The 57,671-nt window shown below is 38.6% G+C and carries 56 protein-coding genes (1 of these 56 running past the window's edge); 53 read left to right on the top strand and 3 right to left on the bottom strand.

The annotated features are described in order from the left end of the window. From D8M05_RS10335 to D8M05_RS10270, 13 genes are all read left to right on the top strand, one after another. Positions 1-714: the 3' portion of a CTP synthase gene (locus D8M05_RS10335; RefSeq protein WP_121131494.1), read on the top strand. It extends 897 nt beyond the left edge of the window; 714 of the gene's 1,611 nt are visible here — the last part of the coding sequence; its start codon lies beyond the left edge, outside the window; it ends in the stop codon at positions 712-714. 159 nt (positions 715-873) lie between these two features. Then, positions 874-1,233: a response regulator gene (locus D8M05_RS10330; protein ID WP_121131492.1), complete on the top strand. Its 360-nt coding sequence runs from the start codon at positions 874-876 to the stop codon at positions 1,231-1,233. Positions 1,234-1,357: 124 nt separating this feature from the next. Then, positions 1,358-2,212: a class II fructose-1,6-bisphosphate aldolase gene (gene fba, locus D8M05_RS10325; RefSeq protein ID WP_121131490.1), complete on the top strand. Its 855-nt coding sequence runs from the start codon at positions 1,358-1,360 to the stop codon at positions 2,210-2,212. Positions 2,213-2,301: 89 nt separating this feature from the next. Next, positions 2,302-2,937, top strand: a complete 636-nt coding sequence (fsa, locus tag D8M05_RS10320; RefSeq protein ID WP_121131488.1) for a fructose-6-phosphate aldolase — start codon at positions 2,302-2,304, stop codon at positions 2,935-2,937. A gap of 226 nt (positions 2,938-3,163) precedes the next feature. Next, the gene (locus D8M05_RS10315; RefSeq protein WP_121131486.1) at positions 3,164-4,450 is read left to right on the top strand and encodes a UDP-N-acetylglucosamine 1-carboxyvinyltransferase; all 1,287 of its coding nucleotides are present in this window, start codon (positions 3,164-3,166) and stop codon (positions 4,448-4,450) included. A gap of 102 nt (positions 4,451-4,552) precedes the next feature. Then, positions 4,553-5,518: a class II fructose-bisphosphatase gene (gene glpX / locus D8M05_RS10310; protein WP_121131484.1), complete on the top strand. Its 966-nt coding sequence runs from the start codon at positions 4,553-4,555 to the stop codon at positions 5,516-5,518. A 556-nt stretch (positions 5,519-6,074) separates the two neighbouring features. Continuing rightward, positions 6,075-7,355: a transcription termination factor Rho gene (rho, locus tag D8M05_RS10300; protein WP_121131481.1), complete on the top strand. Its 1,281-nt coding sequence runs from the start codon at positions 6,075-6,077 to the stop codon at positions 7,353-7,355. Positions 7,356-7,535: 180 nt separating this feature from the next. Then, positions 7,536-7,778 carry a type B 50S ribosomal protein L31 gene (locus D8M05_RS10295; RefSeq protein ID WP_121131479.1) on the top strand — a complete coding sequence of 81 codons (243 nt, stop codon included), beginning with the start codon at positions 7,536-7,538 and terminating at the stop codon, positions 7,776-7,778. Positions 7,779-7,977: 199 nt separating this feature from the next. Further along, the gene (locus tag D8M05_RS10290) at positions 7,978-8,601 is read left to right on the top strand and encodes a thymidine kinase (protein ID WP_121131477.1); all 624 of its coding nucleotides are present in this window, start codon (positions 7,978-7,980) and stop codon (positions 8,599-8,601) included. A 149-nt stretch (positions 8,602-8,750) separates the two neighbouring features. Next, entirely contained in the window at positions 8,751-9,821 is a 1,071-nt protein-coding gene (gene prfA / locus D8M05_RS10285) for a peptide chain release factor 1 (protein WP_121131475.1), read from the top strand. A gap of 1 nt (position 9,822) precedes the next feature. Continuing rightward, the gene (gene prmC / locus D8M05_RS10280) at positions 9,823-10,683 is read left to right on the top strand and encodes a peptide chain release factor N(5)-glutamine methyltransferase (protein ID WP_121131473.1); all 861 of its coding nucleotides are present in this window, start codon (positions 9,823-9,825) and stop codon (positions 10,681-10,683) included. 92 nt (positions 10,684-10,775) lie between these two features. Beyond that, complete coding sequence (spoIIR, locus tag D8M05_RS10275; RefSeq protein ID WP_121131471.1) at positions 10,776-11,393, top strand: stage II sporulation protein R; 618 nt, start codon at positions 10,776-10,778, stop codon at positions 11,391-11,393. 76 nt (positions 11,394-11,469) lie between these two features. Further along, positions 11,470-11,874, top strand: coding sequence for a GNAT family N-acetyltransferase (locus tag D8M05_RS10270; RefSeq protein ID WP_121131469.1), 405 nt, complete (start codon positions 11,470-11,472; stop codon positions 11,872-11,874). Between the two features lie 201 nt (positions 11,875-12,075). On the opposite strand, the gene D8M05_RS10265 is transcribed toward D8M05_RS10270, so the two are convergent. Continuing rightward, the gene (locus D8M05_RS10265) at positions 12,076-12,576 is read right to left on the bottom strand and encodes a hypothetical protein (protein ID WP_121131467.1); all 501 of its coding nucleotides are present in this window, start codon (positions 12,574-12,576) and stop codon (positions 12,076-12,078) included. A gap of 188 nt (positions 12,577-12,764) precedes the next feature. Between D8M05_RS10265 and D8M05_RS10260 the strand changes: the two genes are divergently transcribed. From D8M05_RS10260 to D8M05_RS10235, 6 genes are all read left to right on the top strand, one after another. Continuing rightward, the gene (locus D8M05_RS10260) at positions 12,765-13,790 is read left to right on the top strand and encodes an L-threonylcarbamoyladenylate synthase (protein ID WP_121131465.1); all 1,026 of its coding nucleotides are present in this window, start codon (positions 12,765-12,767) and stop codon (positions 13,788-13,790) included. 125 nt (positions 13,791-13,915) lie between these two features. Then, positions 13,916-14,428 (top strand): manganese efflux pump MntP, encoded by a 513-nt coding sequence (locus tag D8M05_RS10255; RefSeq protein WP_121131568.1) that lies wholly within the window; start codon positions 13,916-13,918, stop codon positions 14,426-14,428. Between the two features lie 158 nt (positions 14,429-14,586). Next, entirely contained in the window at positions 14,587-15,189 is a 603-nt protein-coding gene (locus tag D8M05_RS10250) for a low molecular weight protein arginine phosphatase (protein ID WP_121131463.1), read from the top strand. Positions 15,190-15,211: 22 nt separating this feature from the next. Further along, on the top strand, positions 15,212-16,504 hold the full coding sequence (locus tag D8M05_RS10245) for a methyl-accepting chemotaxis protein (protein WP_121131461.1): 1,293 nt from the start codon (positions 15,212-15,214) through the stop codon (positions 16,502-16,504). Positions 16,505-16,576: 72 nt separating this feature from the next. Then, a complete protein-coding gene (locus tag D8M05_RS10240) occupies positions 16,577-17,140 on the top strand; it encodes a TIGR01440 family protein (RefSeq protein ID WP_121131459.1) in 564 nt (187 codons plus the stop codon). 172 nt (positions 17,141-17,312) lie between these two features. Continuing rightward, entirely contained in the window at positions 17,313-18,548 is a 1,236-nt protein-coding gene (locus D8M05_RS10235) for a serine hydroxymethyltransferase (protein WP_121131457.1), read from the top strand. 110 nt (positions 18,549-18,658) lie between these two features. Here D8M05_RS10235 and D8M05_RS10230 read toward each other — a convergent pair whose 3' ends face one another. Beyond that, positions 18,659-19,339, bottom strand: coding sequence for a hypothetical protein (locus D8M05_RS10230; RefSeq protein ID WP_121131455.1), 681 nt, complete (start codon positions 19,337-19,339; stop codon positions 18,659-18,661). A 174-nt stretch (positions 19,340-19,513) separates the two neighbouring features. On the opposite strand from D8M05_RS10230, the gene upp reads away from it, so the two are divergent. The 19 genes from upp to D8M05_RS10135 all read left to right on the top strand — a co-directional run bounded on the left by upp (position 19,514) and on the right by D8M05_RS10135 (position 40,117). Continuing rightward, positions 19,514-20,143, top strand: a complete 630-nt coding sequence (upp, locus tag D8M05_RS10225) for a uracil phosphoribosyltransferase (protein ID WP_121131454.1) — start codon at positions 19,514-19,516, stop codon at positions 20,141-20,143. A gap of 667 nt (positions 20,144-20,810) precedes the next feature. Continuing rightward, positions 20,811-22,982, top strand: a complete 2,172-nt coding sequence (locus D8M05_RS10220) for a S8 family serine peptidase (RefSeq protein ID WP_121131452.1) — start codon at positions 20,811-20,813, stop codon at positions 22,980-22,982. A 389-nt stretch (positions 22,983-23,371) separates the two neighbouring features. Then, positions 23,372-23,776, top strand: coding sequence for an ATP synthase subunit I (locus tag D8M05_RS10215; RefSeq protein ID WP_121131450.1), 405 nt, complete (start codon positions 23,372-23,374; stop codon positions 23,774-23,776). 50 nt (positions 23,777-23,826) lie between these two features. Beyond that, positions 23,827-24,546 (top strand): F0F1 ATP synthase subunit A, encoded by a 720-nt coding sequence (atpB, locus tag D8M05_RS10210; RefSeq protein WP_121131448.1) that lies wholly within the window; start codon positions 23,827-23,829, stop codon positions 24,544-24,546. 46 nt (positions 24,547-24,592) lie between these two features. Beyond that, positions 24,593-24,805 carry a F0F1 ATP synthase subunit C gene (atpE, locus tag D8M05_RS10205; protein WP_121131446.1) on the top strand — a complete coding sequence of 71 codons (213 nt, stop codon included), beginning with the start codon at positions 24,593-24,595 and terminating at the stop codon, positions 24,803-24,805. Between the two features lie 146 nt (positions 24,806-24,951). After that, the gene (atpF, locus tag D8M05_RS10200; RefSeq protein WP_121131445.1) at positions 24,952-25,479 is read left to right on the top strand and encodes a F0F1 ATP synthase subunit B; all 528 of its coding nucleotides are present in this window, start codon (positions 24,952-24,954) and stop codon (positions 25,477-25,479) included. After that, the gene (locus tag D8M05_RS10195) at positions 25,476-26,021 is read left to right on the top strand and encodes a F0F1 ATP synthase subunit delta (protein ID WP_121131443.1); all 546 of its coding nucleotides are present in this window, start codon (positions 25,476-25,478) and stop codon (positions 26,019-26,021) included. The genes atpF and D8M05_RS10195 overlap by 4 nt, the downstream gene beginning before the upstream one ends. An 18-nt stretch (positions 26,022-26,039) precedes the next feature. Further along, a complete protein-coding gene (gene atpA, locus D8M05_RS10190; protein ID WP_121131441.1) occupies positions 26,040-27,551 on the top strand; it encodes a F0F1 ATP synthase subunit alpha in 1,512 nt (503 codons plus the stop codon). 407 nt (positions 27,552-27,958) lie between these two features. Next, positions 27,959-28,819 (top strand): ATP synthase F1 subunit gamma, encoded by an 861-nt coding sequence (gene atpG, locus D8M05_RS10185; protein ID WP_121131439.1) that lies wholly within the window; start codon positions 27,959-27,961, stop codon positions 28,817-28,819. 34 nt (positions 28,820-28,853) lie between these two features. Beyond that, positions 28,854-30,260, top strand: coding sequence for a F0F1 ATP synthase subunit beta (atpD, locus tag D8M05_RS10180; RefSeq protein WP_121131437.1), 1,407 nt, complete (start codon positions 28,854-28,856; stop codon positions 30,258-30,260). A 123-nt stretch (positions 30,261-30,383) separates the two neighbouring features. Beyond that, positions 30,384-30,782 carry a F0F1 ATP synthase subunit epsilon gene (locus D8M05_RS10175; protein ID WP_121131436.1) on the top strand — a complete coding sequence of 133 codons (399 nt, stop codon included), beginning with the start codon at positions 30,384-30,386 and terminating at the stop codon, positions 30,780-30,782. 460 nt (positions 30,783-31,242) lie between these two features. Beyond that, on the top strand, positions 31,243-31,473 hold the full coding sequence (locus D8M05_RS10170; protein WP_121131434.1) for a DUF1146 family protein: 231 nt from the start codon (positions 31,243-31,245) through the stop codon (positions 31,471-31,473). A gap of 137 nt (positions 31,474-31,610) precedes the next feature. Next, positions 31,611-32,321, top strand: a complete 711-nt coding sequence (locus D8M05_RS10165) for a YwmB family TATA-box binding protein (protein WP_121131432.1) — start codon at positions 31,611-31,613, stop codon at positions 32,319-32,321. A gap of 34 nt (positions 32,322-32,355) precedes the next feature. Beyond that, positions 32,356-33,684: a UDP-N-acetylglucosamine 1-carboxyvinyltransferase gene (murA, locus tag D8M05_RS10160; RefSeq protein ID WP_121131430.1), complete on the top strand. Its 1,329-nt coding sequence runs from the start codon at positions 32,356-32,358 to the stop codon at positions 33,682-33,684. Positions 33,685-34,480: 796 nt separating this feature from the next. After that, positions 34,481-35,413: an ABC transporter permease gene (locus tag D8M05_RS10155; RefSeq protein WP_121131428.1), complete on the top strand. Its 933-nt coding sequence runs from the start codon at positions 34,481-34,483 to the stop codon at positions 35,411-35,413. A 3-nt stretch (positions 35,414-35,416) separates the two neighbouring features. Further along, positions 35,417-36,373: an ABC transporter permease gene (locus tag D8M05_RS10150; RefSeq protein WP_121131427.1), complete on the top strand. Its 957-nt coding sequence runs from the start codon at positions 35,417-35,419 to the stop codon at positions 36,371-36,373. A gap of 9 nt (positions 36,374-36,382) precedes the next feature. Beyond that, a complete protein-coding gene (locus D8M05_RS10145; protein ID WP_121131566.1) occupies positions 36,383-37,384 on the top strand; it encodes an ABC transporter ATP-binding protein in 1,002 nt (333 codons plus the stop codon). Positions 37,385-37,404: 20 nt separating this feature from the next. Next, positions 37,405-39,072, top strand: coding sequence for a peptide ABC transporter substrate-binding protein (locus D8M05_RS10140; RefSeq protein ID WP_121131425.1), 1,668 nt, complete (start codon positions 37,405-37,407; stop codon positions 39,070-39,072). A gap of 112 nt (positions 39,073-39,184) precedes the next feature. Then, positions 39,185-40,117 (top strand): S66 peptidase family protein, encoded by a 933-nt coding sequence (locus tag D8M05_RS10135; RefSeq protein ID WP_121131423.1) that lies wholly within the window; start codon positions 39,185-39,187, stop codon positions 40,115-40,117. Positions 40,118-40,161: 44 nt separating this feature from the next. Here D8M05_RS10135 and D8M05_RS10130 read toward each other — a convergent pair whose 3' ends face one another. Then, positions 40,162-40,497 carry a hypothetical protein gene (locus D8M05_RS10130; protein WP_147405174.1) on the bottom strand — a complete coding sequence of 112 codons (336 nt, stop codon included), beginning with the start codon at positions 40,495-40,497 and terminating at the stop codon, positions 40,162-40,164. 128 nt (positions 40,498-40,625) lie between these two features. Here D8M05_RS10130 and D8M05_RS10125 point away from each other — a divergent pair, with 128 nt between their 5' ends. The 15 genes from D8M05_RS10125 (at position 40,626) to D8M05_RS10055 (ending at position 57,197) form a co-directional block, all read left to right on the top strand. Then, positions 40,626-41,567, top strand: coding sequence for a C40 family peptidase (locus D8M05_RS10125; RefSeq protein WP_342772257.1), 942 nt, complete (start codon positions 40,626-40,628; stop codon positions 41,565-41,567). Positions 41,568-41,592: 25 nt separating this feature from the next. Then, complete coding sequence (locus D8M05_RS10120) at positions 41,593-42,603, top strand: ABC transporter ATP-binding protein (protein WP_281271906.1); 1,011 nt, start codon at positions 41,593-41,595, stop codon at positions 42,601-42,603. A 147-nt stretch (positions 42,604-42,750) separates the two neighbouring features. Further along, entirely contained in the window at positions 42,751-43,935 is a 1,185-nt protein-coding gene (spoIID, locus tag D8M05_RS10115; protein WP_245985285.1) for a stage II sporulation protein D, read from the top strand. A gap of 347 nt (positions 43,936-44,282) precedes the next feature. Next, positions 44,283-45,212 carry a stage II sporulation protein SpoIIQ gene (spoIIQ, locus tag D8M05_RS10110; protein WP_121131413.1) on the top strand — a complete coding sequence of 310 codons (930 nt, stop codon included), beginning with the start codon at positions 44,283-44,285 and terminating at the stop codon, positions 45,210-45,212. A 266-nt stretch (positions 45,213-45,478) separates the two neighbouring features. Continuing rightward, positions 45,479-46,492, top strand: a complete 1,014-nt coding sequence (locus tag D8M05_RS10105; RefSeq protein ID WP_121131411.1) for an AimR family lysis-lysogeny pheromone receptor — start codon at positions 45,479-45,481, stop codon at positions 46,490-46,492. Between the two features lie 555 nt (positions 46,493-47,047). After that, positions 47,048-47,326 carry a sporulation transcriptional regulator SpoIIID gene (spoIIID, locus tag D8M05_RS10100; RefSeq protein WP_121131409.1) on the top strand — a complete coding sequence of 93 codons (279 nt, stop codon included), beginning with the start codon at positions 47,048-47,050 and terminating at the stop codon, positions 47,324-47,326. Positions 47,327-47,586: 260 nt separating this feature from the next. Next, complete coding sequence (mreB, locus tag D8M05_RS10095; RefSeq protein ID WP_121131407.1) at positions 47,587-48,588, top strand: rod shape-determining protein; 1,002 nt, start codon at positions 47,587-47,589, stop codon at positions 48,586-48,588. Positions 48,589-48,678: 90 nt separating this feature from the next. Next, a complete protein-coding gene (locus D8M05_RS10090; RefSeq protein WP_121131405.1) occupies positions 48,679-49,482 on the top strand; it encodes a flagellar hook-basal body protein in 804 nt (267 codons plus the stop codon). 32 nt (positions 49,483-49,514) lie between these two features. Then, positions 49,515-50,348, top strand: coding sequence for a flagellar hook-basal body protein (locus D8M05_RS10085; protein ID WP_121131403.1), 834 nt, complete (start codon positions 49,515-49,517; stop codon positions 50,346-50,348). A gap of 105 nt (positions 50,349-50,453) precedes the next feature. Then, entirely contained in the window at positions 50,454-50,807 is a 354-nt protein-coding gene (locus tag D8M05_RS10080; RefSeq protein WP_121131401.1) for a DNA-directed RNA polymerase subunit beta, read from the top strand. A gap of 675 nt (positions 50,808-51,482) precedes the next feature. After that, positions 51,483-51,905: a 3-hydroxyacyl-ACP dehydratase FabZ gene (gene fabZ, locus D8M05_RS10075; protein ID WP_121131399.1), complete on the top strand. Its 423-nt coding sequence runs from the start codon at positions 51,483-51,485 to the stop codon at positions 51,903-51,905. Between the two features lie 96 nt (positions 51,906-52,001). Then, positions 52,002-52,364, top strand: coding sequence for a hypothetical protein (locus D8M05_RS10070; protein ID WP_121131397.1), 363 nt, complete (start codon positions 52,002-52,004; stop codon positions 52,362-52,364). 206 nt (positions 52,365-52,570) lie between these two features. Continuing rightward, the gene (locus tag D8M05_RS10065) at positions 52,571-53,029 is read left to right on the top strand and encodes a competence protein ComK (RefSeq protein ID WP_121131395.1); all 459 of its coding nucleotides are present in this window, start codon (positions 52,571-52,573) and stop codon (positions 53,027-53,029) included. A gap of 267 nt (positions 53,030-53,296) precedes the next feature. Then, positions 53,297-54,148: an efflux RND transporter periplasmic adaptor subunit gene (locus D8M05_RS10060; protein WP_121131393.1), complete on the top strand. Its 852-nt coding sequence runs from the start codon at positions 53,297-53,299 to the stop codon at positions 54,146-54,148. A gap of 1 nt (position 54,149) precedes the next feature. Further along, on the top strand, positions 54,150-57,197 hold the full coding sequence (locus D8M05_RS10055) for an efflux RND transporter permease subunit (RefSeq protein WP_121131391.1): 3,048 nt from the start codon (positions 54,150-54,152) through the stop codon (positions 57,195-57,197). Positions 57,198-57,671 lie beyond the last annotated feature (474 nt).

The raw sequence follows: 57,671 nt of genomic DNA, 5'->3' as shown, positions 1-57,671 counted from the left end.
GTTGAGCTACCTGATGCATATCTTTCTGTTGTTGAATCGTTAAAGCATGCAGGATATGTTTATGACACAGATATTAATGTGCGCTGGATTAATTCAGAAAAATTATCAGAAGATGAAATTAGAGAAGCGTTAGCGAATGTTGATGGTGTGCTTGTACCAGGTGGATTTGGTGACAGAGGTATTGATGGTAAAATTGCTGCTATTCGCTATGCGCGTGAAAATAATGTACCATTTTTCGGAATCTGTCTTGGTATGCAGTTAGCTTCCGTAGAATTTGCTCGTAATGTTCTTGGATTAGAAGGTGCGCACTCAGCCGAAATTAACCCTGATACGCCATATCCAATTATCGACTTATTACCAGAACAAAAGGACGTTGAAGACCTAGGTGGTACATTGCGCCTTGGTGCATACCAATGTAAATTGAAAGATGGTACGAAAACAAAAGCTGCATATGAAGGTGCAGACGTTATCGAAGAACGCCATCGTCATCGATATGAATTTAATAATGAATATCGTGAGCAAATGGAAGAAAAAGGATTGGTCTTCTCTGGGACAAGCCCTGATGGTAGATTAGTTGAGACGATTGAAATTGAAGATCATCCATGGTTTGTTGCATGTCAATTCCACCCAGAATTTACATCGCGACCAACAAGAGCACAAAGCTTATTTAAAGGTTTTATTGGAGCATCTACCCAACATAAATCAAATAACTAAATAGATGGTTAGTAAACCTCGGACACACATGTGTTCGAGGTTTTTCAATGTAAAATATTCCCATATATATTTTATGGAAAATGCAGGAAAATAATATAGCCCTATCGAATAATTAATAGAGGGGAATAAGGGGAAATTTATTAGGGGAGGCAAGTTGTATTGGGAAAAGGGATATTAGTTGTTGATGACCAACTTGGAATAAGGCTATTATTAACAGACATACTGGAGAATGAAGGTTATCAGGTTCATACAGCAACAAATGGCAAAGAGGCATTGGATCAAATACATATTAAAAGCTATGATTTAATTATCCTGGATTATAAACTTCCAATTATTGATGGGGCAAAAGTTTTACAGCAGTTGGAAGTGGAAAAAACACAAGTACCTGCTATAATTATGAGCGGATTAGCAGAAAATATAATTGGTGTCAAAGAAGAATACACCTTTGTAAAAGCTGTAATCGGTAAACCGTTTGATGTAAAAGTGCTTTGCAAACAAATTAAGGCTATTTTACCCTAAACTTTCTTGAAAATTTAGCCTAATTCCAAAATGTTGCGTGAGCTTGGACTAGTTGGTAAACTTAGGATGTAAACAATAGTACTTTCCAGCAAATGTGAAAGAAATCACCAGAGGAGGATTACGTATGCCATTAGTTTCAATGAAAGAAATGTTAGAAAAAGGTAAAGAAAATGGTTATGCTGTCGGGCAGTTTAACATAAATAACTTGGAATATATCCAAGCTATTTTACAAGCGGCTGAAGAAGAGAAATCACCAGTCATTTTAGGAGTTTCTGAAGGTGCCGGTAAATATATGGGAGGCTTTAATGTCGTTGTTGCGATGGTAAAATCTCTAATGGAATCTTATGGAACAACCGTACCTGTTGCTATCCATTTAGACCATGGTTCAAGTTTTGAAAAATGTTCACAAGCAATTCATGCAGGATTTACTTCTGTTATGATTGATGCTTCACATTCACCAATCGAAGAAAACATTGCTTTAACAAGTAAAGTTGTTGAGTTAGCACATATTCACGGTGTTTCTGTCGAAGCAGAAGTGGGTACAGTTGGTGGAGAAGAAGACGGCGTAATTGGTGGCATTAACTATGCAGATCCAAATGAATGTAAACGTCTAGTTACAGAAGCTGGAGTTGATTGTTTAGCACCAGCATTGGGTTCTGTACATGGTCCATATCAAGGTGAACCAAACCTAGGCTTCAAAGAAATGGAAGAAATCCTTAATCTTGTAGGCGTTCCACTTGTATTGCATGGTGGTACTGGAATTCCAACAAAAGATATTCAAAAAGCAGTTTCACTAGGTACTGCTAAAATTAATGTAAACACAGAAAACCAAATTGCACAAACAAAAGCTGTTCGCGAAACGCTAGCAGAAAAGCCAGATGTTTACGATCCACGTAAATATTTAGGACCTGGTACAGCGGCTATTAAAGAAACAGTTATTGGTAAAATGCGTGAATTCGGTTCTTCAGGTAAAGCGTAAATAGAGTAATGGTGACGAATGGACGATAGATAATATCCATTCGTCTCTAATTATCTACTGGAAAATAAATAACAAGGGGGAATAATGTTATGAGATTTTTTATAGATACAGCTAATATTGAAGAAATTCGCTCTGCAAATCAATTAGGTATTCTAGCTGGGGTAACAACAAATCCTAGTTTAGTAGCAAAAGAGGGAGTTTCCTTTCATGATCGTTTAAGGGAAATTACTGCTGAGGTATCCGGCTCTGTTAGTGCAGAAGTTATTGCTGAAGACGCTCCAGGTATGATTAAAGAAGGAAAAGAACTTGCGGCAATAGCACCGAATATAACGGTTAAAGTGCCAATGACACTAGAAGGTTTAAAAGCTGTAAAAGCATTCAGTGACCTTAACATTAAAACAAATGTAACACTTATTTTTAATGCGAACCAAGCGCTCCTTGCTGCTCGTGCTGGTGCTACATATGTTTCTCCATTCTTAGGTAGACTTGACGATATCGGTCATGATGGGATGACTCTAGTATCTACTATTTCGCAAATCTTTGCACTCCATGATATCAAAACAGAAATTATAGCTGCATCTATCCGTCATCCGTTGCATGTCATCGATGCTGCGCAAAATGGTGCGAATATTGCTACCATTCCGTATCAAGTGCTAGAACAACTAGTAAAACATCCACTAACAGATCAAGGCATAGAGAAATTTTTAGCAGACTGGAATAAATAGACTTAGTCAGGGAATTTGAACTCGTCTGAAATTTTCAACTTAGTCATTTTATGAATGAAATTTATTTTATCGTACAAGCTATAATAAGAGATGTAGACAATTAAATTACATCAGAGAAACGTCATACATATTAATTGGTTGTCACCATCAAATAATACAATCTTTGAAATGGTGTGTGTTCAAATAATAGTATTTGAACAGCCCTCGAAAAGTGGGGTTTTAAATTATGGAGAAAATGTTGATTGAAGGTGGTCATGAATTAAGTGGCCAAGTAAGAATTAGTGGGGCTAAAAATAGTGCTGTTGCATTGTTACCAGCATCAATTTTAGCTGATTCGCAAGTAACGATTGAAGGTCTTCCGAATATATCAGATGTAGAAACATTAAGTGATTTATTGGAAGAAATTGGTGGTACGGTAGAATGGAATGACCGTACAATAACAGTAAATCCGGAAAAAATGGTAGACATGCCACTTCCTAATGGCAAGGTGAAAAAACTGCGTGCCTCTTATTACTTTATGGGAGCAATGCTTGGGAAATTTAAAAAGGCAGTGATTGGTCTTCCAGGTGGATGCTATTTGGGCCCGCGACCGATTGATCAGCATATTAAAGGATTTGAAGCACTCGGTGCAGAAGTAACGAATGAGCAAGGTGCCATTTACCTTCGAGCTAAAGAATTAAGGGGTGCAAGAATCTATTTGGATGTTGTTAGTGTTGGAGCTACGATTAATATTATGCTTGCAGCTGTAAGAGCGAAGGGTAAGACAATTATAGAGAATGCAGCGAAGGAACCCGAAATTATTGATGTTGCAACCCTATTAACAAATATGGGTGCAAAAATCAAAGGTGTGGGTACAGATGTAATTCGGATTGAAGGCGTCGAGAGCTTACATGGATGCAGGCATACGATTATACCTGATCGAATTGAAGCTGGTACATACGCAATTGCTGCTGCAGCGATGGGTAAAGAAGTAGTACTGGATAATGTGATTACACGTCATATTGAATCACTCCTTGCCAAACTTAGGGAAATGGGCGTAAGATTAGAAGAGAAAGATGATCAACTATTAATTGCGCCAAGAGGTCCACTAAAGAGTGTAGATATTAAAACATTGGTTTATCCAGGTTTTCCAACAGACCTTCAACAACCATTTACTTCTTTGTTAACAAAGGCAGATAGTACAGGTGTAATAACAGATACCATCTACTCTGCTCGCTTAAAGCATATCGATGAATTAAGACGAATGAATGCTATGATTAAAGTAGAAGGTGGATCGATTATCGTTTCAGGCCCAGTTAAGTTGCAAGGAGCGAAAGTAAAAGCATCCGATCTCCGTGCAGGTGCAGCTTTAATCGTTGCTGGATTAATGGCGGAAGGTGTAACTGAAATAACGGGCTTAGAACATATTGACCGAGGTTATGAGAATATTATAGAGAAGCTTACAAATCTTGGTGCAAATGTTTGGCGAGAAGAGATGACACCTAACGAAATTAAACAATTTCAAAACTCTTAAAACATTGGATAGAAAGAATTCCATTTTTATTTCAATCTAAACATGGCTAAAATATCTGAATTGGGATGAGGATATTTTTATAAAAAAAGGGAGAGAGCCAATATGGAAAGAAGTTTATCAATGGAATTAGTTCGTGTAACGGAGGCTGCTGCATTAGCATCAGCACGTTGGATGGGCAGAGGTGTGAAAGATGAAGCGGACGATGCAGCAACAACTGCAATGCGTACTGTATTCGACACGATACCAATGCAAGGAACCGTTGTAATTGGTGAAGGAGAAATGGATGAGGCTCCAATGCTTTACATTGGTGAAAAGCTAGGTACTGGGGAAGGACCTGGTGTTGATGTCGCTGTAGACCCACTTGAAGGAACAGAAATTGTTGCTCAAGGTACTTGGAATGCACTTGCGGTTATTGCAATTGCTGATAAAGGTACATTATTACATGCGCCAGACATGTATATGGATAAGATTGCTGTTGGACCAGCAGCAGTTGGTAAAGTCGATATAAACGCACCAGTCATCGATAATTTGAAAGCAGTTGCAAAGGCGAAAAATAAAGATGTAGAAGACCTTGTTGTAACGATTTTGGAACGTGAGCGTCATACGAAGTTAATTCAAGATGTTCGTGATGCGGGTGCAAGAATAAAGTTAATTCCGAATGGGGATGTAGCTGCTGCTATCAATACTGCATTTGATAATACTGGTGTTGATATTCTACTAGGTAGTGGTGGAGCACCTGAAGGCGTGATCGCTGCTGCCGCATTAAAATGTTTAGGTGGAGAAATCCAAGGAAAGCTCGTACCATCGAATGATGAGGAAATCTCTAGATGCCATAAAATGGGTATTAAAGATTTAGAGAAAGTCTTTTATATGGATGATTTCTGTAGTGGCGATGACGCTATCTTTGCAGCAACAGGTGTAACGGATGGTGAGCTCTTAAAGGGTGTTCAATTTAAAGGCAATCGAGCTACGACTCAAACGGTTGTTATGCGGGCGAAGAGTGGAACGGTTCGCTTTATTGATGGAGAGCATAGCCTACAGAAAAAACCTAATTTAGTGTTTAAATAAAGAGGAAAAAGGGAAGAAAGTCTCCTAGTGAAGACTTTCTTTTCCTTCTATTTTAAATCTATTAAACTACAGACTCCTTCTATTTTGGTAAGACAAACAATTTAAATGATAAATAGTATTGAATAATGCGCCCTAAGAGCGTAATATAGTAAATGTTTAATGCGAGATAAACTTGGCTAATACTATAAAAGGTTGTCAAAAAGTCCGGTAAAAATGACACATCGAGTTTCTTCGTTGGTTTGCTTTCCGCTGGTGGGAGCTTCGCCGCCTCGAACTTCACGGTTCTTTTTACCCTCCTTTTTTGAACACGTACGATAAATAGAAAAACCGCTAAATACACATTAGTCCTAAGTTACTTGTTAAACTTCTGTTTTTGCTTCTGTATAATCTACTTTTCTTCAAAAAGGACTTACCTTCCATAAATGAAGTAGAACCATCAAGTTGTTTTTAATAAGCACTTATACTTTTATAACACATAGAGCTGTATATATTTTACGGTTTCTAAATGAATGAATCTTTTAAAAAATACCGAAAATTTAATAGGCGTGGTGATGAAATGTCTACATTAACAATCTCTCAATTAGAGACATTAACTTTAAAGGAATTATATGCGTTGGCTAAGGAATATAAAGTTTCCTATTACGCAAAATTAACAAAAAAAGAATTAATATTTGCAATCCTTAAGGCGCAAGCAGAAAAAGATGGTTACTTATTTATGGATGGTGTGTTAGAAATTATCCCTTCTGAAGGATTTGGATTCCTCAGACCAATTAATTACTCACCTAGTGCGGAAGATATTTATATCTCTGCATCTCAAATACGAAGGTTTGATTTACGTAATGGAGATAAGGTTTCTGGTAAGGTTCGCCCACCAAAAGAAAACGAACGTTATTATGGGTTATTGCATGTTGATGCAGTAAACAGTGAAGATCCAGAAACGGCAAAAGAGCGTGTGCATTTTCCTGGGTTAACGGCTTTATATCCTAATCGTTTTATGAAATTAGAAACAGAGCCAAATAAATTGTCTACAAGAATCATCGATTTAATGACACCGGTCGGTTTTGGACAACGTGGACTTATTGTTGCCCCACCGAAAGCTGGGAAAACAATGTTGATTAAAGAAATTGCCAACAGTATTTCAGTTAATCATCCAAATGCAAAACTAATTATCTTATTAGTAGACGAACGACCAGAAGAAGTAACAGACATTGAGCGTTCTGTTCATCCTGATGTTGATGTCGTTAGTTCTACATTTGATGAGGTACCAGAAAGTCATATCAAAGTATCTGAACTTGTACTAGAACGTGCCATGCGTTTAGTTGAACATAAGCGAGATGTTATTGTTTTAATGGATAGTATTACTCGTTTAGCACGCGCATATAACTTAGTTATTCCGCCAAGTGGCCGAACACTTTCAGGTGGTATCGATCCAGCTGCATTCCACAGACCGAAACGTTTCTTCGGTGCGGCAAGAAATATTGAAGAAGGTGGAAGTTTTACCATTTTGGCCACTGCCTTAGTTGATACAGGTTCACGTATGGATGATGTTATTTATGAGGAATTTAAAGGGACCGGTAACATGGAGTTACATCTAGATCGTCACCTTTCTGAACGCAGAATTTTCCCTGCAATTGATATCTTGCGTTCAGGTACACGTAAAGAAGAATTACTCGTTCCGAAAGGGCATCTTGAAAAAATGTGGGCAATTCGTAAAACAATGCAAGATTCGAATGATTTCTTAGAACGCTTCTTAAGAAAATTAAAGAGCTCCAAAACTAATGGTGAATTTTACCAAGTGATGGACGATGAAATGAAACGAAAAGGAATGAAGCGATAAAGTTTAAAGTAAGCGCCCGTTAAGCGTAAATTCTGATCAAAAAAGTGTACGGGCCTCTTGCAAACTGTGCATTAGACTGGTATAATCTCTATGTGAGTTTAGATAAGGTATATTACCTCATACGGCTCCCCGAAATAACTCTGTTTCTAAGGGATTCAGGGCAAAAAGGAGTGGAAAGATATGAAAAACGGAATTCATCCAGAATACAGAAAAGTTGTATTTCTTGATACAAGCTCAGATTTCAAATTTTTGAGTGGTTCAACAAGAAGTTCTAACGAAACGATTGAATGGGAAGATGGTAACACATACCCATTAATCAAAGTCGAAATCAGTTCTGATTCACACCCATTCTACACTGGTAAACAAAAAGCTGACAAAGTTGGCGGCCGTGTGGATCGCTTTAAGAAAAAATACAATATGTAATAAAAAGGTCCGTTACTTACGGGTATACGGTGCGAATAAACAAAGGGAATTATCCCAAAACATGGAAGACAGGCAAAATGTCTATATTTTGCCTGTTTTTACTTTTTTTACATCTAAAACTAAATCAATATATTATCTAAATTTGTGGTAAACTATGCAATGTACATAAAGAAGATGGAAAAGTGAGGGATTCTCTACTATGTATGTTATGAAACAAAATGGCTGGATAGAAGTGATTTGTGGGAGTATGTTTTCCGGTAAATCAGAGGAGTTAATTCGTCGTGTCCGCCGCGCTACTTTTGCCAACCTTTCAGTTCAGGTATTTAAGCCTGCAATAGATAAACGTTACAATGATACCGCTGTTGTCTCACACAATGGAACATCCACTGTTGCCCATCCGATACACCGTTCCGAAGAAATACTAGAACGTATAGATAAAAATATAGAAATTGTTGGAATTGACGAAGTACAGTTTTTTGATGAAAATATTGTAGATATTGCTGAAGAACTTGCTAATCAAGGTATTCGAGTAATTACTGCAGGTTTAGATATGGATTTTCGCGGAGAACCATTTGGCCCTGTTCCCCAATTAATGGCTGTTAGCGAATTTGTCACGAAGCTAAATGCAATTTGTCCATTATGCGGCTCGCCTGCAAGTAGAACCCAACGCCTCATTAATGGAAAGCCCGCATCATATGATGATCCAGTAATCTTAGTTGGTGCATCCGAATCTTATGAACCTCGATGCCGTCATCATCATGAAGTGCCGAATAAACCTGTAAGTAATGTATTGACAAGTGATATGATAGATGCAGTGAAGTAGAGTGCCTGAAGTGGTGCTCTTTTTTTTAATAAGAGGAATTTATTCATTTAAAACCCCGCAACACCCAGCTACCAATAATCCACATCTCAAATTGACCCCACACCCTCCTATATAATATAATGATACTGGTAAAGAAAGAGGTGTTCGTGGTGATTGATCGATTGCAAACATTGGAAGATCGTTATAATAAACTAAATGAACTTTTAAGTGACCCAGAAATCGTTAAGGATACGAATAAATTACGTGACTATTCAAAAGAGCAAGCAGGCCTTGAGGATGTTGTCGTGGCGTATCGTCAATATAAAGACGTGGATGCCGGGTTGAAAGATGCGAAGGAAATGCTCGAGGACAATCTGGAAGATGAAATGTATGAGATGGTGAAAGCAGAAATTGCTGAGCTTAGCCAAACAGAAGAGTCATTACGGGAAAAAATGAAGATTTTACTTTTACCAAAAGACCCGAATGATGATAAAGACGTATTTGTAGAAATCCGCGGTGCAGCGGGTGGAGATGAAGCAGCATTGTTTGCTGGCGATTTATACAAGATGTATACGCGTTATGCAGAAAACCAAGGCTGGAAGATTGATGTTATGGAAGCGAATACGACTGGTGTTGGGGGTTATAAAGAAATTATCTTTATGATTAACGGAAAAGGTGCATACTCCAAATTGAAATTTGAAAATGGTGCACATCGTGTTCAGCGTGTTCCAGAAACGGAATCAGGTGGCCGGATTCATACTTCTACTGCAACGGTAGCTGTTTTACCTGAGGCGGAGGAAGTTGAAGTTGAAGTTCATGACAAGGATATTCGTGTTGATACGTTTGCATCAAGTGGGCCTGGTGGCCAAAGTGTAAATACAACGATGTCTGCTGTACGTTTAACACATGTGCCCACTGGAATTGTTGTATCAATCCAGGATGAAAAATCTCAAATCAAAAACAAAGAAAAGGCAATGAAAGTATTGCGTGCTCGAATTTATGATAAATTCCAGCAAGAAGAACAGGCGAAATTAGATGAAACGAGAAAATCAGCTGTTGGTACAGGAGACCGTTCAGAGCGGATCCGTACGTATAATTTCCCGCAAAACCGTGTTACAGACCATAGAATTGGTTTAACAATTCAAAAGCTTGACCAAATTTTGCAAGGTAAATTGGATGAGTTTATTGATGCATTACAACTTGAAGAACAAGCCAAAAAATTAGAGCATATTGGTGAATAAAATGAGTGAAAAATTATATGAAGTCCTAAAACGGGCTTCTCTTTTTTTAGATGAATATAATCGGGAATCGAAAGTTGCTGAAATCCTACTTCAGCATCATTTACGAATATCAAGGTCAGAATTCTTTATGAAAATGCAAGATCCAGTGCCATCAAGTGTCATTGAACGTTTTGAAAAAGATCTCCAGTTACATGCAGAAACAGGGATTCCAGTGCAGCATCTTACTGGAAATGAAATGTTTTATGGGCGTAAGTTTCAGGTAAATAACCATGTGCTCATTCCGAGGCCAGAAACAGAAGAACTTGTCCTCCATATAATCGAACTGGTGAAAAAGAAATACACGGAAAATCCGATTACAATTGTAGACATTGGAACGGGGAGTGGAGTAATCGCGATTACGCTTGCCCTTGAGCTGCCACAGGCTACTGTCTATGCAACCGATATTTCATCTGAAGCACTTTCTATTGCTAAAAATAATGCGGACCGATTAAAAGCCAATGTACATTTCCTTCAAGGTGACTTTGCACAGCCACTTATTGACGAGAACATTCAAGCAGATATCATAGTTTCGAATCCCCCGTATATAGCAGAATCAGAAAAAGCCGCCATGGATGATACGGTGAAAAACTTCGACCCTGCGCTTGCGTTATTTGCTGACGAGGAAGGGTTGGCAGCGTATAGAAGGATAATACAACAAGCACCCAAAGTTTTAAAAAGGCAAGCACAGATTGCTTTTGAGATTGGTTATAAACAATCCGCAGATATTCAAGAAATTATTATGCAGAGATTTCCAACTGCGGAGGTTCGGTGCCTGAAAGACATAAATGGAAAGGATCGAATTGTTTCAGCACGCATCTTTTAAAAGAAAAATAGATTATTACTAGATTACTAGTTTAAAATCGTTTTGCCCTGTCCATAATGAAGAATAAGTTCAGGGAGAGGAGCTAAAAAGCGATGAAAAAACTTGTATTTTTTGCATTTATATTTATTATACTTTTTCTAGCAATGCCATCAAAAGGAGTTAGTCAAGAAAAGGGATTAGAATATGATTATGAAGAAATTCCAGACGAGGCAATTAGACTTCGCATTCTAGCAAACAGTGATTCAGAAGAGGATCAGGCACTAAAGAGACTCGTGCGTGATCGGGTTAGTGAAGAAGTTTCGGGCTGGGTTGAATATATGACCGATATTAATGAAGCGAGAGATTTAATAGAGTCGAGAATACCTGAAATAAGAGAAATTGTTGCATCGGTTATTGAAGAAGAAGGTGTGGGTAATGACTATACTGTAGAATACGGGAAAAATGTTGCCTTCCCAACGAAATTGTATGGATCATATCTTTATCCGGCTGGAGAGTACGAAGCAATTTTAATAACGATAGGTGAAGGAGAAGGGGATAATTGGTGGTGCGTATTGTTCCCGCCATTATGTTTTCTGGATTTTTCATTCGGTACAACGGTAGCTGCGGCGGATGCAGGTGAAATGGAGACATTAGAAGAGGAAAAGGAAGTCGAAGAAGAAGAGGAAACGGAAGTTAAGTTTTTCTTATTTGAATGGTTTGGTTGGTCATAGTTCTTCTATTTGATGCATAGGATGGTAGAAATGGTAAATAATTGTTCTATCAAAATGAATAGAAGAGGTGAGATGAATGAATATCATACCAGCAAATAAAGCAAATCAAGGGCAGCTTAATGAATTTTTAGCAAATAATAAAGGTCTTGATAAAGATAGCTTGCTCCTTGAGGGCTATGTTGTAGCAATACAAGATAAAATAGAAGGTTGCTTTAGCTTGCAAGCGTTAGAAGATGAAGGTGTGTTTTGGTTAAAACAGTTATATATTACGAGGGCGGAAGCAAATAAATTGCCAGTGCTAGTAGAAACGATTTTGGCATTAGCGAAATCAAAGCAGGCAAAAAGTGTGTATGTGCACAGTCATCAACCAGTTGTGGATATTTTACTAGAAGCATTACAATTCCATCCGCAAAGGGAAACAAAATTTGTGGATAAACACCCGATAACAAAGGGAAATTGGTGGTCTTATCACGTTTCTTAACTTTTCTGAAAAGATATGCACAATATCCACAAGTGCATGTGTATAACTTGTTGGAAAACTGTGAGTAAAAGTACCTATTAGTGGATAAAATTCTTGTGGATCTGGAAAAAAGCAATAATAACAGCAATTTACCTGTGGATAATTATTCTCAGGTTTTTTGTTGTGGATTAGTCTTTTCTTTAATTAAGGATAGGATATTTTCTAGAAGATTCTTGTGTTTGACATAGTATGTATAAACTGCGAAGTAACAATAATTTGGGAAATTTTCTTGAGAGAGCTTATCAAGTTCATTTGAAGAGAATTTTGCTCTATTTCAATCTTGAGAAGGCTTATCAAGTTCATTTCAGGAGGGTTTTGCTCTATTTCAATCTTGAGAAGGCTTATCAAGTTCATTTCAAGAGGGTTTTGCTCTATTTTAATCTTGAGAAGGCTTATCAAGTTCATTTGAAGAGAATTTTGCTCAATTTTAATCTTGAGAAGGCTTATCAAGTTCATTTGAAGAGAATTTTGCTCAATTTTAATCTTGAGAGAGCTTATCAAGTTCATTTGAAGAGAATTTTGCTCAATTTTAATCTTGAGAGAGCTTATCAAGTTCATTTGAAGAGAATTTTGCTCAATTTTAATCTTGAGAAGGCTTATCAAGTTCATTTCATGAGAATCTTGCTCTATTTCATTCTTGATAGCACCGTTGAGTATTGGCATTCATAATTCTTTATTGATCTTGAGAGTACAAGCAAGATATTTTTTTAAGTTCGATGTTACTGCGCAGTTTATATCAACTATGAATATTAAAAAACAATAAAACGTACGAAAAGAGCCTAACGTTATAACGTTTTTTGCGTAATCCCGTAAATTCCACTAGAATAGGAAATAGAAAAGAGGGACCAAGCATGACTGAAACAAAACGATGGAATGTAAATGATGATATAGATTATAAAGCGATAATAGAAGCGGCGCAATTCTTGAGAGATGGGATGACGGTTGCTTTTCCGACGGAGACGGTGTATGGATTGGGTGCGGACGCAACAAAGAATTCGGCAGTTGCTAAAATCTTCAAAGCGAAAGGTCGTCCTGGGGACAATCCATTAATTGCGCATGTTGCAACGAAAGAGCAATTATTTAAACTTGTGGAAAACGTACCAGCATATGTAGAAAATTTGATTGATACCTTTTCACCTGGTCCGATTACATATGTTCTTCAAAGCAATGGGATATGTGCGGATAATGTAACGGCAGGGTTATCCACAATTGGCGTGCGAATACCAAGTCATCCCGTTGCACGTGCGTTATTAAAACAATGTAATATCCCAATTGCAGCACCAAGCGCAAATATTTCAGGGAAACCGAGTCCAACGACTGCTGAGCATGTCTGGGAAGACCTCGCAGGTAAAATTGCAGGGCTCCTTGATGGTGGCCCTACTGGTGTTGGCGTGGAATCAACAGTAATTGATTGCACACAGGATATCCCCATTATTCTAAGGCCTGGTGGTGTAACGAGAGAACAGCTAGAGGAGGTTGTTGGTAAAGTTGCTTTTGACCCTGCTCTAGCAAATAACAAGGAAAAACCAAAAGCACCAGGAATGAAATACAAACATTACGCTCCAGATGTCCCGTTGGTTTTAGTAGAGGGTTCTCCTCGTGAAATTCAAGAAACGATTGATAAGGAACAGCAGGCTGGGAAACGTGTTGCTGTCCTTGTTAGTTCAAAGATAGTGGGATCTGTAAATGCGGATGAAATACTTTCGCTAGGCGAAACAATGAATGAAGTTGCTACACATCTGTATGATGGGTTGCGTAGATTTAAACAAGGTGATGTCGATATCATTATTTGTGAAGCCTTTTCTGAAGAGGGAATTGGACAAGCAGTAATGAATCGTTTACGTAAAGCGGCGAGCCATTTTGTTAGTGAACAGTAGAACAAGTCACCTATAGTACTTTTGTACATATTCCCTTTAGGACATGCATATAGTTTATAAGCATGTCCTAGGGGGTAACTCATTTGACGGAATATTATATCGGTGAAATTGTTTCATTAGTATTTATGGCAGTAGCTTTAGGAATGGATGCATTTTCTGTTAGTCTCGGAATGGGGATGCAGAGAATGCGGCTCAAACGGATTGCGCTAATAGGGATTGCAATCGGTATTTTTCATGTGATCATGCCTTTTCTCGGAATTCTTTTAGGAAAAGTCATCTCAGACCAAATCGGGAATTTTGCCATTATTGCAAGTGCCTTCCTGTTAGTTGCTATTGGAGCACAAATGATTATTAATGCATTTATAGGGGACGATAAAAAACGGCTACAACCAATTGGGTTTGGCTTACTAATTATTGCGTTTACTGTTAGCTTAGATAGCTTCTCAGTGGGACTTAGTTTAGGGATGTCAGGTGCGAAAATTGCCATCGTCTTATTTCTTTTTGGAGTAGCAAGTACCATTCTTACATGGATTGGACTGTTACTCGGAAGAAAAGTACATAGCTTTTTAGGGGTGTATAGTGAAATATTGGGTGGAAGTATTTTGTGTGGATTTGGATTTAAGATATTTTTTGGATAGGCTGTTTTCTAAGGGAATAAAAAAGCGATGAATAAAATGAAGGATTTCTGTTTTTTTACAGGAGTCTTTTTTAAATAGGAAATCGTACCTGTTTTGCTAACATGTTCCCCTTAATTATGATATATTTGACTTATTAGACAAGGGATGGGAGAGCCATTATGAGAATATTATTTGTGTGTACTGGGAACACATGTCGAAGTCCGATGGCTGAAGGACTACTAAAGCATAAAATGCCTGAAATAGAGGTGCAATCTGCTGGTATTTATGCTGGAGAGAACCAGCAAGCAAATGAAAAAGCAATACAAGTTCTAAGAAAACGACATATTTCAATTAACCATCGTACTCAAGCGGTAGGACGGGATTTACTTGAGTGGGCAGAAATTGTGTTAACCATGACTTCAGGCCATAAACGTTCCATGATGTTAGACTTTCCAGACTATCAGGAGAAGATTTTTACATTAAAAGAATATGTAGCTGAAGGTGATAAGGAAATATGGAAGGAAGTCATTCAAGCATACGCAAATCTTGAGGAAAAAAGATTAAAGATTGTACAAGAACAGAGACAAAAGAAAAATCAAGTTCACTTTAATCAAATCGTTGAGGATTATTTACAAGATGATATAAATCATATTCGTAGTCTTGAATCTAACCTTATAAATTATGATATATCCGATCCATTCGGCGGTGATATACGGACGTATGAGGCAACATTAGAAGAGCTGGATCAATATATTGAATTATTAATAAAAAAAATAAAATGATTTACTTTCAGGGGGAACGAATATGAAAAAGAGGTACCAATTCAGTCTACGGCTAAAATTGGTTTTTTTCACGACGATTTTAGCGTTAATTACATATGGTACAAGTGCATTATTCTTGTACGCGCTGTTTGACTACATTCAAGATTTTATCCCTATTTCATTTGAATGGTACACCATTCTAACATTGCTTGCGGGAATCCTTTGGTCTGGTTTGTTAGCTTTCTTTGCGGCATTTGTCATTACAAAGCCATTAGAAAAGCTGGAAAAAATTGCATCCGAGGCTGCGAGAGGTAATTTGAACCAAACCGTTGAAATTCCTAAATCAGATGATGAAATTCGTGCGCTATCCCTATCGTTCGATACGATGTTGAAGAGCTTAAATCAAATTGTGCAGAACATAGACGGAAACTTCCAAACGACGAATCAGGCTGTACAATATATGAAAGAGGCTTCCAATAGAGCAAGTCAGCATTCACTGGCAATTAGCTCATCGGTAAGTGAAATTTCTAGAGGAGCGGAGAGTTCTTCCGAAGCTATCCAAAATACTGCTGAAGCGGTGGAAGAAGCAACAGAACTAGCAGAAAAGGTTCAGATAAAGGCAGAACAATCGAAGGAAAAATCAACAACAATGCTAGGAACATTAAATAACAGTATGCATGTCGTAGACCAGTTAGTAAAAGGTATTCAGAAGTTAGCAGATGAACAAGAAGTTTCGTTAAAAGATGTAGAACATTTAAAACAGAATGCAATCCAGGTGGAATCCATTATTACCATGGTTGGTGAAATTGCTGAGCAAACCAATTTGCTTGCTTTAAATGCATCCATTGAAGCAGCTCGCGCTGGAGAGCACGGGAAAGGCTTTGCTGTAGTAGCGGAGGAAATTCGAAAACTAGCAGATCAAAGTGCTGGGGCTGTCCAACGAATTTCCAGTTTGATTGCTGCAATCCAGGAAGATGTTAACCAAGTAGTAGTGAAAATCAATAATAACGTGGTGTATGCTAAGAAAGAATCGGTGAAAGGTGCTGAAACAACTACAGCGTTTGAACAAATGGCTGGATCTGTGACAGACGTTGCCGGTGAGATTACTGCGATTACAAAACTAGTAGACAAGCAATTACACTTTATTCAAGATACGGTTAGACAATCTCAAGAAGTGGCCGCAATTGCAGAAGAAACTTCAGCTGGTGCCGAGGAAGTGAATGCGGCTATCGAAGAACAGGTAGCTACGATTGAAGAAGTGGATAAGATTGCACTTGAAATAGAGGAGCAAGCAAATAATTTAAGAAAACAAATTAAAAAGTTTCAAGTGGATTAATGGATAGAATAGAAATCTATGTGGCCAAGTCTTGGGTGGGCTTGGCTAATAGTAAATGAAGAGGTGACGTTCATGGGAGATTTTCTAGGGGAAATAAAACTGGATTTGGAAAATGCTGTAAATGAATGGATGGAAAGTGGACACCTCATCGGTGGCAATATATTTGTGATTGGCTGCTCAACGAGTGAAGTTAGTGGGAAACGGATTGGTTCATCAGGTAGCGAAGAGATTGCGGGTGTTATTTTTAATCAACTGGTATCGTTACAAAAGCGTACAGGGATTAAACTGGCTTTTCAATGCTGTGAACACTTGAATAGAGCAATTGTTGTAGAGAGAGAAACAATGCTTGCGTACCATTTAGAGGAAGTATCCGTTGTTCCAGTTAAGAAAGCTGGTGGATCCATGGCGGCATATGCTTATCAACAGATGGCTGACCCTGTAGTCGTGGAGTATATAAAAGCACAAGCAGGAATGGATATTGGAGAGACAATGATCGGGATGCACCTGCAGCATGTTGCTGTCCCGCTTCGATTTAAACAAAGGTATGTAGGAGAAGCTAGATTGACTGCGGCATATACACGTCCAAAGCTAATTGGTGGGTTACGTGCAAATTATGAAAACACAAGATTAAAATAACATTCATCATAAATTATATCTGTTCTTTTAATAGGAAATTGTGGTTTTTATCAGTAGAGCATTCGCTTTTTAAAATAGTGCTGAATTATCATTCCAAAATGAGTAGAGAAAAGTTACAATAAAGACAAGATTGAATTTTACCATCATTACATATATTTAGGGGGCTTATGAAATGGAACATGTAAAACAACAGGATGCAGAACTTTTTGAAGCGATTCAAGCAGAAGCATCTCGTCAGCAAAATAAAATCGAATTAATTGCATCCGAAAACTTTGTATCCCAAGCAGTAATGGAAGCGATGGGTTCTGTCCTTACAAATAAATATGCAGAAGGATATCCTGGTAAAAGGTATTATGGTGGTTGTGAGCATGTTGATGTCGTTGAAAACTTAGCACGTGATAGAGCGAAGCAGCTTTTCGGTGCAGATCATGCGAATGTTCAACCACATTCAGGTGCACAAGCAAACATGGCAGTATATTTCGCCACATTAGAAACAGGTGATACGGTGCTAGGTATGAATTTAAGCCATGGTGGTCATTTAACACATGGTAGCCCAGTGAATTTCAGTGGGAAGCAATATAATTTTGTTGAGTATGGTGTGGACAAGGATTCGGAACAACTGAATTATGATGCGGTCTTGGAAAAGGCAAAAGAAGTAAAACCAAAAATGATTGTCGCTGGTGCAAGTGCATATTCCCGTGAAATCGATTTTGCTAAATTCCGTGAAATAGCAGATGAGGTTGGCGCATATCTAATGGTTGACATGGCACACATTGCTGGTCTTGTAGCAGCTGGTCTTCATCCAAACCCAGTTGAGCATGCAGATTTTGTTACAACAACAACACATAAAACATTGCGTGGCCCTCGTGGTGGAATGATTCTTTGCAAGGAAGAATATGCAAAGCAAATCGATAAAGCTGTATTCCCTGGTATTCAAGGTGGACCGTTAATGCATATTATTGCAGCGAAAGCGGTATGTTTTAAAGAAGCACTATCAGATGAGTTCAAAGTGTATGCACAACAAATAATTGAAAATGCAAAAGTACTTAGTGATGCATTTATAGATGAAGGTTTGCATATCGTTTCAGGTGGAACAGATAACCATCTTCTATTAGTTGATGTCACACCACTTGGTTTAACTGGTAAAGTAGCGGAGAAAGTACTTGATGATATTGGCATAACGACGAATAAAAATACGATTCCATTTGATACGAATAGTCCATTTGTTACAAGTGGTGTTCGTATCGGGACGGCGGCCGTAACAACTCGTGGTTTTGGGCAAGCAGAGATGAAAGAAATTGCATCAATTATTGCCTTCACATTGAAAAATCATGAAGATGGAGCGGCATTACAAGAAGCAGAAACTCGAGTAAAAGCGTTAACAGATAAATTCCCGTTATATGTATAAGATAACGAATGAATAGCATAAAAAATTAGGGGCTTGTTCAATTTATTTATGAACAGCTCCTAATTTTTTTGAACTTGTTGTATTTCTGTGAATTTAATATTGAGATTAGATTAATTTATTTTATTAATAAGCTGTATGATCTCTTCGTCGTCACCTGGGTCAACGTACACTTGCTTTGTATTTTCAATAATGTCTTTGTAGAATGCTTCCCCAGCAGGATACTGGCCATCCCAACGTAAAGGAACGTTGTACACATTAATCGTGCCATCCCCATTACCACTATAAGTTACCGAACCAGCTACTAAGCGACCACCTGCTAGCTGGATCACATCTTCCGGATAAACAGCACTTGTCTCATCATCTGGATTAAGGGCTGTTCCAGCTGGAATATGCTGAACATACAATTCGTCCACTTCTTTTAAAGCTCCAAGTTGTAACCAAATTCGAGCATATTCAATTTCATCAGAAGAATATTTAGATAATCCACTGTTTTCTTCCCCTTCTAATGTATTGCTTGACTCGTTGTTTCCTATTTCTTCTGTAGATGTATCATTAGAGTCGAAAGTTTCTGATTCATCTGTTCCTGTTGTGGGGTTTGATTCATCTTTTTCATCGTTTATTCGTTTTTTATCTTCGGTCAAATCCGTTTCTTCTTCAGATTCTTGCGCTGAGGTATTCTCTTTAGTAGCTGTTTCTGATTCTTCGCTCGTATCGCTTGCACATCCTACGAGCAATAGGACAAATAATAGTAGAGTAACATTACAATAAAAGCGCTTTCTTTGTTTCTTCATTCAATCATTCCTTTCTCACTATTACAACATATCAAATAATGGTCGTATGTCAATATTTGTTCTCCAATACGTAACAAATTTCAACTTTTTTTGACTTACTCAACACTTAACTTGAATACCTTTCCTTTTTTCTGTACAATTTGAGAGATATAATTATAAAAGGAGTGAACGGTAATGGGAAATGTTTTTGTATTTGACCATCCATTAATTCAACATAAATTAACGTACATAAGAGATGTGAAAACTGGTACGAAGGAATTTCGCGAGCTTGTAGATGAAGTGGCGATGTTAATGGCCTTCGAAATTACGAGAGATCTTCCTCTACAAGATGTAGAAGTGAATACACCAGTAACAACTGCAAATGCAAAAGTATTGTCTGGTAAGAAGATTGGTTTAGTTCCTATTTTACGTGCTGGATTAGGTATGGTGGACGGTGTACGTAAGTTAATTCCGGCAGCAAAAGTAGGACATGTTGGTTTGTATCGCGATCCGAAGACATTAAAACCTGTTGAATATTACGTTAAATTACCTTCTGATATTCATGAACGTGAATTAATTGTAATTGATCCAATGCTTGCTACAGGTGGATCAGCTAATGACGCAATTGAAGCTTTGAAGAAACGCGGTGCTAAACATATCCGCCTTATGTGTTTAGTGGCTGCCCCTGAGGGTGTAGAGTTAATTAAGAAAGAGCATCCAGATGTGGACATTTATTTAGCAGCATTAGATGAAAGATTAGATGAACATGGTTATATCGTTCCAGGACTAGGTGACGCAGGTGACCGTCTATTCGGCACAAAATAAAGGCCCGAACGGTTACAGGCACGTAATAAAAAAGAGTTGTTGTTTTAGATAACAGCTCTTTTTTGTGTGGGCTCTTTTCTAAAGGCTCTTTTTGCATAATTAGTTGTTTTTTTATAACTGACTTTTATATAGACTTCAAACTAACTTAATTCAGATTATCTTAAATCGGAGCACATCTCGCCGTCTGGGATCGCTCCGGGCGGATGCGGACCTTAGGGCACGGCCTCAGCCCTCCTCGTGACGCACAGAACGCTTCTTCCGGGGTCTTCGGACACGTGCTATTCCCGCAGGAGTCACCGCCCTCCACTCACCCAGACTAGTGAAGTAGTACGATGCTTTTTGACTTTCCGTATCAAAGGAGATAATGGTTAGTAACTTAAACTCAGTGTGTTTCCGGAACGATGTGCTTCACACAATACTGAATTAAATATATCAACTCTTTACATCAACTATGAGGCGAAAGAAGCAACAAAAATTACGAAAACAGCCTTTGTTTAAAAGGGAACGCTCATAAATCAGAATTTCCTCCCAAATAACCTGCAGAACACTCATAAATCAGACCTCACTGCACACTGCTTCCATGAATTTCAGTCTACCGAGAAATGCCATGCATATTTCCCCCTGACAAGACCAAAACTAAGAAGTAAAAGAATAGGGGGACATCACCATGCGTTTATTCATATTTTTAGCTCTAATTATAGCCGCCATTTATTCCCCGGTAGTAATCCAGGCTGAAGAAGACGAACAGGAGTCTATTATTGTTGAAGTGGAAGGAGACCCAGAAGAACATAAGGAATACCTGGAAATCCACCATCCATTTATCGATGTCGTGGCTACTTATGACATTCTTTTTAATGGGTTAGCCCTACAAGGTAATCCCCGAGATTTGGAAAAAATGGAATCGTTGGAATTTATTAAAGCGGTTCATGATGTGCAGACATATGAAGCTCTCCCATATAAAATTAGTGAAGTCCCGAAAAAAGAGGACGTTGTTTTGCCATCACAACTAAATAACACAAGCTATACGGGTGAAGGTGTTAAAGTAGCGGTTATTGATACGGGAATTGATCACAATCATCCAGATTTAGAAGCAAATTATAAACAAGGGTATGATCTTGTAGATCTAGATGATGACCCAATGGAGACGGTTGAAAGCCAGGGGATGGCAACACTTCATGGATCACATGTCTCTGGCATTATTGCAGCTAATGGAGAATTGCAAGGTGTTGCACCTGAAGCGGATATTTATGCATATCGAGCGCTAGGCCCTGGTGGTGCGGGGACGTCTGTACAAGTAATCGCTGCTATGGAGCAAGCGGTGAAAGACGAGGTGGATGTTATGAATCTGTCTTTAGGTAATTCTGTTAATGGCCCAGATTATCCGACTAGTGTAGCGGTTAATCGTGCCGTAGAACTCGGGATACCTGTGGTCATTGCGAATGGAAATAGTGGACCAAATAATTGGACGGTTGGCGCACCAGCTACTGCAACCGATGCGCTATCAGTAGGTGCATCAACAAATCCGATGGAAATTCCTTATTTACAGTTAGCCTTTGACGAAACAATCATCCCCTTGCAATTAATGATGGGCTCGGTACCTTGGCATCTGAATAGAGATTATAAAGTAGTAGATGCCGTTCAGGAATCAAGTCTACATGGGAAAATCGCTCTCATTCAGCGTGGTGAGACCCCTTTTTATGAGTTAGCCAAAGCAGCAGAGGAAAAAGGGGCAGAAGCAGTTTTAATTTATAATAATGAAGAGGATATGATGCAAGGGTCGATAGATAATGGACAAGAATCTATCGGTATTCCTGTAGCATTTATCACGAAACAAGAAGGGGAAATGTTATTGGAAAAAATAGGGCAGAAAAGCCTGTATGCGGAGACAAATTATCATGAAGCAGATACAACGATTGCTCCATTTAGTTCACGTGGGCCGGTAACTGTGAATTGGGATATTAAACCAGATGTTCTCGCTCCAGGGACGAATATAATGAGTACCGTCCCTGGTGGATATCAGGCGTTACAAGGGACAAGTATGGCTGCCCCACATGTTGCAGGTGTAATTGCTCTTATAAAAGAGGCCCATCCGGATTGGACAACCCGTCAAATCTATGGAGCAATTGAAACGACAGCACAACCACTAATGACGGAAGAGGGCGGCTTACTTCCACCGAATGAGCAAGGAATGGGTGTTATTCAACCAGAAGAAGCAATCGAAACAAACACAATTATCCATAATCCAAAAGTCACCTTTGGGAAGATAGAGACCTTCCATCAAACGAAGGATTTTGAAATTAAGATAGAAAATACCTCGGACAAAGCCCAGACCTATTCTTTTGAAATCCCGAAAAAGCAGCAAGGGCTAGTATGGCATGTACCGAAAACCTTCACACTGGAAGGGAAGGAAACCAAAAATCTGAAGATAGAGTTAAGTATTACATCCCCACTACTAGAAGAGGGAATGCATCAAGGCTGGCTAACCTTGCGACAAGAAGATACATCATTTCAGTTACCGTATCTTTTTATTAATCAAGCGACTGATAATCCAAAGGCAATGGGTTTTGGATTTTCGCTTAAGGCATTTTCAGATGATGAGTACATGTACCAATTATATGTCACAGATCCAACGAAGCGGATAGAGGTAGAATTATATGATGCACAGACACTTTTGTTTGAGAGAACACTACTAGAGATAGAAAACTTAAAAATCGGAATGAACGAAGGGGAAATGGAAAAGTCAGAAATTGGAAAGCCAGGAAGTTATCATGCGGTAATTACGGTCTATCTTGAGGATGGTAGGAAGGAAAGTTATGAAAGCCCACTCTTTATTGAGTAAAAATTAGACAAATGGTACGCATGAATTTTGTTCACAAAACCGTCAAAATTAGGTGTCGTTATATCATGTAGATTGAAAAGACGAGCGGCATCTAATGTCGACGGGAATCCATGCTGGCCGGTATTTTCTAATAAAGCGATTAAGTGTAATTTTAGCGTGATTTATCTTCTTAAAGCGATTGACAATGCACGTCCTGCTAATGTAAACTTACTTAGTGTGGGATGAGAAGGTTTTCATTGAAAGAATGTATCTATTAATATATTTCTCATTTCATAATCTAGTTAGGATGGAATGTGCTGTTTTAGACGATACATAGTATAAGGCAAATCCTTCCAAAATAACTTTTTAGGTCTAGGCTTAAGAGGCTAAATTAGGAGCGTAGAGTAAACATGTCCGAATATGATCTTATGGTAAGAAGACAACGAAAGTGGATGCTCTATCTTCTAGCAATCTTCGTAGTTGGAGTTGGTTTTACTAGCTACACACGTATCTTCTATGGCCTGTTATTAGGAACAACTGTAAGCTTCTATAACTTATGGTTGTTGCAGCACAAAACAAAAGCGTTTGGAAAAGCTGTTGCAGAACAAGGTAAGGCACGTGGGGGTCTAGGAACTTTCTCGAGATTAGCCGCTGCTGTATTAGCTGTTTTAATCGCGCTTCGGTTTGAAGAAACCTTCCATATTATTGCGGTAGTTATTGGTATCGTAACTTCATATTTTGTATTGGCGTTAGATGGAATCGTTCAATTCATCACTCATAGTAAAAAAAAACAAAATATTCCCAATGACAATTAGCGATTATATGGTAATTCTTTAACGAAACAGATTGAAAAGGGGTGATAAACTTGAATCATGAAGCTCCATTATTAAATGATGCTTTTGGAATTTCATGGCTTGACTTTAATTTAGCGAATGTTCTTATGATAATTGTATCTTCAGTCGTTGTCTTTGTTTTCTGTGTGTGGGCAAGCCGCAAACTGCAAATGAAGCCAACTGGATTTCAAAATTTCATGGAATGGCTAGTAGAGTTCGTGAAAGGAATCGTAAATGACACGATGGATTGGAAGACTGGTAAAGTGTTCCTACCGCTTGGATTAACCTTACTACTTTACATATTTGTAAGTAATATGTTAGGTGTTATGACAAACGGGGTCGTTGGTCATGATTTATGGTGGAAATCACCAACAGCTGATGCAACACTAACATTAACACTGTCAGCCACAGTAATTATACTAACCCACTTCTATGGTATTAAATTACAAGGATCCAAGCATTATTTTAAGACATTTGTAAGTCCAGTACCATTGATGTTGCCATTTAAGATTATTGAGGAGTTCACAAATACGCTGACACTCGGTCTTCGTTTATTTGGTAATATCTATGCAGGGGAAGTCTTGCTTACATTGCTAGTAGGTATGGTTATGGCAGGTGGCTTAGGAGTAGTAGGAATTATTCCTATGGTCGTTTGGCAAGCATTTAGTACATTTATTGGAGCAATCCAAGCGTATGTATTTGTTATGTTAACAATGGTATACATGTCTCACAAAGTGAGCAGTGACCATTAAAATAAAAAAAATAATAAGGTTTAACAATAAAAGGAGGAAATAAATAATGGCAGCATTAGCAGCAGCAATTGCAATTGGTTTAGCAGCATTAGGAGCTGGTATTGGTAACGGTATGATCGTAAGTAAAACAGTAGAAGGTATTGCACGTCAACCAGAATTAAGAGGACCACTACAAGGTACAATGTTTATCGGGGTAGCACTAGTAGAGGCGATTCCGATTATCGCAGCAGTTATCGCATTCATGGCTATTTTTATGTAATAACGTTTTATTTTACAACATTAACATGGCGAAGTTCCTTTACATCGAATCTTCGCCATTCCTTTATGCCTAATTGAAATATAATTCTATGAACATCACCCATAACTATATAGCATGAATAGTTACTGTCGAAAGGAGTGGAATCCGTGCAATCATACGTTGGTTTAATGACACTTAGTGCAAGTGTTGGGGGATTTAGGTTTGGAGATATGGCAGTACAATTAATTGCGTTCATCATCTTACTCATCCTACTCAAGAAATTCGCTTGGGGCCCTCTTATGAATATGATGCAAAAGCGTGAAGAATATGTTGCAGGCGAAATTGAAGCTGCTGAGAAAAGTAGACTTGAAGCTGAACAAGCGTCTAAAGATGCTGCGGCTGAGTTACTTCAAGTAAAACAAGAAGCACAAAAAATGATAGAAAATGCAAAAAATGCTGGTGTGAAGCAGGAACAAGATATCATCGAAGCTGCACGCAAGGAAGCAGAACGTATTAAGGTTCAAGCACAAGCAGATATTCAAAACGAAAAAGAGCAAGCAATACAAGTACTTCAAGCGCAAGTTGCCTCTCTATCCGTACTTATAGCTGGTAAGGTAATTGAGAAGGAAATCTCTGAGAAAGACCAAGAAGAATTGATTAACACATTTCTTAAAGAGGTAGGAGAAGGGCGATGAGTGAACAAGTTGTTTCAAAACGTTACGCAGATGCTCTTTTTCAACTTGGTAAAGAAAAACTTAGTTTAGATAAATTTGTCGATGAATTTACCATTGTTCGCAGGATTTTTCAAGATAACGAAGAATTAAAGACATTCTTGTTGCATCCTGGAATCAATAATGTGAAGAAGAAACAGCTATTAATGGAAGCGTTCGGGGGAATGCATACTGACGTAATCAATACATTAAAATTAATTGTTGACCGTCATCGTACTGACCTCATTCCGTCCATTATTGACGGGTTTCTCCAATTAGTGAACGATGCAAAAGGAATAGCAGTTGCTACCGTATATTCTGTTCGTGAATTATCCAATGATGAAAAACTCAATCTTAAGATGTCTTTTGTCAAACGATTAAATAAGAGTGAAGTACATATTCAAAATGTTGTTGATCCTTCTTTAATCGGTGGAATGAAGATTCGTATTGGTAACACCATTTATGATGGTTCTATCAGTAGAAAATTACAGCGAATCGAACGGGATATCGTATCAGCAAACATATGATGATAGGGGTGAAAGGCTATGAGCATTAATGCTGAAGAAATCAGTACACTGATAAAACAACAAATCGCAAACTATGAAGCTGATTTAGAAGTCAATGATGTTGGAACAGTTATTGAAGTTGGGGACGGTATTGCACGTGCACACGGTCTTGACAACGCGATGGCTGGAGAACTACTTGAGTTCTCTAATGGTGTCATGGGATTGGCACAGAACTTAGAAGAAAGTAACGTTGGTATCGTTATTTTAGGACCATATACAGGAATTAAAGAAGGCGATGAAGTTCGCCGTACAGGTCGCATTATGCAAGTGCCTGTTGGTGAAGGATTATTAGGAAGAGTTGTTAACCCACTTGGACAACCAATCGATGGAAAAGGTCCAATCGAATCAACGAAAACTCGCCCAATTGAGGCGCAAGCACCGGGAGTAATGGATCGTAAATCAGTTGATGAGCCATTACAAACAGGTATTAAAGCAATCGATGCACTTGTTCCGATTGGTCGTGGACAACGTGAGTTAATCATCGGTGACCGTCAAACAGGTAAAACAACACTTGCAGTGGATACAATTATCAATCAAAAAGACCAAGATATGATTTGTATCTATGTAGCAATCGGACAAAAAGAGTCAACCGTTCGTGGAACGGTTGAAACATTCCGTCGCTACGGTGCTTTAGAAAATACAATCGTTGTAACTGCTGGTGCATCTGACCCTGCTCCATTATTATACCTTGCACCATATGCAGGTGTAGCAATGGGTGAAGAATTTATGTATAACGGTAAACACGTCCTTGTTGTATATGATGACTTGTCTAAACAAGCCGTTGCATATCGTGAACTTTCTTTACTATTACGTCGTCCACCAGGTCGTGAAGCATTCCCAGGGGATGTATTCTACCTACATTCACGTTTATTAGAACGTGCTGCTAAATTAAGTGATGCATTAGGTGGCGGTTCATTAACTGCATTACCTTTCGTTGAAACACAAGCAGGCGATATTGGTGCATATATTCCAACAAACGTTATCTCAATTACAGATGGACAAATCTTCTTACAATCTGACTTGTTCTTCTCTGGTGTACGTCCGGCAATCAATGCTGGTTTGTCTGTATCCCGTGTAGGTGGTTCCGCACAAATCAAAGCAATGAAAAAAGTTGCTGGTACATTGCGTCTAGACCTTGCGTCATTCCGTGAGCTAGAAGCATTCTCTCAATTTGGTTCTGACCTTGATAAAGCAACTCAAGCGAAACTAAACCGTGGGGAACGTACTGTAGAAGTACTTAAGCAAGGCTTGCATAAACCATTAGCTGTTGAAAAACAAGTTATGATCATTTATGCATTAACAAAAGGATTCTTAGATGATATTCCTGTAGAAGATATACTACGTTTTGAAAGCGAAATGAACGTATGGTTAGATTCTAATCGTGCAGAATTACTTGCTTCCATTCGTGAAACTGGTGGCCTACCAGAAGCAAGCGACATGAACGATGCAATCGAATCATTCAAGAAAACATTCTTACCATCAAATAACTAAAGCGAAAGCGACCGTTAAGGGACGTACGAACTGGACTGAGCCGGAGGAGATAAAGGAAACACAATGAGCGGAAGCGAATTGATGTTGACTTATCGTACGGAGGTGAGGGAAGTTGCGCTAGTCCCTGGTCGCTAGAGCTAGAAGATAACTAAAGCGGAAGCGACCGTTTAGGGACGTACAGATTGGACTGAGCCGTAGAAGATAAAGGAAACACAATGAGCGGAAGCGAATTGATGTAGACTTATCGTACGGAGGTGAGGGAAATCTGCTAGTCCCTGGTCGCTAGAGCTAGAAGATAACTAAAGCGAAAGCGATGTTTGATAAATTAAAAAAACAGAAATCATAAAGTGTTCACTTATGATTTCTGACTTCTAACCTCTGTTATACGAAAGTGTGGTGAAAGAAGCTTGGCATCACTTAGAGATATTAAAGCCCGAATTGATTCTACAAAGAAAACAAGGAAGATTACATCAGCCATGCAGTTAGTATCTGCATCAAAAATGAATAAAGCAGAACAAAATGCAAAAGGCTATGTTCCTTATAGCGAAAAAATGCAGGAAGTTGTTGCAAATATAGCAAACAGTAATCCTGATGTTTCGCATCCTATGTTAGAAAAGCGAAAAGTGAAAAAGACTGGGTATATTGTAATTACATCTGATCGTGGGTTAGTTGGAGCATACAATAGCCATGTTTTAAAAACGTTGCAACAGGAAATACAGAAGCGTCATCAGTCTGCTGATGAATATACAGTAATTGTCCTTGGACGTAAAGGCTACGATTATTGTAAGAAGCGAGATATTCCTGTATCAAATAGTATCTTAGGGGTGGCCGATCATCCAGTTTTTGCAGATATTAAGGAGCTTGCACAGCAAACGGTAGCAATGTACAGTGATGGTGAAATCGATGAGTTAAACATCATTTATAACCATTATGTTAGTGCAGTTTCTCAGAAACCAACAATGAATAAATTATTACCACTTGAAGATTTGCATGAACATGGGTCAACGATTTCTGAATATGAATATGAACCAAATCAAGAGCAAATTTTAAAAGTTTTATTACCATTATATGCGGAAAGTTTAATTTTTGGTGCATTATTAGATGGAAAAGCGAGCGAACACGCAGCAAGTATGACGGCAATGAGTAGTGCTACGGATAATGCTGGAGAACTTATTGATAACCTAACATTAACGTATAACCGCGCACGTCAAGCTGCGATTACACAACAAATCACTGAAATTAGTGGTGGTGCAGCAGCACTTGAGTAGCTCCTTAACCTTTAGAAAGTAGGAGGGAAAACTTTTGAGTAAAGGACATGTGACACAAGTAATGGGGCCAGTTGTCGACGTAAAATTCGATGAAGGCGCACTCCCAAATGTATATGATGCGTTAACCGTCCCAATGGGGTCAGATGGTGCAAAAGGTACTGAACTTACATTAGAAGTAGCACTTCAATTAGGTGACAATACGGTTCGTACCATTGCAATGGCTTCTACAGACGGATTAAAACGTGGAGCAGCAGTTGAAAATTTAGGTAGACCAATCTCTGTACCAGTTGGGGATGTAACGTTAGGCCGCGTATTTAATGTATTAGGGGATAACATTGATTTAGATGAACCTCTTCCAGCTAGCGTTCGCAGAGACCCAATTCACCGCGAATCTCCTAAATTTGAAAACCTGTCTACTAATACGGAAATTTTAGAAACAGGAATCAAAGTAGTAGACCTTTTAGCACCTTATATCAAAGGTGGTAAAATTGGATTGTTCGGTGGTGCCGGTGTAGGTAAAACCGTATTAATTCAAGAGCTAATCAACAACATTGCTCAAGAGCACGGTGGTATCTCGGTTTTCGCTGGTGTTGGAGAGCGTACACGTGAAGGTAATGACCTTTACTATGAAATGAAAGATTCAGGAGTTATCGCTAAAACTGCCATGGTATTCGGACAAATGAACGAGCCACCTGGTGCACGTATGCGTGTAGCACTTACTGGACTTACAATGGCGGAATATTTCCGTGATGAACAAGGACAGGACGTTCTATTGTTCGTTGATAATATCTTCCGATTCACACAAGCAGGTTCTGAGGTATCAGCGTTACTTGGACGTATGCCTTCTGCCGTTGGTTACCAACCGACACTTGCAACAGAAATGGGACAATTACAAGAACGTATTACATCAACAGATAAAGGTTCTGTAACATCGATTCAGGCTATTTATGTACCTGCCGATGACTATACTGACCCAGCTCCAGCAACGACATTTGCTCACTTAGATGCAACAACGAACCTAGAGCGTAGCTTATCTGAACAAGGTATCTACCCAGCCGTGGATCCGTTAGCATCTACATCACGTGCACTTGACCCAGAAATTGTTGGGGAAGATCATTATAAAGTAGCGATTGAAGTACAACAAATTCTTCAACGTTATAAAGAATTACAAGACATCATTGCGATCTTAGGTATGGATGAGTTAGGCGATGAGGACAAACTTATTGTTGCTCGTGCACGTCGTATCCAATTCTTCTTATCTCAAAACTTCCACGTAGCGGAGCAGTTTACTGGACAACCCGGTTCTTATGTACCGGTAGCAGAAACGGTTAAAGGATTTAGAGAGATCTTAGACGGTAAATACGATGACCTTCCAGAAGATGCATTCCGTCTTGTAGGGCGCATTGAAGAAGTAGTCGAAAAAGCAAATAGTTTAGCTTAATAAGAAAAGTGAGGGAAGTCTCGCTAGTCCCTGGACGTCCTGAGCTAGACAATAAGAATAGCGCGAGATAGATGTTAAGGCTTCCAGTTCGATACATCTATCTCTATCATAGGAGGGGTTACATTGAAAACACTAACTGTGAGTGTTGTTACTCCTAATGGTCCCGTTTTGGAAGGCGATTACGAAATGATTGTTGCCAAAGCTGAAACTGGTGAAATTGGTATTTTACCAAACCACATCCCACTAGTTGCTCCTCTTTCCATTGCTGCAATTCGACTAAAAAATGGCAATGATCAGAGGCAATTAGCAGTAAATGGTGGCGTAATGGAAGTTAGTTCGAATAAAGTTACCATTCTTGCACAATCTGCAGAAAAACCTGAAGATATTGATGAAAAACGTGCAAGGGAAGCGAAAGAACGAGCTGAACGCCGTATTCAATCAAAACAAGACGATATCGATTACCTACGGGCTGAATTAGCACTCAAACGAGCAATCAACCGATTAGATGTATTAAGTAAATAATATTTATTGGTAAACCCCCTATACTGATTAAGGTATAGGGGATATTTTCATGTTTGGATTAGCTTGTATGCATTTTTGCTCTAGTTCAGTTATAGACAAGAAAATGCTTAAACTTAAGAAAATTGTCAAATACCTTTTGCTAAGTTGACGTAAGGTGACGTAAGCTTTGCAACTATACGCAAAGAAATCAGATTTCTAATAAAATTTTGAATGTCGAAAGGCAACAATTTCTTACAAAATACTCCAAAAAATTTTTTCGCTTTACTAAAACACGTCTAAGAAGACAATTCCCCTTTCTACAATCTTCGGACACAAAATTAGTAAATCGATTCTATTTGATATTTCCAGGGAAATTCCACTATATTTCTACAACAAACGGCTAATACTTATTAGATTCGATTGACTTTTGACAGCATTCATGGCAAAGTACAAGTAGCAAATAAAAATAAGGGGCTTTTTTATGTTTTCTATTGGCCAATGGGCTCTAATTAGCATTTTCTCACATTTCCTATTTATTTATTTTACATGGCGTGTCATCGTTTCAATAAATATTGACTCAATAATACGAAAAGGCCGTGTAACGGAGGCAAGAATTTTAATGTTTTTTGTCGCTGTTGTTATTGGAGCAGGTGTTAGCCGATTTTTCTTGGATATTTTGCAATGGTCGGGCGACTTAGTTTACCTCTTCTAATTAGTAACTCCACAATAAAGAGGATAGTGTGTTTCTAGAGAATCTACTATTCTACTATTTATTCTGTTATAAAATCGTATAATAATAGAACCTCTTGTTCATAATGATGATAGAAGTTTGAATGAGGGGGCTTTTTTATGTGGAAAATCGTTCTTATTACTATTATTATGTTGTTTACAGCAAATGCGACGACTGTTCAAGGATCTGAAAGTCATGATATTTTTCAGTTGGCTGGGTTCTTTGAAGATGCAGATATAGAGATTGGCCAGTGGCAAGTAATGATAAAGGAACAAAAAACGATAACAGATATTGAACGAATTCTTGATGAACTTCAAGATAGTTATAAAGGCTCTAGAACGGAAGAAGAAACTGTAATAAAATATCAATTTAGAGACCCACAAATAGATAATAATATGTCCGTATTATATAATATTGTTATACCCAAAGATAATCTAACTTATCCAGAGTTAATTGTTGTATTCGAGGGGAATAATTGGGGACAAGAAGTGAAAGAAACGTATCTTATGAAAGAATCGATTTGTATGGAATTTTTTACAGACTCCAGAAAAATATTTTCCTGGATGAATGCTATGTCAAGTGATATAATAATTGAAGGTGAGTTTCAACAAAAGCTTACAAATTATTTTAACCTTCAACAAATTAATACACATTTTGACAATACTCCGAATTCAGTGAGTAAAAAATTTGTTTACGGGTATACAACCCATATAAATGAACAGATCATCATTGAACGTACCCCAATAAATGTACAAGTAGCAATAACTAAGAATGAAAAAGGTATTACAGAACTTACGGTAGGAACACCTATCCTAATAAATGAATATTAATATAATGAAATTGGATCTGAAGGAGATTTGTTACATGGAAAAAATCATCGTAAGAGGCGGACACCAATTGAATGGCACCGTCAGGGTGGAAGGTGCTAAAAATGCAGTACTCCCTGTTATCGCAGCAAGTTTAATCGCTAGTGAAGGTAAGAGCGTCATTACAGATGTTCCTGTCTTAGCGGATGTATATACAATAAACGAAGTATTACGAAACATGAATGTCGATGTTCAATTTAATGCTGGGAAAAATACAGTTATAGTTGATGCATCAAGGCAATTAACGACAGAAGCACCGTTTGAGTATGTTCGGAAAATGCGTGCTTCTGTATTAGTGTTGGGACCACTTCTAGCCCGCTATGGCCATGCGAAAGTGGCTATGCCAGGTGGGTGTGCAATCGGATCACGTCCGATTGATCTACACTTAAAAGGCTTTGAAGCAATGGGTGCCGAAATACATGTTGGTAACGGTTTTGTAGAAGCAAATGTAGACGGACGCCTTAAAGGTGCTAAAATATATTTGGATATGCCAAGTGTAGGTGCAACAGAAAATATTATGATGGCTGCAGCATTAGCTGAAGGAAAAACAGTTATCGAAAATTGTGCCAAAGAGCCTGAGATTGTAGATTTGGCGAATTATTTAAATAAAATGGGTGCAAGAATTGTTGGAGCAGGTACGGAAACAATTCGTATTAAGGGTGTAGAAAAACTTCGTGGTGTACAGCATTCCATTATTCCTGACCGAATTGAAGCTGGTACCTTCATGGTCGCAGCGGCAATTACAAATGGAAATATCCTTATCGAGAATGCGGTTCCTGAACATTTACGTTCCGTTATTTCAAAAATGGAAGAGATGAATGTAACGATTAAAGAAGAAGCTGGTGGGCTTCGTGTTATCGGTCCAGATAAGTATAATTTAAAAGCAACGGATATAAAGACTTTGCCATATCCTGGTTTTCCAACAGATATGCAATCACAAATGATGGCATTAATGTTACAAGCTAAAGGTACAAGTGTTATTACCGAAACTGTATTTGAAAATCGCTTTATGCATGTAGAAGAATTTAGACGTATGAATGCGAAAATGAAAATAGAGGGACGTAGCGTTATTATTGAAGGACCTTCAGACCTACAAGGTGCAGAGGTTGCTGCGACAGATTTACGTGCTGCTGCTGCGCTAATTTTGGCTGGATTATGTGCTGAAGGAAATACACGAGTAACGGAATTAAAACACCTTGATCGTGGTTACGTTAATTTAGCTGAAAAACTTGCATCACTTGGTGCAGACATTGAACGTGTAGACGATAATGAAGTAATGGTACAAGTAGATTATAAGAACAATAGAATTGTGGCAAAATTATCTTAATATTTATTTCCAAAAAAAGCAGATGGCTCCGGTCATCTGCTTTTTTTATTTGGTTATTGGCTACAAATTACTGTAAATAAATAGGAAAATATTCTATTCCCTATATTCTTAATTTGTGATAATATTAATAGAAAATTAACAATTATCGGAAGAGGGTGGCAAGTGAAAACTTTAAATATAAGGATTCTTAGAAGCGTTTAACTCGAGAAGAGAGCAAATATCTGGAGAAGAGAGCAAATATCCGTAGAAGAGAGCTTATATCTGGAGAAGAGAGGTTATATCCCGAGAAGAGAGGTTATATCCGTAGAAGAGAGGTTATATCCGTAGAAGAGAGCTTATATCCGGAGAAAAGAGCTTATATCCGTAGAAGAGAGGTTATATCCGTAGAAGAGAGGTTATATCCGTAGAAGAGAGGTTATATCCGTAGAAGAGAGGTTATATCCGTAGAAGAGAGGTTATATCCGTAGAAGAGAGGTTATATCCCGAGAAGAGAGGTTATATCTGGAGAAGAGAGGTTATATCCGTAGAAGAGAGGTTATATCCCGAGAAGAGGGCTTATATCCAGAGAAGAGAGCTTATATCCAGAGAAGAGAGCTTATATCCAGAGAAGAGGGATTATATCCGTAGAAGAGGGCTTATATCCGTAGAAGAGAGCTTATATCCGTAGAAGAGAGGTTATATCCGTAGAAAAGAGCTTATATCCGTAGAAGAGAGCTTTTATCCAGAGAAAAACTTCTTTTTTCCAAGAATACATATGATTCGTAAGTAGATACCAGACATTGGGGGTGGCATGTAGATGCTCCAGTATATCTTAAAGCGATTTTTAATTTCTATGGTGACGTTGTGGATTATTGTTACTATTACATTTATCTTGATGGTTAGTATTCCAGGTTCACCTTTTAATGATGAACGTGCATCGAATGAAACGGTGCAGGCAAATCTAGAGGCGCATTATAATCTAGATGATCCTTATCATGTACAATACTTGCTTTATTTGAAATCGGTTGCAACGCTAGATTTTGGCCCTTCCATTAAGCAGCCGAATCAAACAGTTAATGATCTATTGGGGAGAGGTTTTCCGATTTCATTTGAGCTTGGTATTGTAACGATTATTGTGGCAGTTATTTCTGGTATCGTCTTAGGAATCATTTCCGCACTTCGCCATAATGGGATTGTTGATTATTTAGCTATGGGATTAGCTGTACTCGGTATTTCTATTCCAAACTTTATTTTAGCAACATTGCTTATTCAAGAGTTAGCAGTCAATGCGAAAATTTTCCCGGTTGCGACTTGGTCAAGTCCAATGCATATGGTACTTCCAGTATTGGCGCTTGCAACAGGGCCAATGGCAATTATTGCTCGATTAACAAGATCGACCATGATTGAAGTATTAACGCAAGATTACATAAAAATGGCCCGTGCCAAAGGCCTATCACCATGGAAAATAACCATTAAACATGCGTTACGAAATGCACTCATGCCGATTGTCACGATTATGGGTACCCTACTTGCAGGAATTTTGACGGGAACCTTTGTGATCGAGCAAATTTTTGCAATTCCTGGGATGGGTAAATATTTTGTCGAGAGTATTAATCAACGCGATTATCCCGTTATTATGGGAACAACTGTATTTTATAGTGCCTTTCTAATTTTCATGCTTTTCTTGGTGGATATCGTTTATGGCATTCTGGACCCTCGAATAAAATTACATAAAAAAGGAGGGGAATAGGAGATGCGTACATTAGGTGAACGATATGAAAGTCATTCTACTTCAAATGTACCAGAGGAATGGTTTTCCTTAAAAGAGAAGGATAAAGAAGCTGCTGAAGTTGTATTAAGACCCTCGCTTTCCTACTGGCAGGATGCATGGAGAAGATTAAGGAAAAATAAGATGGCGATGCTAGGGCTTGTTTTTCTCATTTTGCTAAGTTTTATGGCCATATTCGGTCCGATGATGACGCCATATGAAGTGAATGTACAGGACCGTCCGAACCAATACCAACCTCCATCTTCAGAGCATTGGTTCGGAACGGATTCAGCTGGACGTGATGTTTTTACAAGAACATGGTACGGCGCACGTATATCATTATTTGTAGGGTTAGTTGCAGCACTAATTGATGTGTTTATCGGGATAATCTGGGGTGGAATATCTGGCTATAAGGGCGGGAGAACCGATACGATTATGATGCGCATCATTGAGATTTTATATGGAATTCCAAGTCTACTTGTTACGATTCTGCTATTAGTTGTATTAGGTCCTAGTTTATTCACTATTATTCTAGCATTAACAATTACAGGCTGGGTAGGGATGGCCCGAATTGTGCGGGGACAGGTCCTACAAATTAAGAATTATGAATTTGTTCTAGCATCCCAGTCTTTTGGTGGCAAGGCCTCAAGAATTATTCGAAAACATTTGCTCCCAAATACGATGGGACCAATTATCGTACAAATGACGCTATCTGTCCCTTCTGCAATATTTGCAGAAGCTTTCTTAAGTTTTATCGGACTAGGTATTCAAGCGCCATATGCGAGTTGGGGTGTCATGGCGAATGATTCGTTAGGTGCAATTCTTTCAGGAAATTGGTGGACATTGTTCTTCCCAGCATTCTTTATTTCGTTTACGATGTTTGCCTTTAATGTATTAGGTGACGGGCTACAAGATGCCCTTGATCCAAAACTGAGAAAGTAGGTGTGGACAATCGAAAGAATACTAGAAGTTGAGAACCTACATGTGACCTTTTCTACCTATGGAGGAACGGTGAGAGCTGTAAGAGGTGTTGATTTCTATTTAAATAAAGGGGAAACACTTGCAATCGTAGGAGAGTCAGGCTGTGGAAAAAGTGTGACATCAAATGCAATCATGCGTCTCATTCCAAATCCACCAGGAAAAATAACCGATGGGAGAATTACTTTTAAAGGGAAGGATTTAACAAGCTATACGGAAAAGGAAATGCGTAAGGTTCGTGGGGTTGATATTTCAATGATATTCCAGGATCCAATGACAGCACTTAATCCTACCCTTACAATTGGGACACAATTGATGGAAGGGCTTGTTGAGCATCAAAAAGTCTCATCTAAGGAAGCAAAGAAAAAGGCCATAGAAATGATGGAACTCGTTGGCATTCCAAGCCCTGAAGAAAGGCTAAAGCAATATCCACATCAATTTAGTGGTGGGATGCGTCAACGAATTGTAATTGCAATTGCGCTCATTTGTAAACCAGAATTGCTAATCGCTGACGAACCAACAACAGCATTAGATGTTACCATTCAGGCGCAAATTCTTGAACTATTTGAGAAGATACAAGAAGCAACAGACGTTTCTATTATTCTAATTACACACGATTTGGGCGTAGTAGCAAAGATTGCTGACCGGATTGCGGTGATGTATGCTGGAAAGATTATTGAAACAGGTACAAAGCGGGATATCTTTTATAAACCGCAACATCCGTATACGAAAGGTCTATTAAATTCTGTTCCAAGATTGGATGAGAAAGGGAAGTTACAGCCAATCGATGGAACGCCACCAGATTTATTCTCACCTCCGGTAGGCTGTCCTTTTACAGCAAGATGTCCACTTGCTATGGAGGTGTGTGATAAAGTTTACCCCAATCAAACAGAGCTTTCAGATGTACATCAAGTAAACTGTTGGCTACAGGATGAGCGGGCGAAAAAACTACTAGCTTCTACAGTTAGTAAGTAAATGAATAAGGGGGCAAAAGAATGAAGAAGTTTCTATTGATTCTATTGGCAATTTTTACGGTTGGATTACTTGCGGCGTGTACAACGGGTGAAGACGCGGGAGAAGAAGAGCCAGCGGAGGAAACAGACCAGAAGGACGACACTACAGAAGAAGAGGCAAATGAAGAAGCGGTAACAGAAGGAGAGAAAGTACTTCTATTAAACAATGGCATTGAACCAACTTCCTTTGACCCATCCATTGGTTTTGACCAAGTATCATGGGATCCTTTAAACAACCTGATGGAAGGACTAACTCGTCTTGATCAAGATTCGAAGGCTGGCCCAGGGGTTGCTGAAAGTTGGGATATCTCAGACGATGGCCTTACGTATACGTTCCATCTCCGTGAAGATGCCAACTGGTCAAATGGTGACCCTGTTGTAGCAGAAGATTTTGTTTTTGCGTGGAAACATATGCTGAATCCAGAAACAGCTTCACCTGCAGCGTTCTTAGCATATTTCATTGAAGGGGCTGAAAGTTATAATAATGAAGAAGGCTCTAGTGATGATGTAGCAGTTACGGCAGTCGATGAGAAAACGTTAGAGGTCGTTCTAACAGCTCCTACTGGATTCTTCTTAGATGTACTAACAAATCCTGCATTCTTTCCAGTGAATCACCAGGTTGCCCAGGATAATTCTGAATGGCATGCTGAAGCTGATTCCTTCGTTGCCAATGGTCCATTCCTACTTGAATCTTGGGACCATAATGTCGAATTAGTGATCGCGAAAAATCCTGAATACTGGGATGCAGCTGCTGTGAAATTAGATAAGGTTCATTTTGCAATGGTAAATGATACGAATACACAATACCAAATGTTTGAAAGTGGAGAGCTTGATACGGCAACTATTCCACCAGAAATGTCAGATCAATTAATTGATGGAGAAAATGTATTTATTGGTCCGTATGGTGGTCTTGAATTTTATCGTTTCAACCTTACAGAAGAACCATTCCAAAATAAGAAAATCAGACAGGCGTTTGCATATGCAACGAATCGAGATGAAATTGCCCAGTACGTTGTTAAAAATGGTGTCGAGCCTGCATATGGTTTTATTTCACCAGGATTCACAACACCTTCTGGAGAGGACTTTCGTGATGTAAATGGAGACCTTGTACCTTATGATCCTGAGTTAGCAAAGCAATTACTTGCTGAAGGGATGGAGGAAGAAGGATACGATGAATTGCCAGAAATAACATTGACGTATAGCACAAGTGATAGCAATAAAGCTGTTGCCGAAGCGATGCAAGATATGTTCATCCAAAATCTAGACGTTGAAGTAACACTAGAAAACCAAGAGTGGGGTGTGTTTGCTGAAGCACAGCAAAACTTAGAACTGCAATTTTCTCGTAGTTCATTCATCAATGATTACAATGACCCAGTAAACTTCTTAGAAAGCTTTATCACCGATTCGTATATGAACCGCACAGGATTTTCTAGTGCTGCGTATGATGAATTAATTGCAAATGGAAGAGCAGAAACAGATCCAGAAGCACGATACAATTATTTATTTGAAGCTGAAAAATTATTAGCAGAAGAAATGATTGCAATGCCAATTCGCTATTATAATACAGTTGTTCTAGAAGCGGAAGGTGTATCTGGTATTTTACGACATCCAGTAGGCTACTTTGATTTGAAATATGCAGATAAGCAATAAGAGATTGGAATGGCTCATTTGAAGAAACACATGGCCACGCCCCACGCCTAGGTTGGCTGGGTGTGGCCTAATGAAACACCACTTATACATATATCACAAAGGAGCGGTGTAAATGCTATTACCAGAGAGGTTGCATAAAGGGGATAGGGTTGGAATAATTGCCCCGGCAGGACCGCCAAATCTTATGAATTTGCAAAAAGCAATATCTTTTTTTGAAGCGTTTGACCTGAAAGTGCAGTACGGCAAACATATCGACAAAGTCCATGGTTACTTAGCAGGCACGGATGAAGAACGGCTTTGTGATTTCCATGACATGGTAGCAAATCCGGATATTAAGGCAATCTTCTTTGCACGCGGTGGATACGGAACTGCACGCATTGCGCCATATATTAATTATCAGTTGATTAAAGAGAATCCTAAAATAATTTGGGGATATAGTGATATAACTTATTTACATACTGCAATACGCAAGCATTCAAATATGATAACCTTTCACGGACCGATGGCTGCTTCTGATTTAGGGAAAGAAGAACTTGATGAACGAACAACATTTCACATGTGGAAACAGCTATTTGAACCTGCGGAGGTGGCCTATACGGAAAATACATTTGGAGGTAGCTATCCACTTAAAGTGATTCAATCTGGTGAGGTAGAAGGTCAACTTGTTGGAGGGAATTTGTCGCTTTTAGTCAGTTCGATTGGAACACCATTTGAAATAGATACGAAAGGGAAGTTGCTATTTATTGAAGACATTGGAGAAGAACCTTATCGTATTGACAGCATGCTTAATCAGTTGAAACTGTCAGGTAAACTTTCGGAAGCTGCTGGAATTATTATCGGTGATTTCGCGAATGCTGAGTCAAAACTACCTTCTTCTTTTACAGTAGAGGAAGTTTTTGAAGATTATTTTAGCCATTTATGTTGTCCGGTGATGAGTGGATTTATGATAGGCCATTGTTTACCACACTTTGCTATACCACTTGGTGTACGTGCAAAGTTATCAACCGATAATAAAATGCTTGTTGTTGAACCAGGGGTAAGGTGAAAAAGTGGCTGGTGCCCGGTTCCTCTAATTTGATAGAGAAGTACTCACTTGAATTCGAGCGACAGAGATCCAAATTCGAGCGGCATTGATCCGAATTCGAGCAGCATTGATCCAAATTCGAGCGACAGAGACCCAAATTCGCGCGGCGGTGATCCGGATTCGAGCGGCAGTGATCCAAATTCGCGCGGCAGTGATCCAAATTCGAGCGACAGAGACCCAAATTCGCGCGACGGTGATCCGAATTCGAGCGGCAGTGATCCAAATTCGAGCGGCATTGATCCAAATTCGAGCGGCATTGATCCAAATTCGAGCGGCAGAGACCCAAATTCGCGCGGCGGTGATCCGGATTCGAGCGGCAGTGATCCAAATTCGCGCGGCAACCAAATGAAAGTCCAAACATTCCCCCCCTGAGAAATAGCATATATGAGTTATTTCCATGAATATAACATCATAATAAAAATTAAAACAAACGTTTGATTCATTGAATTCAGATTGAGAAAGGGGCAGCATGATGTTTAAACAAACGTTCGACCTATTTTCTAAAGAAATATGGATTACAGCGGTTCAAGTTGGTACAGTGTGGACGAATCCACAGTCAATAAGGGAGATTGATAGAGAAGGAACAATGATGCCAACGGATATCGACCACTGGATTACATCATTATCCTATGAAGATAGTCTAGCATTATGCGACGAAAATAGAATACAAACGCAAACGCTATTTGGTGAGCCGGTAATAGTTACAGAGATAAAAGGGGATTTCGCGCATGTTATTATTCCCTCACAGCCCTCTAAGAAGGATGAACGGGGATATCCTGGTTGGATGCCACTAGCACAAATTAAAAAAGTGAAGAAGCAAGAATGGATTAAACCTCAAACAGCGGCTGTCACAATCGATAAAGCATGGTTGGAAATGTTCGATGCAGAAAAAGAAATGAAATTGAGCTATTTAACGCTATTGCCAGTTGAAAATATTCATCACGATCGAGTAGAGGTAATAACACCATTGGGTAACCGATTTTTATCAAAAGAGGATGTCAGTATTTTTCCTACAAAGGAAGGCTTGTCTTGTGGGGAAGCTCAGGATATTGTGAAATCTGTAGAACGTTTTGTTGGTCTTCAATATTTCTGGGGTGGGATGAGTGCATTTGGCTACGATTGTTCTGGTCTCGCATATGCCGCGCATAAAGCAAACGGGTACCTTATTCCAAGGGATGCTGGAGACCAAGCGAAAGCAGGAGTCGAAGTTCCGTTAACAGATATTAAGAAAGGTGATTTATTATTTTTTGCCTATAAAGCAGGAAAAGGGAGTATTCATCACGTAGGTATATATGAAGGTAAAGGTAAGATGCTCCATGCACCACAAACAGGTAAAGGTGTTGAATCTACTATGATAGCCGGTACAAAATATGAAAAAGAACTTTGTGCAGCTAGACGATATGCCAGGTAGAGCTAGATATAGGCAAAGGGGGAACATGATGGAAGAAAGAATCTTAGATGTGAAAAAATTATCCAAGTATTTTGATATGGGAAAAGGAAAAACATTGAAGGCAGTAAATGATGTAAGTTTCTTTGTTAACAGGGGAGAGACGTTTGGTTTAGTAGGTGAGTCTGGGTGCGGGAAATCAACGATTGGGCGGACGATTATGGGCCTATATAACAAAACCAGTGGTGATGTAATCTTTGACGGTATTAATGTACATAGCTTAAATGAAACGGAAAAGTTTGATTTTTACCGTAAAATACAAATGATATTCCAGGACCCATACGCATCGTTAAATCCTCGTTCAACCGTAAAGGAAATTATTGCAGAGCCGATGGAAATTCACGGATTATATAAAAGTAAGACTGAACAACTTGACCGTGTATATGAGCTACTAGAAGAGGTAGGGTTGAACAGGGACCATGCTAATCGCTATCCGCATGAATTCAGTGGTGGTCAACGACAACGGATTGGGATTGCCCGAGCACTTGCGTTAGACCCTGATTTTGTCATTGCGGATGAACCGATTTCCGCACTAGATGTCTCTGTACAAGCGCAAGTTGTAAATCTATTAAAGGAATTACAACTAGAGAAAGGACTAACATTTTTATTTATTGCACATGATTTGGCAATGGTGAGACAATTTGCGGACAGGATTGGTGTGATGTACTTAGGGAATATGGTTGAATTAACCGATAGTGACGGGCTTTATGACAAACCGTTACATCCTTATACACAAGCCTTGTTATCCGCAATTCCCATTCCAGATCCTGATATTGAAGAAGAACGGGAACGAATCATATTAGAAGGAGAGTTGCCAAGCCCTGTTGATCCACCGAGTGGCTGTGTGTTCCGCACGCGTTGTCCGATGGCAATGGCAGTATGTCGGGAAGTAAAGCCGACTTTCCAGGAAATTGAACAAAAACATTACGTAGCTTGTCATTTATATGATGAAACATTGGACGAAATTGCGAAAGAAAAGTTGAATATTGTTACAAACTAATGCTGCCACCTATGCACTTCATGTGTATGGGTTTTTATTTTTGCGGCTAAAATTTTTAAAAATTTGTTCTATAAAATCCTCAAACTGTATACATTTATTAATAGGGAAGCTAGATTAGTTATGTACACAAGCAGGAGGAGGAGAACGTTGATAAGGAACAAATACAAACCGGTAAAACGATGGAAGAAAAAAAATGCAACTTTAATCAAGCAACTAAAAAGGAAACAATCATTCTATGGACAGAAAACGAATACGGATCAGGTAAAATTGAAGAAAGTCATTCCATTTTCCAATAATAAACGTCCGTATTTACAGGCTAAACAATCAAAATGGAGAATTCCTACTGTATTTACAATTTCAAGTTTGATTTTGACCATTCTAGTAATCCCAACACTTATTGTTGTACCTTCTGGAAAAAGTGAATCATCACAAGAAATAGCGACGATTGCAGAAGAATTAGATACAGCGGCTAAAATAGAGGAATCACCTTTCGCGGTGGAAGTCATGCGTAGTACAACGAAAACAGTGGAAGATATTCCATTAGAAGATTATGTTGCAGGAGTTGTTGCATCTGAAATGCCAATTGAATTTGAACTGGAAGCATTAAAGGCACAGGCGCTTGCTGCAAGAACTTACTTGGTGAATCACTTGCTTCATGGTAATGAAGCTTCAGAATATGATGTAACGGATACGGTCCAGCACCAAGTTTATCGAAGCGAAGAAGAGCTTCTAGCTGAATGGGGAAGTAAGTACACCGAGAGGATGAATAAGATAAGAGAAGCGGTGAACGCAACGAAGGGGGAAATTTTAACCTATAAAGATGCACCGATCACTGCAGCATTCTTTTCAACGAGCAATGGTTACACGGAGAATTCAGAGGATTATTGGGAAAGTGAATTGCCATATTTAAGAAGTGTTGAAAGCCCATGGGACAAAGACTCTCCTAAATACCTTCATCAAAATACATTTACTATCGAACAGGTGGAAACGGCATTAGAAATCGATTTACCGAATGAAACGCCACTTTTTTTGGAAGAAGCAAGGACAGAGAGTGGACGTGTGAAAGAGCTAGGAATTGAAGGGCATTCCTTCTCTGGAAGGGATATCCGCGATAAGTTAGAATTGAAGTCCAGTGACTTTACGATTGAGCAAAATAATGGGCATCTTGTATTTACAACAGAAGGCTATGGCCATGGAATTGGTATGAGTCAGTATGGTGCGAATTATATGGCAAAAGAAGGGAAAACCTACCAGGATATTGTTAAGCACTACTACCAAGGTGTAGAAATAAGTACGGTAAATGATACAACACCAACCCTCGTCTCGAAATAGACGGGGGTTTTTCTTGTTTCTGCTCTACTAGGAGCGCGGATAAGTGAGAGGAATTCTTTTCGCCAAAGTTCACCCAGGAATCGCTGAAGTTCACAGAGATTTAGCTGAAGTTCACAATCAATTCGCTGAAGTTCACACCTTTCTCGCCAAAGTTCACACCGATAAACCAAGGCAAAGCACTGATAAAATGCAGGTTTACTAAGTAATCTATCATCATTACTTATTTAATAGGAATCCCTTACCTTTCCCCACTTTCCAAATAAAATGCATCATTTTAAAAAGTTTTTTTCACGAGATGTATATATTTCCGCTTTTCTGATAACAATGGTTCTTGAGGTGATGTTCTAATGAATGAAGAAAACAAAGGAACTCCAAAAAATAAATGGAGTCGTATTTTCCGGAAAAAATGGTTTTTCCCAGCATTATATTTGTCAATCGCTGCGCTTTTATTAGCTGGTGTGGTTTGGTATCAAAATCTTGATAACCAAGCTCAAGATGCTACTGAACAAACAGAAGATGAGCAGTTGGCGGAAGATTATGTACCAACACCGAATGATGAAGATGCAGAACCAGTACTTGAGCAACAAGAAACGATCCAGTTACCTGTAACAGATCTAGATCAATCAGAAATCGTAACTAAATTTTATGATTACAATGCATCCCAAGAAGATCAAGAAGCTGCTTTGGTGTTCTATAACAATAGATACTACCAAAGTACAGGAGTTGATATTGCATCAGCAAATGATGAAACATTTGATGTTGTAGCATCATTAAGCGGTACGGTTCAAGAAGTGAAGGAAGACCCGTTACTAGGAAATGTCGTTACACTAACACATCCTAACGAAGTCATGACACACTATGCAAGTCTTGGTGAAGTCACTGTAACAGCTGGTGATGATGTAAAACAAGGCGATAAGCTTGGAACTGCTGGAAAAAATATTTTCGGAAAAGACAATGGTACACATGTACACTTTGAAATTAGAAAAGATGGAAAAGAAGTGAATCCTGAAAGCTACTTTAATCAGCCAGTTAGCAACTTGGACAATGAGCTAGGTGAGGAAGTAAGCGAGGATTCAGAGCAGGCAGAAGATCAAGAATCTGAGGCAAATGAAGCAGCTGAATCAACTGAATCAGAAGAAGCAGAGCAGACTGAAACTGAATCAGAAGAAGCAGAGCAAACTGAAACAGAAGAATCAGAAGAAGAGGCTCCTGGTGAAGATGATTCAGTAGTAGACGATTCTGAAGACGAAGATGTAGATTCTGAAGATGAAAATTAAATCTAAAAAACTCTAGTAAAAAATTTTTACTAGAGTTTTTTTCCTTTTTTCTCGCAAAATCTATCTAATTCTTGGGTAATACTACCACTTTTATTTATCCCTGCCAGATATTGTCGAACGATTCTTATAATATTCTACAAAAATATGTGTTACTATAATAATGGTTAAGAAATGAAAGGGTTTTACTTCACGACAATTCACATAAAATAACGATAAAAAATAGAGAGAAAGAACGAGAAAGTTTTCTAATTTTGGAAGGGGAGAATATGAGATTGTCGGCTAACATTTTATTAGAAAAGAAAGAGCAAACATGGGAGCAATTCCAGGAAAGGGTGAGATTGGAATGTGACATAGAAACTGAGACTCAGATGATGCGGAGGTTTTTCTTGCAAACATCCTCCATAGATGTTCAGAAAAAGGGTCTAGAATTTCTGTATATGAATGGGTTCTATGATGATTTACAGCTTTTAATTAAGATTAATCAACAATCTGATTACACTTCGAATCGAAATTGGGCCAGAATCTATCAAATATTACTAGATACGAAGAGCGGCCAATACTCCCCAGAAGAATTACTACAACAATTAGAGCAACTACACACCCAGGAGACAGAAGTGCTATGTTTAAAGGAATTCGCAAAAATCAACATCTACTACAACAGAAATCAGTATAACGAGTTTGGTAATTTTCTAAATACGATAGAACAATTATTCCTAATGATTGATGACTACTTTCTATTAGATTACTTCAAACTCCGAATCAGTCAAATATACTTTGTGTATTCATTAATGAAGAATGAGCTAATTATTGCTAGAAAATATGGTTACAAGGTTTTAACGTTAACGAAGAGCCCTTCCATACAAGTGGATGCGCATATTAAATTAGGCTTGTCGTACACTTTTGATTCCTATTCACAAGGTATATACCATTTGGAGCAGGCACTAAAGATTGCTAAAAAGCATCATCTAACAGAAAAAATTTACTTAATTGAACAGCGAAATATTCCATTCTTGTCAGCTAAATTTAAAAAGGTAGAAAACATCTCAACAAACGATATTAGTGAACAAGCCCATATTGAAATTGCTAAAGGCAACGATGAAAAAGCAGTTGAATTACTCGAAGATGTTTCTTTGGATACGCCATTTAGATTATATTATATGGGGAAAGCAAAAGGTGACAGAAATTTATTGATACGAGCATACAAGGAATTTATTCATGAGAGAGGTGACTACTTCTTTAGTAGATTGCCCCTCGATGAATTAAGAAAAATATATATTTAAAAGGAGTAATGTTATGAAAAAACGACATGTGTTAATAGGTATGTGTGTAGCTGCTGTATTTGCTCTTGTTTTCGGTTCTCCAGAAATAATTGTTACTCAAGATCCTGGTTTGGGTGATTTATTTAGCTAATTAAGTTTATGTACTAGGTACTTCGTATATTCATACGGAGTGCCTTTTCTTTTTTATACCCGATTACTTTCAATCTAAACGTATATTTTAAAAATTATTATGTGTTTTGAATACTTTATTCTTGGATTTTAATCATAAACAGGCTAGCGGTGTAATAAAATGAATACAAATCAGTCATTTTCAGGCGTCTGAGGTGAGAGCTTATGTGGCTGTTAGACAAACATGAATAAACAGATATGTAAATGGTAATATTGTTACTAAAAATTACAGAAAATTCATTTAATTTTATATCTTAGATAACCATGCATACATAATAATGAACCCCTTTCATAGTCCCTTATAGTATATGAACAAGCTGCAACCACATGAACACCTTGTCTCATTTTTAGCACCTCGGAAGTTATCAACTTAGGGAGGCGAACGGTGTGCACGATTACATCAAAGAAAGAACAGTTAAGATAGGAAAACATGTTGTAGAAACAAGAAAGACAGTTCGAACCATTGCGAAAGAGTTTGGTGTCTCAAAAAGTACTGTACACAAAGACCTAACAGAGCGACTACCAGAAATAAACCCTGAATTAGCCATTCAAGTAAAGGAAGTGCTTGAATACCATAAAGCAATACGGCATTTACGTGGAGGTGAAGCAACGAGGAAAAAGTATAAAATTGAGGAGACGAATAACGAAGTGAAACCTGTTGGATAACACCGGAAGTCAGCCGTTTTTTGTGGGCTGGCTTTTGTGCGGTCTTGTCTGTGCGGTGGAATCAGCAGATGCACCCAAAACTGTCCCCTGTAACCCGCAAGAATCACTCCCAAGTATCCCCATTTCCTCCAAATAAATTCGGATAAAATTTTTTGCTGGAAATGCAGTTAATTGTAGAATTTTGTGGTAAAATATTTTATTAGTAGCATTATGTTTTCTAAAGCAGATGCAAGATAGTTATGGTAGGAGGATCTAGATACATGTTTTCTAGGGATATTGGAATTGACCTTGGAACAGCAAATGTTTTAATACATCTTAAGGGAAAAGGGATTGTCTTAAATGAGCCATCTGTTGTGGCGATGGATCGGAATACAGGAAAAGTACTTGAAGTTGGTGAAGCGGCTAGACGTATGGTTGGACGGACACCAGGAAACATTGAAGCAACACGCCCATTAAAAGACGGTGTTATTGCTGATTTTGATGTGACAGAAGCGATGTTAAGACATTTTATAAATAAAATTAATGTAAAAGGGGTTCTTTCTAAACCAAGAATGCTTATTTGTTGCCCGACAAACATTACGAAAGTGGAACAAAAGGCAATCAGAGAAGCTGCTGAGAAATCTGGAGGAAAGAAAGTTTACCTAGAAGAAGAGCCGAAAGTTGCTGCAATTGGTGCTGGAATGGATATTTATCAGCCAAGTGGTAATATGGTCGTTGATATCGGTGGTGGAACAACAGATGTTGCTGTGCTTTCCATGGGTGGAATTGTAACTTCAGAATCCATCAAAATGGCCGGTGATAAGTTCGATATCGAAATCCTTCAATACATTAAGAAAAAGTACAAGCTATTAATCGGTGAGCGTACGGCAGAAGATATTAAAATTCAGGTTGCTACCGTATTTGAAGGTTCAAGAAATGAAGAGATGGAAATAAGAGGCCGTGATATGGTATCAGGTTTACCGCGTACAATTTCAGTTCAATCCGCTGAAATTGAAGAAGCGTTACGTGAATCGGTTTACTTAATTGTTCAAGCAGCAAAGACGGTTCTTGAACGCACACCACCAGAATTATCTGCAGATATTATTGATCGTGGGATTATTTTGACAGGTGGCGGTGCATTGATTCACGGAATAGATCAATTACTTGCAGAAGAATTAAAGGTCCCTGTCTTCATTGCGGAAGAACCGATGAGCTGTGTTGCAAAAGGAACTGGAATTATGCTTGAGAATATCGATAAAATAGAAAAAAGAAAAATGATGTAAGATAGAAACAGTTAAGTTTCGTTCATTCTGTGGGAGCATTTCCCATAGAATGAACCATCTTCCTAGTGTATATGGAATGGAGGAATAGATATGTTAAGAGGTTTCTATACTGCTGCAAGTGGAATGCTGTCTCAGCAGCGAACACAAGAAGCGTTAGCGAATAATATAGCGAACATGAATACAATTGGCTATAAAGCAGATCAAACAACACTACGCGCATTCCCTGAACTTTTGCTTCAGCAATCGGGATCCCAAAATATCCCCACTAAAAATGGTCTAAATCTACCAGTACAGCATACGATTGGCTCAATCAATACCGGTGTATATGTACAAGAAACAATCCCCAACTTTTCCCAAGGTGATTTAAAAGAAACAGGCTTAACAAGCGATTTAGCTATTGTACAAGGCGGATTGCCAGATGAAACAGGTGCGTTGTTTTTTACTGTCCAAAATGAAGCAGGAGAGCCCCGTTATACGAGAAATGGGAATCTGACTGTGGATGGACAAGGTTTCCTTACAACAAACCAAGGGCACTATGTTTTAGATCAGGCAGGGAATCCAATACAAACAAATGGCATGGAATTTACAATATCCCCAGAAGGATTACTTCAAACACCAGAACAAACGGTACAACTTGGCATTGCGTACGTGGCGAATGCGAATGATTTAGTGAAGGAAGGAAACGACTTGTTTAACGGTGAAGCAGGAGCAGTTCCACCTGGTGCGACGTATAGCGTTAAACAGGGATTTCTAGAGCAGTCAAATGTTGATGCACTTCAAACGATGACAGATATGATGACGTCTTATCGCCTATTTGAAACAAATCAGAGGGTTTTAAAGGCCTATGATGAAAGCATGGGTAAAGCAGTAAGTGAGATAGGAAGAATTGGCTAAAGCTTTATAGAAACGTAAGGGAGGGAAAATGTATGTCTAGAATGATGATTCAAGCAGCAGTAACGATGAATCAATTGCAAAATAAGCTTGATGTAATTGGTAATAATATGGCCAATAGCCAAACCACAGGTTATAAAGCGCGAGAAGCACAGTTTTCATCTTTATTGTTTCAGCAAATGGACAATCTAAATACTCCTGAGAATGCGGAAGGTCGTTTAACTCCTGATGGTATTCGTATTGGAGCTGGTGCTAGACTCGGCTCTATCAACAGTAATTTTGGTCAGGGGAATATTGTTACCACAGACCGTGCCCTTGATACAGCCTTACTAGGTAGAAACCATTATTTTCAAATCCAAGTAACAACGAATGATGTTACAGAAACGAGATATACAAAAGATGGGGCATTTTATCTTAGCCCAGTGGAAGGCAATCAATCTGTCATGCTTACGACAAGTGATGGAAATCCTGTCCTTGGTGAAAACGGCCCAATTATTTTTGCAGATGGATTTGATAACATTGATATCCGTGAAAATGGACAAGTTGTTGTTGAGCGTGCGGGACAAACAGAAGTGGCAGGTACTCTAGCAGTTGTAGAAGCTGTTCGTCCAGAAGTACTTGAAGCAACTGGTGAAAATATGTTTCGATTACCTGATTTGAATGCATTGGGGTATAATATAAACGAAGTGCTCAGGCAAGCTCCACAGAATGGTGCGTTATTGCAGAGTAATGCATTAGAGCAATCAAACGTTGATCTTTCAAAAGAAATGACTGAATTAATAATGACCCAGCGCTCCTATCAATTTAATTCAAGAACAATCTCGATGGGTGACCAAATGATGGGCTTAGTAAATTCCCTACGATCCTAAGGTTTATTTAAAAAATTCTATTAATTATCTAGGGCGTTATGTTAAACTGATCATAGGATGGCTAGTACATTTGCCATGGATCTATAGGATTAAGGAGTAATTAATATGTCAACTGACCAATCAAATCAAGCTGTTGCCGAAAAGCCATCTAGAAAAGCTCTAAAAAATGGAGAGAAAGACAAAAAGAAAGAGTCGGCTGCAGAAGAAGCTAAAGCAGAAAAGGTAACAAGAAAACAGCAAAAGAAAAAGAGAAAATTAGAAAAACGACAAAATAAAAAGCCAAGACGAAGAATTTTCCCAATTTGGCTTCGGATTATTATTGTCTCAATTGCTGCTTGTGCTGCATTAGTTGCAGGTTTAATGATTGGATATGGTGTTCTTGGTGATGGAAATCCTACAGACGCATTAAGAACAGAAACATGGCAACATATTATAGATATTGTAACAAAAGTTGAATAAAATACACGAGGCAATTCATTCTATTGGGTGAGTTGCTTTTTTTTGATCAGGGTAACGTACTCATCTTTGGATAAATTCGTTCATCTCAGGATAAATGTTCTTATCTCTGGAAATATTCGTTCATCTCAGGATAAATGTTCTTATCTCTGGATATATTCGTACATCTCAGGATAAATGCTCTTATCTCTGGAAATATTCGTTCATCTCAGGATAAATGCTCTCATCTCTGGATATAATTGTTCATCTCAGGATAAATGCTCTTATCTCTGGATAAATTCGTACATCTCAGGATAAATGCTCTTATCTCTGGAAATATCCGTTCATCTCAGGATAAACGTTCTTATCTCAGGAAATATCCGTTTATCTCAGGATAAATGTTCTTATCTCAGGAAATATCCGTTCATCTTAGGATAAATGTTCTTATCTCTGGATAAATTCGTTCATCTTAGGATAAACGTTCTTATCTCTGGATATAATCGTTCATCTCAGGATAAATGCTCTTATCTCTGGAAATATTCGTTCATCTCAGGATAAATGCTCTCATCTCTGGAAATATCCGTACATCTCAGGATAAATGTTCTCATCTCCCAACACTCCCACCAAATACTTCATATAGCACCTTACATCTGCTATAATAGGAGCTAGTCCTAATACTTACAATAAAGGAGTGGGAGCATGTTAGATATTGAACAAATCAAGGAAATCATACCTCATCGTTATCCATTTTTATTAGTAGATAAAGTTACGGAGATGGTGGAAGGTGAACGGGTTGTTGGGTTAAAAAATGTAACAGCAAATGAACCTTTTTTTCAAGGGCATTTCCCACAATACGCGGTAATGCCTGGTGTATTAATTCTTGAGGCACTTGCCCAAGTTGGAGCGATTGCTGTACTAGATATGGAAAAAAATAAAGGGAAGCTTGGGTTTTTAGCGGGTGTGGATAAGTGCCGTTTTAAAAAGCAAGTAAGACCTGGAGATCAACTGAAATTAGAAGTAGAGATACTTCGAATGAAAGGGCCGATTGGTAAAGGAAAGGGAATTGCAACCGTTGATGGCGAAGTAGCATGTGAAGCGGAAATAACGTTTGCAATTAAATAAATCGGCAACTTGAAAAATATTGCAAAAAACATGTATCACTTCTCCTAAAATGGTTAACCTAAGGGCGAATCAATATATTAAAGGAGGAGACAGATCATGTCTAAACGTTTTTTGATTAAATTAGGTGCGCCAATATTGGCTTTATCTTTAATCGCTGCTTGTGGAACGGATGAGGAACAAGATCCGATTGATGAAGAAGCTCCACTAGCTCCTGAAGATGAAGCGCCATTGAACCAAGAGGATGACAATAATGATACAAATCCGGCAGAAGAAGACGGTGCTGGTGATGGCCTTATGGATGAAGAAGGAATCAATGGAAATGGTGACATCGGAACGGACGAAGGAACAGGTACGGATGACACAAATGGCGGTGGAACGAACGGTACTGAAGATGGAACTGGTAATGATGGCACCCAAAATGAGCAAGAAGATGAGTTAATCGAAGACGAAAACCAATAATTGCGAAAAAATAAGCAGAACTCCTTAAATAAAGGTTGTTCTGCTTAAAATTTATGCGTAAATTTTTACAACTTTTCGAAATATAGGTAATTTGATGGATATTTAGTAATTTGCATAGTAAAATTGTAATAAAGTTTCTGTTTCTTCATGATTTCCACACACCTTTTTTAGAAGGAAACTAATAATGAAAATAGTAGGGATGGTCAATGAAGAAAATTTATATGGTGACAAAAGAGACAAAACTATTAAAGTACAATGAGTCGGATTACTACAAGACAACGATCTTCGAGAAAAACGAAGAGAAATACTCCCCCTTTCATCCAGAAATTATCTTAGACAATACGTGTAGAAAGGAAGGCACAAGCTTAGAAGGAAGAACAGGTGTTGTAAAAGAAATTCTTAAATCATCAAGTAAACTTCCAATTCCACTTATTATCGCAGAAGACGTTTATATGTTTCCTACTGCATCCGCTAAAAATAAAAACTGCGTATGGTTTTCTTACTACCAAATAAAAAAATACGAACAATATGGCGAGGGGACGCTTGTGACGTTTCATGATGAAACATTTATATATGTTGATATAAGTATAAACAGTTTTATAAGTCAACGAAGAAAGACAAGTGAGATTATCGTTTATTATAATAAACCAAAGCTTTTTACATAAATGAAACCATTAGAACTGAATACACGTATGAATGAGATAAAAGGGGAGACTACTGTTTCCCCTTTTGTTGCTTTTCGTTTTTTTCTAAAAGATTGTTGTTAAGTCCACTATTTATATCAACTAGAAGAATAAAAGGAATAAAGCGTAATAAAAAATTATGAGAAATTTAAAATTAGTACCCGTTACATATACGGCTGAAAAGGATATACTGGGGACTAGTAAGCTTATGCTATTTATTTTGTAACGGATGCGAAAGGAGTAGATTGGATGAGGAGATTATTACTTAGTGTAACAGCGATTTTGTTACTTATTGTACTTGCTGCATGCAACGAAGAAGAGCCAGTAGATGAAGAAGAAAGAGTTGTTGCAGTTGAGGTTGCAGAAGCAATGGAAGGTAATCTTACGGTAGAGAATATGATTTATGGTCGCACTACCCCACATCAAACGACACCGGTTATCGTACAAGTACCAGGTGAAATCGATGCGCTTGAGGTAGAGAATGGAGACAAGGTTGAAGAAGATGATTTGATTGCAACCCTTGCTACAGCGGCGGGTAACCAAAATATTCATTCAACAGCAGATGGTGAGGTTATTAATTTACAAGTGCAGGAAGGAGATATCGCAACGACTGACCAGCCATTAGCAATGGTCGCTAATTTGGATAGGATGGAGGTCCAGTTTTCAGTAATATCCTCCGTTCGTTCCTTATTTTCGAAAGCGGATACACTGGATGCGATGATAGATGGTAAGGAATACGAAGCAACAGTAACACAGATGGATACATTACCAGATGATACAGGTCTATACCCAATCATTGCAATAGTAGAAAATGAAGACGCGGATATTTTACCAGGAATGATTGCTGAAGTCGTTGTTCCAGAGGAAAAAATAGACTCTGCAATTATTGTACCGACTGAAGCGATTGTAGAAGAAGCTGAAGAGTCGTATGTTTATGTTGTAAAGGATAATATGGCTGAGAAGCGAGATATAACGATTTTGGAAACCGAGTCCAAGAATACGGCAATTGAAGGTGATATTAAAGCGGGAGACCAAATTATAACAACAGGTCAGCTTACACTTAACAACGGGATTCAGGTAAACGTAACGGGAGGGGAATAACGTGAAGCTCGTACATACATCCGTTAAACGACCTGTTGGTGTCATCATGATTGTACTTGCTATTATTGCGCTGGGACTTGTTTCTGTCCGTAACTTGGCTGTGGATCTCTTCCCGAAGATTGATTTACCAATCGCAGTGGTAGCAACGAATTATCCAGATGCAGCACCAGAAGACGTTGAGAATTTAATTTCGAGGACGATTGAATCTGCAGTAAGTTCTGTAGAAGGAATTGATACGGTTCAATCCCAGTCACAGTCTGGTGCATCTCTAGTATTGATGATGTTTAAGAATGGGACAGATTTGGATCAAGCATTACTAGATGTTAGGGAAAAAATAGACCAAGTAAAAGCATTTTTACCTGAAACAGCAGGCGACCCGAATATCTTACGCTTCAGTCCAGAGGCAATGCCTGTCATGTATGTTGGTCTAACTGGAAAAGATACAGCAGCCTTGACTCAGGTCGCAAATGATCAAATTATTCCCTATTTTGAACGGCAAGGTGGTGTTGCATCGGTAACGGTTGAGGGAGCTGTTACGCGTGAGATTCAGCTTGAGCTAGATACTGCGAAAATGCAACAATATGGTGTTTCCAGCGGAGAAATTGTTCAAGCTCTAAATAGCACGAATAATGCTGCATCCGTTGGTTCGGTTGACAAAGGGAATCAAAACTTGCAGCTTCGAGTCACAGGTGAATTTGAATCAACTGATGATATAGAAAATACGATTATTATGACGCAAGCTGGAGCAACTCTCCATGTTAAGGATGTTGCAACCGTTAAGGATACATATAAGGACCAAACATCTGCATCCCTTGTGAATGGGAAAGAGTCAATTGTACTTTCGATGATGAAGCAAACGGATGCAAATACGGTAGAGGTTGCAGGGAACATTAAGGAAAGCCTTGAAGAAATTAGTTCTGAGTTAGGGGACGCTGTAGAGCTAGAAGTACTTATTGATACATCTGAATTTATCGAGATGTCGGTCGATTCGGTTGTGCAAAATATTCTTATTGGCGGAGCAATATCTGTATTTATCCTCCTCTTATTTTTAAAGAGTATCCGTGCAACACTTGTTATTGGATTATCGATTCCGATTGCACTAATTACAACCTTTGCACTTATGTACTTTACAGGGCAAACACTAAATGTACTTACGTTAGGTGGTTTAGCACTAGGTATTGGAATGATGGTAGACAGTTCCATCGTTATTTTGGAAAATATTTATTCATACCGAAAACGAGGGTTCAGTTTGTTTGAATCAGCAACAAAAGGAGCATCAGAGCTTGCACCAGCTGTAATTGCTTCAACGACAACGACATTGGTTGTATTCCTGCCAATGGTATTCGTGAAAGGAATTGCATCCGATTTATTTATGCCACTTGGATTGGCGGTTGCCTTTTCCTTGGTCGCATCCCTTGTTGTTGCAATAACAGTTGTGCCAATGCTTTCATCTAAATTGCTTAGCGGTGCAATGAAAGACAATGGACGCCGCTACTGGTTTGATCGTTTTCTCGACCTTTTACGAAATAAATATAGTAATGGGCTAAAAGCAGTACTGAAATTCAGGAAAACAGCGATTACAGTAGTCGTTATAGCAATTGCCTTAAGTTTAGCATTAATCCCAACAATTGGTGCAGAATTTATTCCTGCTTCAGACCAAGGTCAAGCACAGATTTCGGTTGAGACGGAAGTTGGTTCGAAAGTTGAATACACACAAAGTATCGTAGAACAGGTAAATGGTATCCTCACAAGCTACGGCGACGTGATTGATATTAGTTATGTTACAGTCGGAGGGACGTCTAGTAACGTGGCATCATACACATTACAGATGGTTCCAGCTGGAGAAAGAGAGCAGTCGACAACAGAAATTGTTAAAGAAATGGATAAAGATTTAAGGAAGATTGCTGGTGCAAAAATAAGCGCTAATGCGATGGACGGCGGGATGATGAGTATGGGGGATCCTATTCAAATCTCTCTAAACGGACCCGAGCATGAGATACTACGTGAGCTGTCTGAAGAAGTGGTAGCAGAAATATCAACCATTGATGGGGTTTTTAATCCAACATCGTCTGCTTCAGAGGGTATCCCGCAAATGCAGATACACGTTTACGAAGAAAAGGCAGCAACATATGGATTAACCGAACAGCAAATTACAAGCCAGATTCAAATGCAATTTACCGGACAGTTAGCAACAACATATCGTGAATCAGGCCAAGAGCTTGATGTAAGGTTAGTGTATCCAGAGGACAAACGCTCTGAAATGAATGATTTGGAAGATATGAAAATCCAAACCGTAACAGGTGTGTTTATTCCGTTAAGAGAGGTTGCATCATTTGAAGAAATACAGGGACCAGCTTCCTTGTTAAGAGAAAATCAACAAGCCCAGATGAATGTGACAAGTGCACTTGTTGATCGTGACCTTGGAAGTGTTGTCACAGATATTGAAACAAAATTAGATGGAATGAACTTCCCTGAGGGCTATACATTTGCAATCGGCGGGCAAGCAGAAGACATGGTAGAATCCTTTGGCCAACTTGCACTGGCATTGGTATTCTCGATTTTTCTAGTGTATGCGGTTATGGCAGTTCAATTTGAGAATTTCTTGTTCCCGTTCATTATCATGTTTGCGATGCCAACATCAGTAATTGGAGTACTTGGTGGATTATTTATTACAGATATACCACTAAGCATACCTGGGTTTATCGGAATTATTATGCTCGCAGGTATTGTTGTAAATAACTCTATCGTGCTCGTTGATTATATTAATATCCTAAGGCGACGTGGTATGGAAAGAAAACAAGCAATCATTGAGGCAGGCAGGAGTAGATTACGTCCAATTCTAATGACAACATTAACAACGGTCCTTGCAATGATTCCGCTTGGCCTTGCATTAGGCGAGGGCGCAGAATTGCAACAACCACTTGCGATTACGATTATTTTTGGACTAAGTGTATCAACCCTATTTACGTTATTCTTTGTTCCGGTTATGTATACGTTATTGGATGACCTGACAGCGAAAGTTACTGGTAGGAGGAAGAAGGAAATGTGACGTGATATGTTAGACCCCACTTTAGAGATTATTTGGCTATAGTGGGGTTTCTAAATGTGAGATATTCTGTTTGTGATGATAGAAAAGAAGGGGCATGGAGGATTGTCAACGTAGATAGATAAAGAGTTTCGATTATAATTGAATAATATTGAACTTAGACGGAAGTACAAGGGTACAAGACACTTCTATGGTGAATTAACTTTATTATGATAAAACAGAAAGTAATATAGTAGTAATTAACTTGCTTTCTCTCTCTTTTACTTGTAGGGGAAAATATATCCTTATTCGGTAGCGGGTAGCGTTAATTCTAGAAGGAATAGAATTGATTTGTGCTGAACAAACGGGTGCAATATTTGTGCGAAATGTTCCTAGTTTAAATGGAGGATGGCAACATTTCTCTGGTAAAGGCTAGGCAATTCCTTTTGGAATTGAAGGATTATATTGAAGAATCAAATGAAGGGGTAACGCTCCGAA

Origin of the sequence: Oceanobacillus bengalensis (genome assembly GCF_003628445.1) — a bacterium.
Lineage (GTDB): Bacteria > Bacillota > Bacilli > Bacillales > Amphibacillaceae > Oceanobacillus > Oceanobacillus bengalensis.
This window is presented reverse-complemented; position numbering and strand designations above follow the sequence as displayed.

Coding starts and splice junctions, on each gene's coding strand:
- fba (WP_121131490.1), top strand. CDS start 1,358: ATGCCATTAGTTTCAATGAAAGAAATGTTAGAAAAAGGTAAAGAAAAT.
- fsa (WP_121131488.1), top strand. CDS start 2,302: ATGAGATTTTTTATAGATACAGCTAATATTGAAGAAATTCGCTCTGCA.
- D8M05_RS10315 (WP_121131486.1), top strand. CDS start 3,164: ATGGAGAAAATGTTGATTGAAGGTGGTCATGAATTAAGTGGCCAAGTA.
- glpX (WP_121131484.1), top strand. CDS start 4,553: ATGGAAAGAAGTTTATCAATGGAATTAGTTCGTGTAACGGAGGCTGCT.
- rho (WP_121131481.1), top strand. CDS start 6,075: ATGTCTACATTAACAATCTCTCAATTAGAGACATTAACTTTAAAGGAA.
- D8M05_RS10295 (WP_121131479.1), top strand. CDS start 7,536: ATGAAAAACGGAATTCATCCAGAATACAGAAAAGTTGTATTTCTTGAT.
- D8M05_RS10290 (WP_121131477.1), top strand. CDS start 7,978: ATGTATGTTATGAAACAAAATGGCTGGATAGAAGTGATTTGTGGGAGT.
- prmC (WP_121131473.1), top strand. CDS start 9,823: ATGAGTGAAAAATTATATGAAGTCCTAAAACGGGCTTCTCTTTTTTTA.
- spoIIR (WP_121131471.1), top strand. CDS start 10,776: ATGAAAAAACTTGTATTTTTTGCATTTATATTTATTATACTTTTTCTA.
- D8M05_RS10270 (WP_121131469.1), top strand. CDS start 11,470: ATGAATATCATACCAGCAAATAAAGCAAATCAAGGGCAGCTTAATGAA.
- D8M05_RS10265 (WP_121131467.1), bottom strand. CDS start 12,576: ATGCCAATACTCAACGGTGCTATCAAGAATGAAATAGAGCAAGATTCT.
- D8M05_RS10260 (WP_121131465.1), top strand. CDS start 12,765: ATGACTGAAACAAAACGATGGAATGTAAATGATGATATAGATTATAAA.
- D8M05_RS10255 (WP_121131568.1), top strand. CDS start 13,916: ATGGCAGTAGCTTTAGGAATGGATGCATTTTCTGTTAGTCTCGGAATG.
- D8M05_RS10250 (WP_121131463.1), top strand. CDS start 14,587: ATGAGAATATTATTTGTGTGTACTGGGAACACATGTCGAAGTCCGATG.
- D8M05_RS10245 (WP_121131461.1), top strand. CDS start 15,212: ATGAAAAAGAGGTACCAATTCAGTCTACGGCTAAAATTGGTTTTTTTC.
- D8M05_RS10240 (WP_121131459.1), top strand. CDS start 16,577: ATGGGAGATTTTCTAGGGGAAATAAAACTGGATTTGGAAAATGCTGTA.
- D8M05_RS10235 (WP_121131457.1), top strand. CDS start 17,313: ATGGAACATGTAAAACAACAGGATGCAGAACTTTTTGAAGCGATTCAA.
- D8M05_RS10230 (WP_121131455.1), bottom strand. CDS start 19,339: ATGAAGAAACAAAGAAAGCGCTTTTATTGTAATGTTACTCTACTATTA.
- upp (WP_121131454.1), top strand. CDS start 19,514: ATGGGAAATGTTTTTGTATTTGACCATCCATTAATTCAACATAAATTA.
- D8M05_RS10220 (WP_121131452.1), top strand. CDS start 20,811: ATGCGTTTATTCATATTTTTAGCTCTAATTATAGCCGCCATTTATTCC.
- D8M05_RS10215 (WP_121131450.1), top strand. CDS start 23,372: ATGTCCGAATATGATCTTATGGTAAGAAGACAACGAAAGTGGATGCTC.
- atpE (WP_121131446.1), top strand. CDS start 24,593: ATGGCAGCATTAGCAGCAGCAATTGCAATTGGTTTAGCAGCATTAGGA.
- D8M05_RS10195 (WP_121131443.1), top strand. CDS start 25,476: ATGAGTGAACAAGTTGTTTCAAAACGTTACGCAGATGCTCTTTTTCAA.
- atpA (WP_121131441.1), top strand. CDS start 26,040: ATGAGCATTAATGCTGAAGAAATCAGTACACTGATAAAACAACAAATC.
- D8M05_RS10170 (WP_121131434.1), top strand. CDS start 31,243: ATGTTTTCTATTGGCCAATGGGCTCTAATTAGCATTTTCTCACATTTC.
- D8M05_RS10165 (WP_121131432.1), top strand. CDS start 31,611: ATGTGGAAAATCGTTCTTATTACTATTATTATGTTGTTTACAGCAAAT.
- murA (WP_121131430.1), top strand. CDS start 32,356: ATGGAAAAAATCATCGTAAGAGGCGGACACCAATTGAATGGCACCGTC.
- D8M05_RS10155 (WP_121131428.1), top strand. CDS start 34,481: ATGCTCCAGTATATCTTAAAGCGATTTTTAATTTCTATGGTGACGTTG.
- D8M05_RS10150 (WP_121131427.1), top strand. CDS start 35,417: ATGCGTACATTAGGTGAACGATATGAAAGTCATTCTACTTCAAATGTA.
- D8M05_RS10140 (WP_121131425.1), top strand. CDS start 37,405: ATGAAGAAGTTTCTATTGATTCTATTGGCAATTTTTACGGTTGGATTA.
- D8M05_RS10135 (WP_121131423.1), top strand. CDS start 39,185: ATGCTATTACCAGAGAGGTTGCATAAAGGGGATAGGGTTGGAATAATT.
- D8M05_RS10125 (WP_342772257.1), top strand. CDS start 40,626: ATGATGTTTAAACAAACGTTCGACCTATTTTCTAAAGAAATATGGATT.
- D8M05_RS10120 (WP_281271906.1), top strand. CDS start 41,593: ATGATGGAAGAAAGAATCTTAGATGTGAAAAAATTATCCAAGTATTTT.
- spoIIQ (WP_121131413.1), top strand. CDS start 44,283: ATGAATGAAGAAAACAAAGGAACTCCAAAAAATAAATGGAGTCGTATT.
- D8M05_RS10105 (WP_121131411.1), top strand. CDS start 45,479: ATGAGATTGTCGGCTAACATTTTATTAGAAAAGAAAGAGCAAACATGG.
- mreB (WP_121131407.1), top strand. CDS start 47,587: ATGTTTTCTAGGGATATTGGAATTGACCTTGGAACAGCAAATGTTTTA.
- D8M05_RS10090 (WP_121131405.1), top strand. CDS start 48,679: ATGTTAAGAGGTTTCTATACTGCTGCAAGTGGAATGCTGTCTCAGCAG.
- D8M05_RS10085 (WP_121131403.1), top strand. CDS start 49,515: ATGTCTAGAATGATGATTCAAGCAGCAGTAACGATGAATCAATTGCAA.
- D8M05_RS10080 (WP_121131401.1), top strand. CDS start 50,454: ATGTCAACTGACCAATCAAATCAAGCTGTTGCCGAAAAGCCATCTAGA.
- fabZ (WP_121131399.1), top strand. CDS start 51,483: ATGTTAGATATTGAACAAATCAAGGAAATCATACCTCATCGTTATCCA.
- D8M05_RS10070 (WP_121131397.1), top strand. CDS start 52,002: ATGTCTAAACGTTTTTTGATTAAATTAGGTGCGCCAATATTGGCTTTA.
- D8M05_RS10065 (WP_121131395.1), top strand. CDS start 52,571: ATGAAGAAAATTTATATGGTGACAAAAGAGACAAAACTATTAAAGTAC.
- D8M05_RS10060 (WP_121131393.1), top strand. CDS start 53,297: ATGAGGAGATTATTACTTAGTGTAACAGCGATTTTGTTACTTATTGTA.